Origin of the sequence: Otoolea muris (assembly GCF_943193115.1) — a bacterium.
In the GTDB taxonomy this organism is placed as follows: Bacteria; Bacillota; Clostridia; order Lachnospirales; family Lachnospiraceae; genus Otoolea; species Otoolea muris.
Map to the genome: position 1 here is coordinate 1 of NZ_CALPCY010000044.1, position 41,057 is coordinate 41,057.

Below are 41,057 nucleotides of genomic sequence, written 5' to 3' on the forward strand. Positions count from 1 at the left end.
CTGCAACATCATCCGCTATGAAAACCACCCTGTCCTTACGGCCCTTTGACTGTTTTATCATGGCTTTCGCCTTCCCGCCAGACAGGTCCACATCCGACCGTTTCAACAGCCTTGCTTCCGACACCCTGAGGCCGCAGCAGAAAATAAGCCTGTAGATTGCCCTGTATTCCATGGCCAGCCTCTCGAAGCGGGTTCCCCGGATGGCAGGCTGGCAGCTGTCCAGTTCCCTGAAAAAACTCCTGACCTCATCCTCGTTGAGGACATAGGCCAATGTTTTGCTTTTTGCCGAGAACTTTGCCGGGATATAGCAGTCGATCCCAAGGGAAGCCATATATAATGACAGCTGGCGCAGGGCGGACATCCTGTTCCCGAGATAGGCTCTGCCTTCCCCGCTTCTCTGCATCCCCCATTCGCTTGAGATTTCTTTTGTGACCACCGGAGTATGATACCCTTTCCGGATACAGAAGCGGTCAAAGCTTATCAGGATATGTCTTGCGCTGTTAAAAAGGAAACCTTCCTCATGCTTACGCTGGATCAGCCCCTCAATGTATGGCGCAAAACAACTGCTGAATTCATAAGTATCAAGCGTCATAAGGCACCTCCTTCCACGGCAATGCCGCTTAATGACAATGGGCATTCCATCATCCGTTCGTCATCAAAAGAAAGATATTTTACACCAGTCGAGTTGTCGTGATGCCCCAGCGCATCCATGACAGCATCCATGCCCGCATTGTTCCGCAGGATGCCGGTCGCAAAGGTACGCCTCAAGGTGTGGAAGCTCACGCCAGGCCTGTCCGCCATTTCCGGAAGCGCAGCTTTGAAGGCGTTCTCACAGCTTTTTATCGTGAGCCTGCCGAAAGGCGCTTTGTGCCGGATGAAAACGTGGTTATTTTCTGCTTTCGGCCTGGATGAGCTCAGATAGGAATACAGGGAATTTCCTGCATCGATGGATAGTGGCAGGACGAGCGGGTGCTTTGTTTTTTCCTGTATGATCGATATCCTGCGCTGCTTCCAGTCTATGTCTTCGATCTTGAGGTTGACCACATCACTTGCCCGGAAGCCAAGGCGCAGGCCCAGCATCAGCATGGCGGCATTACGCAGTTCGATACCGGTACGGCATCCTGCCCTGTATGTATAGATGCGCTTCACTTCATCATCGGTCAGGACCACCGGCACCGTCACAGATTTCGCAGTGCCGGCCGTGAGCACGGTATAGAGTTTCTTTTCCTCTCCAAGGATGCCCGTTTCTACATACCACAGGAACTGGTTTACAATGGTTATCCTCGTGGAACGCCCTTTCAACGTGGCGTGATGATCCTGGGCTATATATTCCCTAAGCATCTGCGGGGTAATGTCCCCAAAGCCATTTATGCCGCAGGCCAGAAGGTAGTCGCATAAACTCCAGACGCCGTATCTATAGTTCTGAACAGTTGACTCTCTATGGAAACTGCGTGCAAGCCAATCCACATATCCGTTGACTGCGTCCGCACACCATGCCGGGTAATGCCCCATACGCTTCGCCTGGGAGGACGTCATCCCACAGTTTTTATGGAAGCGTATTTCCCTGTCTGCGGCAAAGCTGCCAAAAAGAGCCAGTACACGCTTCCACGCCCGGCGGTTACGGCCTATCCTGTCTTCGATCAGCGTGTACCATTCCCATGAAACTTCCGGGCAGTAGTCCAGACCATGCATATCCAGAAAAACATACAGACACCGGAGGGTATGGGTAACCCTCTTGATCATGGTGTAGGAATACCCTCTGTCACTGTACCCGTCCGCAAACCGGGAGAGCATGGGATACATTTCTTCCGTAGTGCAGACAGAGTGCTCACGGCTCAGACGCAGTAGCTCTGTCATGACGGCATCATCGGACAATCTGGGGACATATGCATACTGGAACACGGAATCTTCTAACAGAATGGAGAATCCCCGCCGGAAACCATGCTTTTCATGAAGAAAGCCAAGCAGTTGGCGGCCATGGCCCAGGATCACCGATCTTTGTTCTGGAGTAACGTTCCAACGGCTCCGGAATACTGCCGCCAGCATTTCATAGGAGAGCATCTCCATTCTCATCATCCCTTCTGCGCAGAGCCGCAAAAGAAAGTTGGCCGTGTGCAGTTTTGCAAGACGCATAGATTCCGGGCTGTAATCCGGTTCGCGGGAAGCAAGATATTCATCGAGAGTGCCCCGTATCTCCGGGGGCAGCTTATCGTGGTCAGGCTTCACCAAAAGGAGATTCTCGATCCGTATTTCCCCTGTGCGGATGAATTCCCGGAGCTGTTCCATATACCTTGCAGCCACATGGTATTGTTGTCTGGTATTTGCCGGTTTTACCACCTCCTCAAGCCATTTTGAAACATTTTCATCAGAATATACAAGTCCGGCCTCTGATAAATAGCGGCCAAAAGCTTCATACCAGCGTTTACGGGCAGTTCTTCCATACTCGCCAAAACCGCTTTCGACCATGAGATTGACCATCTCTTGGACATAGTCATTGTAGTGCTTAATCATAAAATCACCTCCAAATTTGTAATGGTGATTATATGATGGCATACGGATTGATTTTTATCCTCATCTTTTTGTGCTTAAACACCAAGGATACGGGCAGTTTCAAAAAGATGGGGATAAAAATGTCTTAAGGATAAACCGCAGACAATGTAGATCTTCTCAAGCCCGGAGATGTCGCCTAACATGAGAGCTCCTGAAGCAGGCGGAATGTCCTGGTAAGCAGGACCGGATCCGCATCATTGCTGATACGGATTGTGATATCCTTCATGGCAATTTCAATCGTATGTGAATTGTCAAGGCAGGAGTTTTGCATCTGTGATGCTGTATGCTGTTCCGGAATGTGATCCGGCACAATGTCAATGGGGACCACGTCCTGTTTCGGGCGGGGAACCTCAAGATGCCCGTAATTCGCCGCTGGGATCTGATCCGCTGCCGTTTTCCGACAGCGGCTGACCCAGTTGTAAAAGGCGCTTACTGCAATGCCGTTTTCACGACACCAGTCAGCATCTGTCATGCCGCTCTGGCGGCATTCATTGATAAGCCGGATCTGTTCCGTCATCGGAACACGGGCTTTGCGAGTACCTACCATAACCTGTCCTCCATAATTGTAGTGAAATAGTCTAAATATCTATCGACTACAATTATAAGTGATGCTTGAGGAACAGGAAATCCGCAGGAATATTTGGCGCTTACTTTTTTTTAAATTGTTTAAGAAAACCTCTATGCTTCTCGAATGATCCATAGATCGCGATTTCGCTATTTTCTATGCCGCACAGTCATACCATTACAGTATTATCTGTCCACATCTCGCACTGGCTCATGACTGTTTGCACAGCGTCCTCCATTCCCTCCGGCGGGTATTTGTGTCTTTTAAGCAAACGCTTGACCAGCTTGCGCATCCCGGCGCGGGCGCTCTCCTTCTTCTGCCAGTCAATGGTTCGATTTTTCCGCAGAAGATCGGTCAGTTCCTTGGTAATAGCAATCAGTTCTTCATGTTCGTAAAAATCTTTGATTGCTTGGGGCTTCGTGAGAGCATCGTAGAAAGCCAGCTCCTCCGCATTTAGCCCCAGTGCCTCTCCCTCTACATTAGCTGCCGCAATATCCTTGGCCAGTTTCAGCAATTCCTGGATGACTTCCTCATTGGTAAGCATTCCATTGAGATAACGGTTCATAGCGCCCCGGATGATTTCGGAAAATTTCTCCGATTTGACCAAATTTGTCCGCCGATAGATAGAAACCTGCTCTGCAATCAGCTTCTTCAATAGTTCTACTGCGAGATTTTTCTCCTTCATATTGGCAACCTCTTCCAAAAATTTCGGGTCGAAGAGGGAAAACTCTGTTCCGACATCGGAAAAGAGATTGATGACGCCCTCGCTTTTGATGCTGTGTTTCAAAAGCTCGTTGATCCGTTCATTCACTTCTGGGAGGGTAAATTTTTTGTCCGTTCCACCGGATTGCAGACGAACAATCATGGTACGGACTGCATCAAAGAACGCCGCCTCATAGCGTGCCGCTTCACCCACCAAACTGCCACAGAGGGAGAGAGCCTGCCGGAGCAACAAAGCCTCTTTGATATAGACATTCTGTGTACGCTCACTTTCGGGCAAGTCATGGTCTGCAATACTCTTGCCCAGGATAAAGTTTACACCGCCAGTAATTGCCTTAGCTTTTTCAAGGTCACTGCCAGACAGGAATTTCCCATAATCGTAACCATGGAAGAAATCCCGGCAGACAGAGAGCTTTTCCAGAAATTTGGGATAAGCCGCTTTACTGACATCAGTATCTCCATAATTTTTCCTGTCTCTGGCAGTGTAGTCGTTCATCGCCTGCTTGAGTGCGGAGGCAATACCCACATAGTCTACCACAAGCCCGCCTTCCTTGTCCTGGAAAACGCGGTTGACACGGGCGATAGCCTGCATCAGATTGTGGCCGGACATGGGCTTATATATATACATGGTAGCCAATGACGGCACATCAAAGCCGGTCAGCCACATATCCACAACGATTGCAATTTTCAGGGGCGATTCATTGTCTTTGAATTTTCGGGCAAATTCATCCTTACGGGCCTTATTGCCGATAATCTCCCGCCATTCTTCGGGGTCATTGTTGCCCTGCGTCATTACAACAGTTACTTTTTCCGCCCAAGCTGGACGCAATTCCAAAATGCGCTTATAAATCTTCATGGCAATGGGGCGGGAATAGGCTACAATCATGGCTTTTCCGGTAAGAATACCAGCCCGATAATTTTCATAATGATTGAGAATATCATCTACCAGGGAGTGGATGGTTTGGTCTGCTCCCAGAATGGCCTCCATCTGCCCCAGTTCTTTTTTACTTTTCTCAATAACATAGGGATCGGCATTCTGCGCCATGATGTCATACTCAGCATCAACCAGATGTAAAGTTGCCTCATCCAGTTTTAAGTGAATGACTCGGCTCTCATAATATACCGGGCGGGTGGCTCCATCCTCTACCGCTTGTGTCATATCGTATATGTCGATGTAATCGCCAAACACTTCGCGTGTACTGCGGTCTTTGGAGGAAATAGGCGTTCCGGTAAAGCCAATATAGGTGGCGTTTGGCAGACTGTCTCGAATAATCCGGGCAGTTCCGATTAGGGTGCGGACTTCTAACTCGCCATCTTCTTTCTGCCGCATTATAACTTTCTCGGTCAGGCCATACTGTCCACGGTGAGCCTCGTCAGCCATAACCACAATATTCCGACGTTTGGAAAGGGCTTCGCCGCTCTCTTCAAATTTCTGCATAGTGGTAAAAATAATGCCGTTGGCCTGGCGGTCTGCCAGAAGTTCTGTCAAATGCCGGCGGCTTTCTGCGTGTTGGGGCGTCTGACGCAGGAAGTCCTTGCAGCGAGCAAATTGGCCGTAAAGCTGGTCGTCCAAATCGTTTCTATCTGTAATGACTACAATAGTCGGGCTTTCCAACGCCTCTTGCAAACAACGAGCGTAGAACACCATAGACAAAGATTTACCGCTGCCCTGCGTATGCCAGAACACGCCGCCTTTGCCATCTGTTTTCGTAGCACGCCGGGTAGAGGCAACCGCTTTTTTGACAGCGAAATACTGGTGGTATCCAGCAAAGATTTTGAAGGTATTTTGACCGTCAATATTAAAGCAGATGAAATTTTTTACAACGTCCAGAAAGCGTTCTTTCTCAAATAGCCCCTCAAAGAAAGTATCAAACTGCGCATACTGGGTGTTTTCATAGTTGCCATCCTTAGTCTTCCATTCCATATAACGGTCCTCGCTAGAGGTGATTGTTCCAGCTTTGGAGGTGGTCATATCGCTCATGACGCAGACAGCGTTATATATAAATAGAGAGGGAATCTCGTGCATATAGTTCCGCAGTTGACGATAGGCGGCGGAGGCGTCCGTTTCTTCGCGGGAGGGAGATTTCAGTTCCACCACTACCAAAGGCAGGCCATTAACAAAAAGGATAATATCAGGCCGCTTCTCGGAATTTTCAATAATCGTCCACTGATTGACAACGGCAAAATCGTTATTGGCAGGATTTTTGAAGTCAATGAGATAGACGAGAGTGAAGCTTTCCTCGCCATTGGTAAAATATTTCACTGGGACACCATTTTGCAGATAGTCCATGAAAACCATATTCTTTTGCAGTAGTGTGCCGCTTTCAAAGTTTTTCAGTTTATAGACTGCCTCGTTGAGCGCATCCATAGGCAGGCCGGGATTGACCCACTGCAAAGCGGGCAACAAGGCATCCTCATAGAGCGGGGAGTGATAGTCACGCTCTACATCTGGGCCGTATAGGTATGTGTAGTCCAATTGCTCCTGGAAAAGCTGGAGAATGGCGTTTTCATAATTAGATTCTGTGTAATTTCCCGCCATAGTTGGCTGCTCCTTTGTAAGTTGTTTTGCTGTACTTTTGCTTTTCATTGTTTAACAGTTATCGCACAGATGTATTATTTATTATTGTATTTGTATGGACAGATTACAAACTCGTCTAAGATATTGAACAGGTACATTGTATTCAATATAAAATTATCAATATTGAATTTAAATTTTTCCCGTAAAGGCTCCAAATTCTTAGAAATTCCATAACGCAATGCCATCTCGTTACTATCTATTTCATCTACTTCTGCGATAAAACTGCTTAGTTTGTCATATTGCGGAATTTGGGGGGCATGTATTTCTTTCCATAATACTGATACTTTATGACCATTTAGCTTAACTCCCTTAAGCATTAGACATTCCTTTAGTTTTAGTTCTATCGAGTGCTTGCACAAAAAAGCACAGGGAATAAAGTAATAAGATACGATTTCTTTACCTCTATCATCAATAATACCTTTTTGAAGGTATATAGCTGAATTGAGATAGTCCAATGCCATATGTGAAAGAACTTCGGACGAATAGTATCTATTATCCTCAAATTCGTCAGAAACTTTACAGTCTCTCAAATGTCTCATTACTCCCACGTAAGACAAATCAGGTACTTTATCTTTCAAAATAACTCGCTTTATTTGGTAGTTATCAGGTATGCCGTCGAAAACCATTCTATGAGAACCTATTAGCTTGCCATCTTTATCATACCTTGGTCTCATCATACAACCTCCATAAATATAAATGATAATTTAGATCACCAACTTCATATGCTTTATACGAAGATATTTGCGAAATCCACAAAGGATACTGCTCTTGGCGATGCCGTAAAAACAACATCCGGGGGAACTCCATCTCGCAAACATGGTAAATATTACGACCACGGCAATATTTGTTGGGTAAAGTCAAAGGAATTGCTTGGTGGTTATCTCCTTGATACAGAGGAGCATATTCACGAATTAGCCATTACTAAATCATCTGCCAAACTACTGCCATCGCATAGTGTTCTTATTGCCATGTATGGAGCAACTGTCGGGGCATATAGTATTATTGCAAAACCTATGACTTGTAACCAGGCTGTTTGCGCTTTGTTAAGCAATAAAAATTATCCGTATACATACTTGTTTCAAGTTGCTTGCGAATCACAGAAAAAACTCATCAACCTCGCGGTAGGTTCAGCACAACAAAATATAAGCCAAGTAATGATTAAACAGTTGCCAATTCACAGCAACAAGGGGAACATCCAAGAGTTCCATTCGTTAGCGCAACCGATACATAAGAGAATTGAATCTCTTAACGCTGAAAATATTCTGCTTGCGGATACACGAGACACTCTTTTGCCTAAGTTTATGTCTGGAGAACTTGATGTCTCCAAACTTGATATTTAGGCCGCCACAGATAGACTCGAAAACGGCTCCTCTGTTTCCTCATTACCACCACAATACAACATCCAACTCTAAGCTACTAAATTGCCATTGCTTCCATATTGCTTATATGATACAATCATACTACAAATCTATTGGAGGTGCAATATGGCTACATTACAAATACGTATTGATGATACAGTTAAAAAGCAGGCGGATACTCTATTTTCAAGCCTGGGGCTAGACACATCGACAGCTATTCGTATTTTTTTGAATGCCGCTATCGAAAACGCGGGCATTCCTTTTTCGGTACAGCATAGGGCAATCCCCTGCCAGCTTCAGGAGGCCGTATATGATAGCCGGTTCCGAAGGGATCTTAACGGACCTTTCGACAATGCGGAAGATGCCGTTGCCTCCATGCTGGAGGATTGACCTATGTATAAGATCGTGTATACAAATCGCATGAAAAAAGATGCTAAGTTGATGAAAAAGCGTGGCAAGGATATGGCGAAACTTGTAAACATTCTTTCCTTGTTGGCTAACGGCAATCCTCTGCCTGCTCGGTACAAGGATCACTCTCTGACTGGAAACCTACATGACTTCAGGGAATGTCATATAGAGCCGGATTGGCTGCTCATATACCAGATTTATGAAGATATCCTTATCCTTTCAGCTACCGCAACTGGCAGTCATGCGGACTTATTTGGGAAATAAAGAGCCTTCGGGATGGTCTAGGCCGCCAAGCTACTCTCACATCCTGACGACTGTGATCTATCGGGCATTCGCCCGATGAAACCATGTCGATATACAGCCTTACGTGAGCAAGCCCCCGACGGCTGATATCGACACGGTTTCGCTTGGCTCATCGTAGGCGGTAAATTATCGTTTATCTCTTGATTTAGTGCAATCTTTTTTATAATTAAATCCAACACAGAAACTATTTTTCTCTGAATAGACACTGGAGGCAAGTTCAGTTCTAATTGTTCTATCATCCCTTTTGTAAGAGCATTTCTTGTCGCTCCAGCAGAGGTCAACTGTAAGAGATGCTCTTTCCTCAATTGCAAAAAATAAAGCAAATAACTGCTAAGAACTCTATTCTTTTCACCGCGAATAATCGCAACATGCTGATTTACACGTGCTGGTAAAAAAGTTTCTTCCATCATACAAGCTCTCGCGACAGAATCACCTGTTATATTGAGCAATATATCATCTGCTTGAACCTCAACATTTTTTAATTTTTGTACCTGCTCATTGTTTATATGTGCTAATCCACTTTCTGAAAATTCAAAATCCAACACATTTTGGCTACGTATAAGGGAAACACCATCTTTACAATATACTTCTTTACCACCACGAGGTGTTGCACCACTTCCTATCTTAGAACATATATCAACCATTTTTACAATCAACTGGGGTTCCTCCCTAACCAATATATTTTCTATGCGCCAACTTTACATTACTCTGTTTGACCATAGCATATTGCAATGTCGTATCAATTCGCTGATGTCCAAGCAACCGTTGTAGCTGTTCTATCGGCATCCCCTTATCAATAGCTGTTGTCGCAAGAGTACGCCAAAACTTATGCGGATGTACTTTGCATAAATTCAACTTTTCTCCTAGATTCCTAAGTCTGACCTCGATACCGCCAATCTGCAGCCTATCATAAGGAGCTCTTAACGAAACAAATAGCGCCTCATTATCATCTGTTCGTCCGTCCAGATATTCCTGCAAATGTATCTTTGTCCCCGCATCAAAATAAACGATGCGCTCTTTGCTGCCTTTATCAAATACTACACACTCTCGTTCTGCAAAATTTATATCCTCTCGATTCAATAAAACTAATTCCCCAACACGCATCCCTGTTGATGCAAGCATATCAATTAGAGCTAAATCTCTCGGATTGCCACATCCATCCTTCATAACTTCTATTTCCTCATCGGAATATGTCTCCTTCACTACTGTGGCAGCCTTAACCTTGTGTATCCTTCGTACAGGACTTTTTAATATATAATCCTCATCCTCCAGCCAAGTAAAAAAACTTGACAGGATTCTCCGAATGTTATCAATCGTTACCTTACTGGATTTCTTCTCTTCCTGGTAATTCGTCAGATATTCTCTCAAATCTTCCGTCTTGATATGTAAAACTCCTTTTCCAATGGTTGCAAGCACCGCATCTATCGTTGTTCGATAATATTTTAAGGATTTCTCAGAACAGCCCTCAATGTTTTTAGCCGAAATGAACGTATCCAGTATCTTTATATTCTCCCGCTCAGTATTCTCATCCTCTATACCGTCCGACTTTTTAACATCATACCCGAATAATGCACAGTTCAGCACTTCTAAATAAATGTCCCATTTGTGAGTTGTCCAAAAGCAGTAACATCCCCTGAATGATCTTGTTCATCAATTCCTCTTTCATAGTCTTTCCTCCTTCGTTTTTTAGAGAAAGGCTACGGAGAGGCAATCTTTGACTTTAACTTCTGCTACTCACAGAGGGGTATAGAACAGCAAATAACTTCTATATACCTATCGATTAATTTGCATATTCGGCAATTCCACTTAATTTTTTGATACCATCATTACTCCAATATTGATTACTCCAACGATAATATACGTCTTTGCGTTTCTTGAATATTCTGAACGGCTCTTGTGTATTATCATATACATGCAGGATATCACAAATCTCGACAAATTTTGGAATCAGAGCAAGCGCTTTATCATATCTTGATCTGATTTTTTCTTCCGGAACGCCATGCCCTCCCAGCGCTTCTCTTGCATTTACTCTTGCAATATTGATATCTGCATTACATGTTAAAACATAAATTCCCCTAATAAAATATCCCTTTTCTTTCGCTCTTTGCAGTAACAGCAGATTCCTGTCAGTAGACAGCACTGTCTCAAATGTAAAGTCTTTTCTGTCCACTATCATGCGTTCCCGCAATTGTTCCGCTTTTATAGCCGCTTCCAAATCCGTACACAATGTAGCCCTTTTTATATCGTCTGCATTTATATACTTGCCTCGAATCTTTGCCATTCGGGTGATTGTTGATTTGCCGCTTCCATTTGGGCCAGCAAATACAATGACTTCTGGAAGCCTTACCACGTCATTTCCCGACATATTCGCGCCTCCCGTCCGGATATTCAAGGTACGCCTTCTGAGTTTCATCGTCATATCCTGCGACAGGCAAACCCTTTATCTTTCTTACTTCATTATCAATCCTTATAGATTCCTTAAATCTTACCGTTAATTCCTCATCAGAGAGTCCGCAAGTGGAATCCAATTCATTTAGAATCGCCATTAGTTAATCTCCTTTCTTGTATATGATATGCATATAAATGATAATTTAGCGGCTTAGAGTTGGATGTTGGAGACATCAATTTCACCGGACATCAACTTGGGAAGTAAAGAGTCTCGAATTTCCTGCAATCTGCATATTTCATCATAATTATTGCGAATTGTAGCGTCTATAGGAGCGACTATCCTTTCAAAATTCTCGATTGCGTCATTTGATGGAATGAGAATATGAATGTCATTCAGCGAACTCCGGTTGATTGATCCGAAAACTGTGCCTTCACCATTAAAGACATCCAACCTCTTTTTGAGTGAAAACATCGTATAAAGCATAAAGGACTGGCGGTTAGTCTTGGAATGAATAGCAGCAAGTCCTCGACCAATGCAGCAATCGGTATGTGCTACATTGAGATCGCCAACCGGCGCTCTAACACTCATTAAAATGTCGTTTGTGCAAGCCATCCGCTTGGGTTCGGTGGTATAAAGGCGGATGGTCGGAAACCTAAAGCCAAATTCAGCACGACCTTGAAAGAAAACAGTTCCTATCCTGTCCTCATTATAGCTGCTACCACTTGGAGACTGCCCCATAGTAATATCGGCAATGTCGCTTAGTGAGCCATCTGTCCAGTCGGGTTCGGCACTATCAATAAACATCTGCTGATATAATGCTACCGCCTGCTGCTGTAAATTATCATTTATCCTCCGGTTCAGCTCGATTTTGTTATCAAATTTTGCCAAAAAAGAGCCTATTCTTTTTTGCTCTTCTAAATCAGGCACGTACAATTCAAGGTTATTGAGAACACTTTGTTGTACTCTCTGCCTTCCAGATGAACCAACCATGGATTTGATAGCAATATCTCTAAAAAAAGGATTTATAGCCATGTAGTAAATGAATTGTGAATCGCTAATTCCTTTCTTAGCCCTCATCACAATAAACTCTGTCGAACCAAATCCGATTTCGCCATCATTCAAGATATCAACAAAAGCCGTTTTTCCATTTTCAAGACACGGAGTAATACGAGCCATGAGTGTATCGCCATTACAAAATTTTGCTCCTCCAGTAAACGCTGTTTGTTCAGTCGATGGGATTTTCTTTGTAAATGGCTGTAGCTTATCCATACTGACTTTTGTTGCAATTGCCCCTTTTTTAATACTAAGCCGAGGATTAAATTCAATAAAATCAGCAGCACGAATTGTTATCCAATCAGATTTCATACCCAATCGCCCCCAGCCTTTTCCTAATCTCATCCTCCAACTCATGGGATTTCGCAAACAACCCCGACAACTCCGCTGTCAGCCGCCCCATTTTTTCTTCAAACGGTTCGCCGTCGTCCTCCTGCTCCTCAATACCTACATAGCGCCCCGGCGTAAGGATGTAATCCTGTTTTGCAATTTCTTGCATTGTGGCCACAGCACAGAAGCCCTTGATTTCCTCCAGCGTTCCATCCACAAAAGCATTATATGTAGAGGCAATCTTCTGGATGTCCACATCGGTCAACTCCCGTAGTTTCCGTGTGACCATCGTCCCCATTTTCCGGGCGTCGATGAACAGCGTCTTTCCCTTCTGCTTCTTATTCTCTGCAATAAACCAGAGGGACACTGGAATTTGCGTTGTATAAAAAAGCTGTGTGGGCATCGCAATGATGCAGTCTACCTGATCAGAATTAATGATGTTTTTCCGAATCTCCCCCTCACCGCCGGACTGAGAGGAAAGAGAGCCGTTGGCCAGCACCATGCCGATGCGGCCATTGGGGGCAAGATGCCAAATCATGTGCTGGAGCCACGCAAAGTTGGCGTTGCCTGCGGGCGGTATACCGTATGCCCAGCGCACATCCCTCAACAGCTTGTCCTGTCCCCAACCGGAAAGATTAAAGGGAGGATTCGCCATAATGAAGTCAGCCTTTAGTTGCGGGTGACAATCATTGAAGAAAGTGTCTGCATTGAATCTGCCCAAGTCAGCCTCAATACCTCGAATAGCAAGGTTCATTTGCGCCATCTTCCAGGTGGTAGGATTAGAGTCCTGACCAAACACGGAAATCTTGTTGATGTTGCCGCCATGATTTTCAATAAACTTCGCTGACTGCACAAACATCCCGCCGGATCCACAGCAGGGGTCATAGACACGCCCATTGTAGGGCTGCAGCACCTCTACAAGAGTACGCACAACACACGCAGGCGTGTAAAACTCTCCAGCCAGCTTGCCCTCCTGCTCTGCAAATTTAGAGAGGCAGTATTCATAAGTACGGCCCAGGATGTCCTTGCTGCTCCCATGCTCAATCATCTGGATATTGGTAAAGAGATCAACTACTTCTCCCAGACGGCGCTTGTCCAATTCCGGGCGGGCAAAATTTTTCGGCAGAATATCCTTCAGCCGCTTGTTCTCTTTTTCGATAGAACGCATAGCGTCGTCAATAACAGTGCCAATCTCAGGCATATGGGCAGCAGCGGAAATGACAGACCACCGGGCATTCTCCGGCACAAAGAAAATATTTTCAGAAGTGTACTCATCAACATCTTCTTCAAAGCCATCACCCTCGGCTACCAGTTCGTTATACTTTGCTTCAAAGCGATCCGAGATATATTTTAAGAAAATCAACCCAAGTACAACTGATTTGTACTCTGAAGCATCCATATTTCCTCGAAGGACACAGGCCGCATCCCAGATTTGCTTTTCAAATCCTATACTGCTTGTATTATTTTCCGCCATTTTAACATCCTCCAAAATATATTTGGCTTATTCTTTATTGACACGCACTGCTTCACAGATGTCCCCAATATCACATTTCAGATAATCGCAGATGCGTAGCAAAATGGAGAGAGCGACTTCTTCGCCTTTATTGAGTTTGCTCATCGTTCCAGGTGACAATTCTGTCGCCTGACGAAAGGCCATTTTGGAAATGTCCCTTTCAATAAGCATTATCCACAGTTTCTTGTAACTGATTTTCATAAAACTCACTCCGTTCATTAGTTTACACTGATACAATTTACATTGTACCGCAATCTATCTATGAAATCAACTGCCATTCCTAACCTTTTAGAGATTATTCCAATTTGTTGAACAAACAGTTAGGAACATGAAAGGAATCAGGAATTGAGTCTTATTCGCTACCGTGCAAACAGAATCTTTGTTCCCACAAAGACTCGAAATCGTTTCTAAAATCAGCGCCCGCAGGACCTTGGTGGAGATGTGATGGTTACTGCAAGCCATGCCGCATTTCTGTGGCAGCCGTTTACAAGCGTCAGAGCTCCTCCCTCCCGCTATCTTCCCGCTCCCCATCCCCCTGCCATGCAGGATGCCTCCAGGCTGTCCATGGCCTCATATACAGAGCCATACAGCAACACATCATACGCCTGCCCAGCAGCGCCAATCATCTCCTGTTTCCATACCGCCTGCATACCCTTCTGCATCACATCGGCAAGAAGCCCATCCCTGGCCTTTGCTATCTCCTCCTTCAGCCTGCTGATCTCACGCTCCAGTTCCCCGTTCGCTTCCCGCAGCATCCTGGCCTGCTCCTGTGCTTTCCCCGCTCTGGCCCTTGCGGCGGCTGTCTCCTCCCGCTTCCGCTTCTCCGCATCCCGGTCAGACGCCATACGTTCCGCCGCCTGCCACAGCGCCGCGTATTCCTCCGCGAGCATGCGCACATACCCCTTCCCGTCCCCTGATACAGCCCGGTTTTCGTCCGGGATCTCCCCCAGTGAATCCTTTACCAGTTCCCTGACCATACGGATGTTTTCCCTGGATCGCCGGATCTCTTCCATACGCCGATCCCGCTTATAGTCGCTAATATGCTGGTGCCTGGCTTTTACCTTTACCGGCGCTTTATCGACTATAATCCCGCGCTCCTCGCATATCTCAATCCACCGGCCCCGCATCATGCGGTCAAACTCCATCTTCCGGTTATTGCGCCGCCCTTCCGGCATACCAGGCTCAGGCAGCGGTACGCCCGCTTCCTTCAGGGCCCGGTTCAGTCCGATCCTCGTCTCCCCGTCCTCCCCTGTGTAGTCCCATACCCGCCGGATATGGGCATGGATAGTCGCCTCATCCTTATGGACAGCGTAATCCAGCACATGCATGTGACCGCCGTGCTCCCTGTTCCATTCCTCCAGGCACTGTATGTACTGGTCAAAGCACGCGTCAAACACCGCCGGATCCCTGACCGTTTCCTCCACGTTCCCGATCTGCAAAATAAGTTCCTCCGGGCAGTACCTGGGCATCCGCAAATAATCGCCGACATCCAGCTTTTCCTGCCTGTACTGGTTCTGGCCACGGATCATCTGCCCGTAATGCTCCTCGTAGAACTTCTTTTCCGCCTCCTCAAAGCCCATTCCTTCGTAAACGCACCAATAACGATTATCCTTAAGCCTCTCCCTGTCAATATGTTCCGCCTTGCTGGTATCAAACATCCGATCATTATGGCCCGCAAATCCCTGCCTCCTGGAACTATTGTGGGACACCTTCATCTCTGCTGCCTCCCTTCCTGTCACTGGCGTAATAACCGCATCTTAACAGCCCGATACGCAGGGCCGCGTATTCAAGCTCCCGTTCTTTCCGAATGCCTTCCTGCATAGCCCGATCCCTCTCTGCTCCCTGTTCCTCCTCCAGCGCGGCAAGCAGTTCCCTCCCCGCCTTAGCAGCCTTGAAAGCGTACGCGCCGCCCAGGCATTCCCGGATCTTTAACAGGCGGTAGGCTTCCTCTGAAACCAGGACATTCCCGTCCAGATCCTCCTGGGCGTCTTCCATAACACCCAAGAGGGACGCCTGTTCCTCAATCTCCAGAATCTGCTTCAGTATGCCCTCTGCGTCCCGTTCCTGGGCGTCTGTGCCTTCCTTAATTTTTAATGCCTGGCGCAGTGTATAAATCCCCGGTTCCCGGATGACAGATATCCCGGCGCTCTCAAAACACTCATACAGCGCCTCCCTGGATATCCGGTCAAAGGTCATTTTCCGGTTGTTGTACCTGGACTCCTCCGCTTCCGGATCCGGGCATGGGACACCCGCTTCCCTTAATGCGCCGGTCATGCTCACCTGCATAAGCCCGTCCTTCCCGGAGCACTCCCATACCCGCCGGATGACGGCGCGGTACGGGGCTTCCTGTGAGACATGGACGCTTAAGACATGCATATGTCCCCCGTGTTCATTACTCCATTCCCGCATCCAGGAAAGATACTTCATGACGCATCCTGCAAACACCCCATATCCCGGGACGCCTTCTCCCTTTCCCCTGCCCGCCTGCAGGGACAGTTCTTCCGGGCAGGTGCGCTTCCTTCCGTGGAGATCCCTCGTGGTGATCATTCGCTCCGCATGCCTTGCCCGGGCGTAGGTTTTGTTCCGGGCTTTTGCTATGGCTGCGTAATGCTCCTGGTAATATGCCAGCTCTGACTGCCAGGGATCCCGGATACTGTTCACACACCAGCAGCGTGTATACTTATCCCGCAGGTTCTGGAAGTACGCCTTCGCTTTTTTTCCGTCCCTGGGGAACGCTATCCGCTCCGCATGGTGTGTCAGTCGTATGGCTTTTCCTTTCCCCACGCGCTCTCCATGCCCGTCTCCCACGCCGCCGGTACGGCCAGCGTTGTGTGGTTTTCCACCAGCTTCACCAATATATTCTTTTTCCATATCAAAAACAGCAGGCCAGACGCACCGCCCTGATAGGCAGGGCGGCCTGCCTGCTTCCCTCCTTCCCGGATGATATCTGGCATGGCTTTCTTCTATAAAAAAAATCCGCATAATTCTTTCTCTGTTTTGGATATCCTGCTTCTGTCGCCAGCCATTTCAAATTTTGCCAGAAATGTAGTCCTTCGGCAAAAGTAAATCCGACAGTCTACCCAAGCATAAGAAATCCCCTCGCCTACTATATACGATTGTTTTCCTTATATCTTTTATACAGGACAAATCCCACAGCCGCCAGAACTGCCATCAGAAGGAAAGGAACCGCTTTAAGCAGCATGGCAAATACCCTCCCTGCTGTCTCCATAAAGCCCGGCTCTGCACCTTCGTCCTCCCCGCCTGCTTTCTTCCCGTCCAGCGTAAGGCTCTGGTAGTTCTTTTCCTTAAACTCCCTGTCACCCTCTAATTCCGCCACACTTTCTTCCTCATAGGCCTTCTTGTTAAAGTAATAACGGGAATCCGTGTCCATGATCTCGCCGCCTTTTACTGTCCTGATCGCCAGATCCTCCATGAATGTCTCCTCCCCTGCCCGGATGTCGAAGAAACCTCCAAAAGCCGCTCCGCCTGTATGCGCCCATACATAGGAAAGGGAACTGTCCCTGCTCGCGGACTCGTTGAAGGTGATCTCCGGTATCCCGGATTCCCGGTACTTCCCGGCCGGCAGCTTTACCCTGGCCCGAAAGAAGTATGGCTCCATGTGGAGCGGGATCCGGTAGGTTTTGTAATCCTCATCCACCAGGGTCAGAACCGCCTCGTCAAAGGCATTCACCGGCTGGCACCGGATAACCAGGGTTCCCGCCCCATCCTCCCCACCGCTTAGGTCGATCTCCTCCATGCCAGTATCCGGCAGGCTGCCATCATAAGAATCCGGATCCCACGCGTCCGCCCCGTCTGTTCCCACCCCGTCAAGGTCAGGAGCGTTCTCTATCCCCGCATCCCCATACAGGCCGCTGTATTCCACGGTAATCCGTATGATCCCGCCGTCCGCCAGGTTCACTTCCGGCTCATAGGACAGATCATAATATCCATAAATGTCCCCGCTGACCCTGGCGTCCACCCTGACGGTATCCGGCGGCGCGTCCAGATTATAACGGAAACCGGTATCCGCAGATATCATGCATGGCGTTCCACCCACAGAAACCTCCACTTCAATGGAATTATCCCCTGTCCGGTTGTCCACTACAATATTCGTGCCGCCGGCAAAGGACACGGACTGCCATGTGGCGCAGACGAGGAGCGCAAGCACCGCTGCTGTAATCATCCGCGGGGCCTGCCATCTCCTCCATAGCCCGCCGCCCCTTCCTGTCTTTGCCGTCGTTCCGGCGCCATATCTGTTCTTTGTATTTACCATGTTAATACGGCGGGAAGATTTCTCCTTCCCGCCTCCTCCTTCTCTGGCCGTCACAGCGGCCATAATATTTTTCAATTTCTTCGCCTGTCTCTTTTGTCCATCTCCCCACGTTCTATTCCGTCTGTTTAATCAAGCAGGCTCACATACCCGAGGAACGGGTGGCTGGATTTCTGATCCAGGTCGCGGATCTGGATGCCGTACTTGGCCCCGACAGCTTCCACCCGCTTGCCGCCGCCGATATACATAGCCACATGGCCGTCCCAGACGATCAGGTCTCCCGGCCGGAGCATCTCTTTCGGAATCTTCCGCCCGTAGTTGATCTGGAGGGACGAGCTGTGCGGGAGCGAGATCCCGGCCCCGTTCTGATACGCCCAGAGCGTCAGCCCGCTGCAGTCGAAGGTATTCGGCCCCTGGGCGCCCCATACATATTGCTTTCCGACCTGGGCGCAGGCAAGCTCCACAACCCTTTTCCGGGCTTCCGAACAGTCCGCGAAATCAAGCCCTGACGCATCGAACCCATACCCGCTCCCGGTCCTTTTCAATGCCTGCTTCAGCTTTTTGGCGTACTCCCGCATCTTCTGGGCATCCTTATAATATTTGCCGTCAAACAACTGGATCGTCCCGTTCTCCTTTTCCTCTTTTCCTTCCAGGAAATTTGCGCAAAGGACATCCGCCGCGTTTGTCTCCGAGCTTAATTTTTTCAGTTCTTTTATCATCATGCCGGTATTGGACTCCAGCCTCCCATTGATGTCGCCCATGTTCTGGTCAAGCCATACCACAAACAGGTCAGATTGGGCGTTGACAGAATCCCACCGCTCCCCTGTGGCCTGGGCGATCCCTTTCAGCCAGTCGGCATCTTCGTCGCTCCATCCGCCCAGACCCTGCCCGCCCGCCCCGGAATATCCCGGCGAAAACGTCCCGCCTGTCTGGTTCCACGCGAAAGCGCAGGCTCCGCACGCCGCTGATTCGGAATATCCGGATCGAATCAGGGTGTTATAGAGCACAGTAAGATTCTCCCTCTGCTGCGCGGTCAGTGACGAGATCCCGTCAAACCCGTAAGTGCCGCTGCTTCCCCTGCTTGGGTCGTAATAATACGGATAGAAAATGATGTTCTCCCAACTGCTTGAAAATTTGATCCGGGCAAGCAGCCGGTTGACATCGCCGTCCATATTGTTGACATCCGTGTTCCCGATACTCTCCGGGATGTCGGAATAATAGTCCATCCATCCGCGCCACTGCTGGCGGTCTGTTTTCAGCTTGTCGTGGCAGGAATCTCTAAGCAGGCCGAATTCCCGCTCCTCAAACCGCCTAACCGCCTCCGCCAGCTCGCTGTGCCGGCTGATAAAATTAAGCCAGGAATTTCCCTTGTACTGCTTCAGGCGATCCGTCACGATGGCGATCCGCTCCGCTTCGGAGGACGCCCAGTATGGGTAAGCGAAGGCGTTCCCATAGATATCCATGGCGAAAAGGGAGTCATCCTGCTTCAACGGCTTCGTGGAATCCCCGTCCTTGTCCATGGGCCTGCCGTATTGATCTTCCCTTACATTGGTCAGTGTCCTGTCAATCTTTGTGGCGGACGTGATGCTTCCGTTCTGGGCGGTTTTCTTCACGCCATCCTGCGTAAAGCCAGTATAAGTGCCGCCCGGCTTTGAGATCATGCCTCCAAAGGACTGGTTCGCCGGGTTGTTATTTAAGGATACCTCAACCCCTGCCCCGGCGGCCTCCTCCAGTTCCTCTGTGTACTGGCTGGTCAGGCCGTCCGGGTTCATCGCCGGGCCGTCGCCGTCCCCTCCGTCATCCGGATCCCATCCCACGCCCGGATCCCAGTCCTCATCCTCCTCGTAGTAAGCCACAAACTCAATGTCCTCTTCCGAAACAATCTGGATGGCCCTGCCTGGCTGCTGGAGGCCGTCATACTGTCCGCTGTAATCCTCCCATCCCCGGAAGGTATGGCCCCATACCACGTTCCCAGGAGAGTGCTTCAGGGTGATGTAATCCCCGACCCTCACGTTGTCTGTAGCGTAAATATCGCCAGGTTCCTGATCCGCCGCCAGGCTTTCCACATCCGCCGGGTACCGGTACACAACGGAGACAATCCCGTTCCCACAGGCGTAAAACTCCATGGTATACTCCGCGGCGGTAAAGTCCGCGCCGCCCTTTATGAGCCTCCGTTCCCCGCCATCGTCCTCGTAGGCCCAGTAGCTTCCGCCATACGGCGACGGATCCGGGAGTTTGAACGTCCCCCCTGCCCTTACTTCCGTTCTGGTGTACCTTTCAATTTCTTCCAAGCCGCTGTCATAAAAGAACAGATCCGTCGTCCCGTAATCCAGTGCGCTGCCATCCGGTACCAGTACGAAATCCATGTCCTCCAGCGCGCCCTCTTCCATATAGTCCTCAATCCAGAAGTCATCCCCGGGATAATACGCCTCCTCTGTGTCCCGTATAACCCAGCACGGTTCCACATCGTCCCTGTCCTTATATTCTTCCGGCAGATACTGATCCTTGACCTCTGGGATCGAAATGCTCCTGCCGTAACGCGCTGTTTTCTGTGTCAGGAGCATCTCCCCGTCATCGCTGTAAAAACTGAGGGTAGCCCGATCCCCGTCTGTCACCGCTGAAACCTTCAGCGGGCCGGGCTCCAGGACGGAGGCTGAGACAGATATGATGACCAGCGCCGCGGCGGTAATGGCCTGTTTAACCCCTGTTCCGGACCATGCATGCCGCCTGCTTTTTCTGCCTCCTTCATTCTTCCCTTCCCGCAGGGATGCTGAAAGTCCCCTGCCCTGGTATCCCTGTCTTTCCATTGCGCCTTCCTCCTTCCTCAATTAATGATGATCGCAAACGGATCCACGACCGGTGTTCCGCAGCCTGCCGGGTGACCTCCCGGAAACGCCTCAAACAGGCACGCCTGCCCGCCGGACGTATAAAGGATTGTCTCGCCTGGCACGTAAATGCTCTCATTCTTCATCGCGTTTCCGGCATAGGTCTTTCCCTGATAGACCGCCTTCACGAATCCGGTGATCAGCGTGCCCTGCTCATTCGCCTTTGTGATCCGGTTCCCGTTGCAGAACACATCCCGCACCCACTCCACACACTGCGCGGATACGGAACCCACATTCTTGTCCGCGTAGGTATGGGACGCAGTTGCGAACCATCCGCTGACCCCGTTCTTCTTCTGGGTCGGCAGAAGAGTCAGGTACTCATAAATGGAAAGCCCCTTCTTCTTTCCGTACAATTCATAGACATTGGCCATCAGGGATGCCTGGTAGCGCATGGTCACCTCATTCGTGGCGCAGGTTCTCTGCTCTCCCATGCACATAGCCGCCAGGTACTTAAGCTGCGCGTCGGTCAGGCTGTAGGAATTACCATGGAACGCCGTGCCGCCTTCACCCCCTGACCCGCCGAAGTAACTGTAGATGCCGCCGCCTCCGCCGTAAGTCTCAGGGCTATCGAAATCATAGTCCTTTGCCGCGCCGAAATTCGGCATCCGGGAAATGCGCCCGATCGTGGCGTACACAACAGCCCCCATATGCCCGTCGCATACCCAGACCCGCTTATATACATTCCTGTCCTTATCCCACTTCGTTTTTCCCTTATCCGCGCAGCTATACCAGTAATCATGCCTGGAACAGTGGTGGTGGTGTCCCTTGCAGGCCCGGTGCTTAAGGGGAGTGGCGACTGTCTGCCAGTGCCCATGGGTACATGGATCAGCAGCCGGCTTAGACGCGCAGGCATGCTCTGTGATATCCGTGTCGTACCAGTCCGTCCTGGCGCAGACACCGCATATCTCCCCTGACGCCGGGGATGCCCCTGTCCCAATCCACCAGTTCACGCCCGCTCCCTGATCCCCGTTCAGTTCGTAGTCCATCCCGCATCTGCCGGTTCGGGCGTCCGTCTCCAGTCCTGAGCTGTCATTGGCGTCCGGGTTGGATGCATTGCCAGGATGGTATTCCTCGATGGAGATCTGGTGGGAGGCCGCCCACAAAAACGTACAGTAGTCCAGGAAATGCTCCTTGTCCTTCTCATATTCCGCAATGGCCTGCACAGAGGCGTTCTCCCCGGGCTTATTAAAGATGGTTGGGATGAACACGGATGCCATGGAGATGATGTCCTTGGAGTTGTTTAAATCCACGCTTGTAATATCATCAATGGGTTCCCCGTCCGGCCCGCAAAACACCACCTGGTACGCCCCGGCCTCGAAGGATGCCACACCCTCATTGGTATTGAACCCGTTCATCCCAGCATATAGGCCGCGGTTGTACTGGGCATCGTTGAGCTCCCTGATAAAGTCATCGGTATAACCGCGCAGCATGTCAACGGCCTCCTGAAGGAAGGCGTCCTTCCCATCCGCCGCGGAGACATAAGCAGCTGAATAATCATTGCCTTCGCTGTTTCCGTTTCCGCCAGGATCGATGCCCTCATATGCCATGAGGAGGATAATGATTGCCAGGATGACAGCGGCAGCAGCCAGCAGGAACTCCGACGCGGCAGCGGCAGCCGCTGTGAGCTTCCCCGCGGCTGCTTTCACGCCGGCTTTCAGCGCCAGGGTATCCACGCCGTGCTTAAGCAGGATCCATTCCACCTTTTTCCCCACCGCCTGCCCAATGAACCGCCCCGGATGGAGAACATGCCCTGCCACGCGCTTTAAGCCCTGCGGCGCCCTCCGGTTCATCATCTTTGAAAATGTGGCGGCGATCCGGGTCTGCTTCACGGCCGCGGCGGCCGCCGCCTTCATATTTGCGGCTGTCAGATCCGCGGGAGCCGCCTTCAGCTTCCCAATGCCGATTGGCGCTGTCATTCTTCTGAACGCCATATTGTACAGGAGGCGGTACCCGCTCCTGGCCGTCCTTGTCATTCCCCTCGTAAGGCTCATGACCTGGCTGAAGCCTGACATAGCGTCCGTTCCCCTGGCCATCCTGAACAGGAAGGATTCCACGCCGTTTATAAGCTCCATCCGCGAGATTTCCCGGTTGCGGCCAAGCGTTAAGCAAATCTTCTCGTTCAGCAGGCGGTTCAGGAACGCTTCCGCTTCCGGATTCTCTCTATATTTTGCTATGAGCTTCCTGATGTCCTCCATAGACATGTGGGAGAGATGGATATAATTGCGGCCCAGTCCGTCTTTTAACGCCTGATCCACATCCAGGACATTTAACAGATCCCGGAACTTGTCCATGTCAAAACCGCTCAGACTGTCCCCGGCGTAGAGCTGGAACAGCCCTATCATGGCGGCCCGGTCCTCCATGGAGACTCCCTTTAATTCCTTCATGAGCGCCCCGGTTTTGTCCTCCTGGATCCCTGCCTGCTTAAGCGCCTCCAGAATGTCGCCATTGGATGCCCAGTTCCCCCCGGCCAGTTTATCCGCCAGCTCCCGGCTTACCCCGTTTTTTTCCAGGTCAGCCTTCATGCTGTCCCGATTCGGGAACTTTCCCCGGGAGAACAGGGATTCCACCAGGCGCTTCTGGCCCCCGGACAGGCCCTCTAAGTTTCCTCCCGCGTTTTTCAACGCCCGGGAACGTTCCGCCAGCGTTGTCTCCCCGTGGCGGCTTAAAAAGCCCAGGATGTCCTCTGTGCCAATGGCGTCCCCCTTCTTTAAGTCCCCCCGGATCCCCATTGCCCGGATAATGCCTTCCATGTCCTTTTTCCCGGGAATCCCGAAGGTTCCTGTGTAACGGCGCGCCACCAGGCGCTCCATGGCGGCCCGGTCATGCCGGATTGCCTTTATCTCCCCGGCTGCCAGCCCGGACTGCCGGGCGAATCTCTCCAGCGCCTCCCCCTGCAGGCCGGAAGCCGCGGCGGCCCTGGAACGGATGATGTGGCTGTTTAGCGCTGTCATCACTGCGTCCCCCTGATCCAGGCTGGCGCGCCCTGCGTTAAGCATCTGCTGTTTGACGATATGGGCCGGAAGCTTCACGGCGTACATAGCCGATACCGCTATACGGCCGGCCCCCGTATCCCCTGTGGCGGACTGAATGGCCGCCCGCGCCCCCTGTCTCACAATCATAGAGAAGTACCGGTTCTTTACCATATCGGCCGCCGCCCGCCTCGTTCTGACGTCCCCGGTTCCGATCCGCTTTAAGCTGTCCTGGCGGAGATTTCGGACTTTCACCGTGCGCCCGTTCCGGCCGCCTTCCGGCCCGGCGTTTTCCTGCGCAGGCTTCGGGATCATGGCCATGGCCGAGGCAGCCCTTGTCCTTACCGTGTTCTCTGTAAAATCAGATGACGCAGGCGGCCTGCTGTCCGCTTTTGCCTCCATCTGGCGGTTGGCGATCCGTTGGAATTCTTCCAGTGCGGCGCTCCCTTTCTTGCGGTAAGACCCTCCGCCTATTACGCTCATCCCCACGCCGGCCAGGATCCCGCCGCATGCCGGGGCAGCTTTGCCCTGCGCGTACCGGATGAACCGCACGGACGCGCTTCCCCCCGCTGCCCGCCCTGCGCTTCCATAAATTCTGTCCGGACATGGAGCGCCCATGCCGCGACAGTTCCCTGCCTCTGACCCCTGCTGTACCATGAAAGCCCTTATGGTATTCCCGTCAGCGATCTGCTTTAAGGGCAGTTTCTCGGCTCCGGCCCTGGTAAACAGGACTGGGGCTTTTTCCTCCCTATGCGCTGTCCCCGGCTCCGGCAGCGCCTCATAAGCGCTCCGGCTGAACTTCTGTTCCCTGAAATCAGAAGCCGGGCGGCTGTCGTGGCCTCTTATGGCTGACGAAGGATCTTGTGCGGCTGTTCCCTCCTGGTCAGCCACATTGTGCTTTTCCAGGAGGGATTTATAATGCTCCAGGTTTTCCGCGCCTGCGCGTCTTTCCGCCCCGGCCAGCTCCTCCTGGCACTTTAGCGCCTCATGCCTCACGGCCTCCTGCGCATACCCATGCAGGGTAACATTGGCCTCCTCATTCCGGTATTTCCCATCCTGGCAGGCTTTCTTTTCCTCCCTGGTATAGCCTCTGTAGCTGCCATCCTGGTTCCGTCTTAGATAATCCACCCCATCCGGCATATCCCACGCGTGTCCCAACAGTGACTCTGTGGAAGCCTCCCTGGCCCGCCTGGCCGTCTCGGCAGCATATTCCTGCCATCCGCCTTTCCCGATGCTCTGGAAGCGGTCGTGGTGCGCCTGGATGTCATCATTTATGCTCTGGTACTGGTATTTCAAGTGTCTGTAGCCTTCGCTCCCGTCCTCCCCGGAAAGCTTCATCCGTTCCAGCTCCCGACGCATCAACTCCGCCTTCTCATAGCGCCCGCACTGTTCCTCAATCTCAATGGCGCGGATGGCGTAGGCCTCCGGGTAATCCGTCCGGGAGGGCTGCGCCACAGCGTTTACGGCGAATGTTATCTCTGCCGCGCTGGTTCTGTTCCTATAGTTCTCCTCCTTCCGCGCCCGTTCCTTTTCCTGGCGTTTTCTTTCCTCCTCCAGACGGCGTTCCTTTCTCCTTCCCGCTTTCCGTTTCGCGGCTTCCTCCTTTTTCCTTTTGTATTGTTCTTCCCCCTCATCCATTTCGGCATCGTCCCCGTCTCTGGAACCATCTCCGTCTTCCTGCTGGTTTTCCTGCGCTTCCTCCTGATCCGGATCCGTGCTGTTATCTGCCAGCCCCACATCGCCAATCCCGCGCTCCAGGTCCTGCTCTTCCTCCAGCCCGTCTTCCCGGCCCCGCTTTTTTAGAACTTCCTCTAAAAGCCCTGCGGCCCTCTGGCCGTCAATATCGCGGATAACCACCGTGTAAAAATACGGCGGGCGTTTCCCCTCATCTTCAATCATGCTGCTGGCAACAAATATAAAAGGAATCCCTCCCTGAGTCAGTTCCTGCCGGATCGGTTCCAGAACCTCCTGTCCGCATCCAATGAACACGGCCCCGTTATCCCGGATATGCCTGGCGACCAGATCCGGGTGGAACCCGTTCTTTTCCAGCCCCGTCTTGTCTTCATTCAGTTTCCTGTCCAGGCCAATCTCCTGTAAGGCCGGGATCAGGGAAAGAACCCCCATCAGCCCGTACGCGATGGCTGCGGAAGCGTTCCCAAGCGCTCTTTCGTCAAGTCCCATATAAATGCCGCATGGACGCGCCGCCCATGCTCCCTCCTTTCTGCCTGCTGTAAATACTGTGCTCTTCCAAAGCCCGCGCCTTTTCCACAGAGCTGCCCAGGCATGCCGGCGGCTCCCATGCTGTCTTCCTGCCGAAAGTATGGGGAATCTGTGGGGTTCTTTCCATCAAAAAAATAACTCTTTTTGTTGGAATTTTCCGCATGATGTACGATATTGTGGAAGCAGTACAGAAAATACAGGCCGGATGCGGCAGATAAAGCAGGGAAGATTTTATCATGTTAAAAACTGACAACGAACTGGAAGACAACTCCACAACCGAACGAATGGCAGCCGGCGATCGGCTGTCTGAATTCATAGACTCCATAGTAAGGAACTGTCTCGAAATAATTTCCCATATTCCTTGTCTTTTTCTTCGGGAGCGCTGCTCAAAAATCAGTTACATAGCCCGCTATGCGCCTGATTTTTGAACAGCGCTCCCGAAGAAAAATCCTGCGGACTAATGGGAAGTTATTTCGAGGCAGTTCCTAAGGATCATGAAAATCACGCTATAGCGCAAAAACAAGGACTGCCCTGTCAGGGATTTATAAAACCCTGATAGGGCAGTCCTTGTTGTGATCCGCAAATCCTGATGCCTTGTGGATTATGTTTGCAAATATATCAGCCGCCGACTGCGAACAGGTACATGCCAGCGGTATCAATGATAAATAAAAACGCCCCTCCTGCCAGCATGACAGCCGCTGTAACAGTGGCGCCTGTCGCCACTTCCTTTCGGGAGGGTAACGTAAGCCCCAGCCCTCTTATCTTTCTCAGCATGAAACCCCTCCTATTTTCTTTCCCCGTTTTGAAAACCTCTTTACCGCTGCCAGGGAAACCAGAAGCCTTCTCTCCTCTGTCACAACGCCAACGAGTATGAATACAGATGTCCCTGCAATGCTTAAGGAACCGAGCCCGTAAGCGTTGCAGGCCGCGTACATCGCCAGAATCAGGAGCGTTGTAGCGGTATTCCCGGCAAGCGCGACACGGGTGCTCACCTGCTTTATATACTCCACAGTCGGCGCTCCGGGGCGGATCCCCGGAACGGCCGCCCCTGACCTTTTCAGGTTGTCAGCGATCTCATAGGGGTTGAACCCGATATCCAGGTAAAAATATGTGAACAGTGTTGTAAGCCCGAAATACAGGAGCGCGCCGACACTGTATACCGGCTGTCCCGGCTTAAACCATTCCCCTGTAGTCAAGAGCCGCATGACATGCATGGGAAACCCGTCCTTCGCCGCGCCCATGAACTGGGACACGATGATCGGAAGGCTCATGATGGATCCGGCGAAGATCACCGGCATGACGGAGCAGGTGTTAAGCGGGATCGGGAATGTGGAACGATCCAGCCTCCCGGCCATCTTCCTGGAATTCGTGACCGGGATCTCCCTGGACGCAGACACCAGGATCACGCAGGCGCTGATAACGCCCAGAAACACCATGGTGATCAGGCAGGCATTTAAAATGGCCACAGCCGGGATCTTCCCGGACACGAACATGTCCCTCAGCGCAAACACATCAGAAGGGAACGAAGACAGGATGTTGGCGCACAGCAGGATGGAAACCCCGTTCCCCGCCTCCAGCCAGTCCAGAAAAGAACTGATCCCGATCAGTACGATGGCCCCGGCGCTCCAGATCACGGATGCCGCGGCTACTGTTGCCGGGGTATAGGATACCAGGAGCCCCCTTGCTCCAAGTCCTGCGGCCATTGCCACCGACTGAATAATGGACAGCGCCACAGCCGCGGCCTGTGTGATCCGCTTAAACCGCTCCCTCCCGGTCTTCCCGTCCTTCTGCAATTCCCCCAGAGACGAGAAAACAACCGTCATAAGCTGCATGATAATGGATGCCGTGATGTACGGGCTGATCGACAGGGCGAAAAATGACATCTGCTGCATGGAGCCGCCCGTGATGGAATTTAAAAATGCCAGCCCCTGGATGCCGAGGAGCATCCGCATATAATCTCTGTCCACGAACGGCAGCGGGTAAGATGACCCGAACCGCACCAGGATGATGGCCGCTAAAATAATGACCGTTTTACACGCGAAGGGAAGTTCCTTCAGACGCGCCTTAAATGTCCGGAACCTGTAATTTTTTCTGCCTGTCATGACTGTCCCTCGCTTCCTCCGCCGGGCCGCTTTTCTATGTTCCCGCCATTGTCCATATTTTCCACACCTTGCGTATCTTCCGCACTGTCCCCAACGCCAGCTCCAGTTTCCGGAGCCGCGGTATCCTCTGGGACTTCTCCGTCCTCCGCATTTCCGGCATCTCCAGTTATCCCGGCGTCTCCCTGTTCATTCTCTGTTATGGACTCCTGGATTTTTTTCTCCAGCTCAAACTCAGATACAGTCCCATCCTCAGACTTATGCCGTAGGGACAGTCCGGTCTGGGAAATGGAGCGCATCAGGACGTCTGCATCCTCGGCCTGGATCGTGACCTCCACGCCAAACTCATTGACCGAAAGCTCCGGTTCTTTCGCCATCCCTTCCCATGCCGGTATGTCGCCCCCATCAGTGGTAGTCAGGGAAAACTTATCGGCGCTGGCCAACTGTGGGCGCGCCCCGTCCACGGACGCGGAATCCGGCGTAAACCCGGCAAGCCACACGCACACTACGCGCTCCCCGGCAAGCCCGGTAGAAACGCCGCAGCCTGTGTAAAAGTACGGGATCCCCTCATCCACGATCGCCCCGATCTCCCGGTACTGCCCCTCCCCCATCTGCTTCCATCCGTCGCAGGCGAAGTTCCCGGCAGTATATACGACATCTTCCGCCCGGAGGTTCCCCGGTATGATCCCCTCCACGTACCGACAGTGGTCGTTTACATACCGGGAATAGATCTGGACTTCCTCCTCACCGGCTTTTAATAACTCTTTCCCGTTTATGCCCCTTACCCAGTCTTTATTTACCCTGTCATTGTTTTCTACCAGGAACCGCACCGATGTCTGCTCCTTCCCTCCCACGTCAGTGAATGTGGTGATCCCGGTCAGGTAACAGGACAAGTTAAGCTCCATCGGGGCTTCTGTTTCAATGCCCGGCGCGGCGGGCGGGCCTGCTTTTGGGGAGCATCCGGCCAGCGCGGCGGATACAGCCATGACTGCCATTGTGGCGGATATGGCTATGCGGGTTGGTCTGGCTGATTTTCCCCTGTGGGTTTTCTGTTTCCTCATGTTCATCTCTCTCCTCTTTGTTTTAATTTTAAATCTTCTTATTCCGGCTAGGTTCACGATGAAACGGCGCAGCCCGAGTCCGGAACATTCGTCAAACAGCAGCCCCGATAGTTCGTTCCCATTACACACTAAAGTTTCCCTGAAACGGCTGCTGCCAGGGCAAACTCCGCGCTTACCCCTGTATGCGTATCCCTTAACATTGCGCTGTCACGCTCCTTTCCTGCCTTGACGACATATTGTGTGTAGGTATTCCTCTTTCCGAATAAACAAAACCGCCGCGCCGCAGCATAAGGCAGCAGCACGGCATATATAAAAAAGAAGGATATCTTTGCAGGGAGAGATTAGTCCCCGCAAATTCCCCCGGCCGGATTTGAACCGGCCTGCCTGCAGGATTTAACCTTCCAGCCAAAGCGCCAAGGTCGCCCGGGGATACAAAAACAGTATGTAGCATGATTGGTTTTTTTCGTTTCAATTATGGGAATCTTTTTAATTTTTTTCGGTTTTAATGAGTATGGAAGCAGTCCGGCTTTTATCGTGACCGTTTTGCGGATACCATTTCCGGCATCATTTATCTTTCTGTGGGAAGCATGACTTACTTTTTTTCAGTGGGTGTTTTTGCGGATAAGCGTTTTCGTGGTACAAAAAACGAGTATGTAATATTTGTAGAAAAATGGCTGTCTGCTGAAACATCTGCCCTGTCTGCCATTCCGTTCCCTGGGATTTCCAGGTATATCCTTCATGCACGCAAAAAACAGCCCCTCAACAAAAAGGCTGTCTGCTGAAACACTTCTGTCTATGTTTTGTTTTTATTCGTTGAAATCCTCACCGTCAAATTCCCCGTTTCCCTCCACGTATACATCAGCCCGGATAAGCTGATGCCCGATGAAACGTTCAGACCCACAGAACGGACAGCGGTATTTAGACTCTGTTTTCTTCGGCTCTGGGCCGAATACTTCATTCATCGCATCATCCGGGGAAAACTCGCGGCCGAAGTCATACTCCTCTACGTTTTTCTGGTAGATAGTCCAGAGCCTTTCCATAGTGCTGGTATCGTTTAAGACGGCTTCCTTCGTAAGCCCGCGCCTGGTAAAGTATCCTTCCTATCAGCGCATTCTCGGAACAAGGATCAAACACCATAAAATATCACTCCATCCGCCATGTCCCGGATATTTAAACGGCTCCGGCTCCATGGGTCATTGAACGGGTACAGGATACTTATAAATACTTCGCCACAGCATATGGAAAAAAATAATTGCTGCAGGCCTAAGGAACTGTCTCGAAATAACTTCCCATATTCCTTGTCTTTTTCTCCGACAGCGCTGCTCAAAAATCAGTTACATAGCCCGCTATGCGCCTGATTTTTGAGCAGCGCTCTCGAAGAAAAATCCTGCGGACTAATGGGAAGTTATTTCGAGACAGTTCCTAACCGTCAAAAATCTTGTGCTTGTACCCGCATTGGCATAGGTATTTTACGAGTTATTTCGGCCTCTTTATGCCTCCCTTTCTCTTTAATCCAAAACCATGTAAATATATTTCAGGTATATTGATCCTGCCATCCGTCGTTTTCATCACAATTCCCAGGGTCAACAGTGCATCCAGTATCTCCACATTCGTTTTTCCCGGCAATTTATTTCTTTCCCCCTCCGGCCAGTTTTCCGGCATCAGATAACCTAAAAATTCCTCCTGATTCATTAACATCGTCTTTTTGTCCAGGCGGCTGATAAGATTTTTCATCCACTGATATTCTTCTTCTGTCAGTTCCTGTACTCTGTCACAAGAAACTTTTGCCACGGCTCCCTGCAGCCTTGTGGGGAGAAGGAGTCTGTCCGCCTCCAGTTTGAATATATCATCACGGTGGGATAGCATATCTTCTGCTGCAAATGCAAAACATTTTAAGAAAGCCCGCGGGGCCATCTCTCCATTTGCATCTTGTATATGGTTGGGAACCCAGGTATAGCTTATGCCCCGTTTTGCGCTATTACCCATATATTTCCCAATCATCTTCACAACAAAGGATTCAAATGCCTGCTCCGAGTCACCCGGCAGATATCCCAGGGCCTGATTCTCCTCCTCTTGCAACAGTTCAGGCACATCTTTCAAATAAAATACCAACTCTTCGATTCCCAAATTAGCCAGCCGTTTTACCAGAAGCTGATAAAGGGCAGCCTTACTCCAGCTTAATTCAAACCGATAAGCCCCCATCTTCGACGCATCTACGAACCGGAGGGCTTTCGCATTATACAGGTCGCTGCGCAAAAATATCTTTGCCTTCAGATTCGTATAACGGCTGTTATGACGATACCAGAATTCCAGCAAACTTCTTATAAAAGCAAACAGATCTTCATAATTACTGCAGATCTGATCCAGTTCATCATATACCAGAAATATACATAGATCCTCCTCCTTAAAAAAACTGTCTGCCCTGTCCAGAAAACTTTCCCATTTTTCCTTCCCGGAGTCTAAAATCTTCCACCATCCGGAAATCTCACTGCTGTATTTTTCTAAATGTTCTTTTACAGACGGAGCAAAATATTGATCTGCCAGCCTGCGGATTCCTGCCTTCTCCTGAAACTTCTGTAAAATAACCGAACAAAGCAGGCCTCCCCAAAAAGAGCTGAGATTATCCGGTTTTTCATATTTCAGCAGATCGTCGCAAACATTTGGTGTAGGAAAGGTTTTTGCCTCTGCTCCTTTTGCTGCGTATCCAATCAAAAACTCACTTTTCCCCAGGTTCGTATAGCGGCGCCTGTCGTTCTGACGAATCACATGATCCAGCCCGCCGCAGGAAGTCAAAATCCGGAACAGCTCTGTTTTCCCGGATCCACGGCCTCCGGTAATCAGAAAGATCCTCTTGTCCGCCAGTTTGCTGTAGCTGCGCAAAGGCAGAAAATTCTGCAAAAGATTGTCCTCATCCTCCCCTGCCCCATTCGCCGGCACACACTGGGAAATCCCTTCTAACATCTGATATTTCTTCTCCATTCCCATACCTAATCCTCTCCAAACCAGCTTATAATTCGATTTGCAATTTTCTTATAATCTTCCCCGGTCAGTATGGTTTTATAAGCATTTACACGCTGATTTTTCTTCTGGCTTCCGTCCGAATACAGTTCAACTCCCTGGAGGAGTTCATCATTAAATGACAGGAGCTCCGGGAAATGGATTTCCCCTTCGGCCTTTACTCCGGGAATCTCACTCCCCTCATCATAATAATTATCTACGCATACGGTATATGATTTATCAATAAAATGTTCTTTTGCCAACGTATAACCTTCGGATGACGCTTTCGGGCACATAGCGCCTACAATCATCACCGGAAAATCTGCCCTGTGCCCTACTGCTATGGTCCGCAGAACCTGAGTCAGGCCGTCCCACGACTGTCTGCTGTCATTTCCAAACAACACCACTCCGTGAGGAAGCTGCGCCACGGCCACACCTCCCATATCATGGAATCCAGCGCGGGCATCAATCAGAATATAGTCTACATCATAATTTGCTTTTATATCAGTCAATAATGCAGCCAGCGCATCTCTCAGGTAACCTGCCCGGTTATCCTGAAAATCGATTCTGGACAGCTTCTGCAGGTAATTGTCATCCACTTTTCCAGCAGGCATCAAAAACAACTGCCCATCATTTTCATCCAACAGCACAGGGTCTGTTACATCCAGAACATAATCAGCAAGCGACACTCTGTCATCAATTTCATGCTCAATCAGATAATCTAAAACTCCTCTGGCAATCAACTCTTCATCAAAAAACAACGTTGCCAATCCTGGAGCCTCGATATCAGTATCTACCATCATCACATTTTTTCTCTGTTTAATTAAATTCAAAGCCACCGCTGCCAATGCCGTCGTCCTTCCCATACCTCCTTTAAAGGAATAGAATGTGATCACCTTTTTTCCATTATCCCCTGCTGCCTCATCATATGTCCAGACAGATTCCTGATCTGCCGGCTGACACACCCACGCTTTCTTCGCAATCGGCCGTTCAGATAAATAGAATTCAATATGATCCCTGTTTATCCAGATCCGCCGTTCCTGTTCCAAGATATCTATAATCAGTTTTTCACGTTTTTGAATCTTAGATGACGATTTCTTCCAATATAGTTTTCCGCTAAAGTATGGTCCTAACTCCTGATGGAAGATCGAGGCAATCTCCTGTCTGCCTGAATCAGGAATCGGCTGCGCATTATCCATCAAAAAAGATAGTTTACCATAAACATCTCTTATGATTGTAACCTCTGATAAAAAGCTTTTTTTGCTCCATAAACATACACTCTTCACTGCCGCTTCCAAAGAGTTATTAAATGTGATCATACCTTTTCTCCTTATAAATATCCATCCACTCGCATATACAGCATTTCTTTTATCAGACTGCCCGCTGCATTCCGACAGCTCCCGGCGTCCGCTTTTGTATATGTACTGTCTTTGAAATATCGCCTTTCCGGATGATTTTGAAACAAGATTGGCGGCAATTCCATTTTTGACAGCCTTAAAGCGCAGGAGGGTTCCAATATGGTTAGCAGTTCCATATCAGCCAGCAGCAACATCTGGATATCCCGCATTATTGCCTCTCCCCAATGGCTGTATTCTTTTTTGTATTTTTCTATTTCCCCAGAACCGCTCATTTTAACGGAGCGCACTTTCTCCATAATCTTTTTCAAAGCGCATTCAGCGGCAAACCCCTGCATACATACAGCATTATCATATTCCTCCTGCTCTTCCAGTATAGCTCCGTCAATCCAATGCCTGACCGCTGCTTCATAAAAATCCTCATCTGCCATCTGTACACCCCATTCTTATGAACTTTGCCCTGATGCACAGGGCTCTCTCAGGATTGTACCATAATCTGATTTTATTATCTACCCGAAATATTTCAATAAACACCACTTTACAACTTTTGGACTAAGCTGTTTCTCTTAGACATAGCCTTTGCAAGGCTTTGATAATAGCTGTTGATTTTATGTGGTTTTCGATGTTCTATGCGTTGTAAAGTGGTGTAATTGTTTATTCAATCACTTGTCGTATAAATCAATCCACTTCCGTGTCATCGATTTTTTAATTTTCCCATTCTCCAACGCCCGATATTCCCGCCTTAATTCCTGTAACATCTCTTCCTCACTTGGTAAATACAATTTTGCATTGTCATTTTCCACACGCATCAAAAGGCGATAGTGTGTCCAGCCCAAATGGCTACGTAGTGCGTAGCCATTTGGAAACGTCAAATAAAACTACCGCAAGTTTTTCAAATTTGCAACCGTAAATCCTCCAACAACAAGCAGGGCTTCTGTTCTCTCCTCAGTTCTCTCTTTTTTCCGCTTTTTGAGCCATTTTCGGATGGTTTTCAGTGAGTTCGAATATTTCCTGTATTTAAGCAGTTTTCATGCCGCAGGCCCGGCTATTCGGCATCTTCCGAATGTCCGTTCCAGGCGTCTGTCTGGATTTTTAAAATCTCAGAGTCGATCATCGCCCGCAATTGTTGGAGCTTATCAAGCACATCCCCCCGATCTTTTTCCTTGTACTGCTTGTCTGCCCGCAAGAACTCCTCCATCTTCTCATAGCACTGGTTGAATTTCTTCGCTGCCGTTTTCGGGGCGTAGGAGACGGCGGCTGGCCTGTCCGGGAGTACAGCCTGCATGGCCTGTCCATCTTTTCCGGATACACTGCCCGTTTCGTTTCCTATAACCTCCGCTGATCCCGCCATATCCTCCTGAGGATCCCTGTCACGGCCTGTCTCCTGATCTGTGCCATCCGCATACTCCGCGCTATCCATCGGCTTCCTGGCCCCACAGACAGACCTTACAGCGTCTTTTGCCGTAACCGGTTCCCCTTCATGGGCCTTAATGTAATCTACCAGTTCCTGAACCTCATCCCGCACTCCTGCCATGTTGGAATCCCGTATGAGCTGCAGGGCGTCCAGCACGATATCCTGGTACTCACTGGACAGGACGGACATGGAGGAACCCTGGGCGAGCTGGATGCCGCCATTCGCCACAGCCGCCTGGGCCCGGTCATTCAGTTTCAGCAGGGACTCATATTTATAGATGTTGGAAGGGCTTGTGCCAAATTCCTTTGCCAGCTCCTCCCTGGTCTTTTCCCCTTCATAGATCCCGTTTTCCCGTTCCATCCGGATCGTCTCCCGCAGATAACTAATCTGGCGGGCTGTATAGATCGCATTGTCTCTCTGCACAGCGTTACGGCCATAGATATTTGCGCCTAACAGCTCCCTGCGCCGCTCTGTCTCAGATTCTGGGTACGGGTACACGAACGCCTTGATCCGGCTGTTCCCAAGCAGCGTGTTGGCCCGGTTCCTGCGGGCCCCGGAGTAGATCTGGTAGGTACCGTCTTTCATGTCCCATACCTCGATCGCCCCCTTGAAACCAACCTTCCTCATGCCTTCGGCCAGACGCTCAATTCCCTCCATGCCAAAAAGGTATTCATTGTCCGGGTGTTCAGTCAGGCAGGATGAGTCCAGCATCTTTGTGTCCTCCATGGTACATTGCTTATTTGCGATCTTTTTTAATGTGGTGTTTCTTCCACTGTGGATGTCTCTCATTGAATTCTTCCTCTTTCTATATTTTTTTGTGGGTGCATATATCCAGTGATCTGATTCAGCCGTTTAAGCTGTCTGCTTACCCCATCAGACGGCCGCTTAAAGATTTTCCCGCGCCGTTCGTAAGGTTCGGAAGATGTTCTCCTTTCTTTAAGACGCCGCACCTGCAGAGCACTTCTTCCGTTACCGCGATATAATCCTGTGTCACGCCTGCGGTTCTTTTGAGCCAGCATAAGGGACAGCCGATATGGGCGGCCAGCTTCGCGTTGCTGTTTGACCGTATCGGTGTGTCAATGAACGCGTCCCCAAGCTGCTCCCTCACGTCCTGGTACATACTGCGGTCGTATTTCTGCAAGGGCTGGATCATGGTAAAGAATACCCCGATGATATCCAAATCCGGGTTCAGTCCCATGGCCCGGATACTTTCCACCGTGTCCATCAATTCCCCGTAGCCGTTCATACTATAGCTGTCCACTGTGGCGGGAACCAGGACGTGATCCGATGCGGCCAGCACGGCCACGGACAATTCTCCCAGGTGCGGTGGGAAGTCGAACAGGATGTAGTCATAATCATACGCATGTTTTCTGGTGCGCCGGATCATGCCGATAGCATCCCGGATCGCATACAGGCTGTCCTCGTCATCCATGTCCTCTACCTTCAGATCCTGGAGCCTGCTGTTAGCCGGGATGACATCGATCCCCCTCCATTTAGCGGCTCCCCCATCACGGATGCAGATCTTAGCCTTGATGATCGCGTCATTAATCCGGGACGGAACCTCAATAATATCCTTTAATGTCATCACCTCATCCAGCATCTGTCCGACTGTCCCGTGTTTTTCGTCATAATCCGCCATGTTTTCCATCAGGAGGGATGACGAAACATTTGCCTGGGAATCCACGTCGATAACCAGTACCTTTGAACCGGACTTTGCAAGGATTCCTGCCATGTTGAATACCGTCGCTGTTTTTGCTACTCCGCCTTTTTGATTAAAGACGGCAATCCTGATTGGTTGTTTTTTTGTCGCCCTCATAAGTTTTTCCTTCCTTGAATTTAAGCTTGTAAAACCTTATATTGACAGTATGGCAAAAAAATTATTTTTTTATTTTGGGCGGATATCATTTTTTTAGAGTGTTCCCCGGGAACACCCATATCATAGCAAAAAATATGTATCCGCAGATATATGAGCTGTTTGTGATGTATGATGATGAAATGATGGGATTCAGAAATATTGGACTGTCAGTTTTTAGAAAATGTAATATGGCTTGTATCAGTAAACAATCTTGTTACAAGGTGGTGCCCCCCCCTAACTTGAAAAAGAAAAGATGTGGTGCGGACGGAAATGTTCGCTTTTCAAGATATACTCCGGCAAAAACTGTCAACTCCTGTCTTCTGTTTCTGGTATTCTTCTTTTAGAGGTGTTCCCGGGGAACACCCCACTTTTTTGAATGTGATAGTATTATGCTGTCTCTGTTCCTGCCCGCACTTTCTGTGCCTTTAGTCTCCCCGACAAATACCGGGAACCAGATCTTCTGCTGCTCGTCTATCAACTCCGCGGGAAGATCCCTCTTCTCCGGGACAGCCAGGAACGTGGAATCTGCTTCTGCTTCGAGCGGAACCTTATAAAAGATCTCATAAAGCGTGTATCCGGCCCTGTATCCTGCATAATACTTCCCGTCCGTGACCTGCCAGTTTGTGTTTTCCACAGCCCTGAACACGATCACGGATTCCTTTCCGCACCCAGAAACCGCGCCAAACTGTTTCTTTTCCGAATCTTTATTTAGTAATACAATAGCTAATCCCAGGGCATCTGTCGGAACGCGCCCCAGAATAGACCTTATAGAGTCTGAGAGAATATCGGTTCTGTCCGCCCTGATACAGGGCGAATATGTCAAGGAGCGGAGCCATAATGGCCGTCAAATCTAAATAGACTGTCGTTCTGACCAGGAATCCCAGTTTCTCGATAAACTCCCGATACTGCTCTAATTATTTCTCCTTCTATTATTTACAGAAAATTCTGTCAATTTATGCTTTAAACAATTATACAATCCCAATATTTTTCATGCGCTTCCTGGCAAGTCCCGCATCCTCTTCCTGACCGCAATCCGGATATGCCGATAAAGGGACAGATAGCGATTTTGATGGTATGCCCGCTATATCTGTCTGTTGGCGCTGAAGCACAATGAATCTTCCTTATCTTTATGCTGTTGGTTGGGCTTTACAGCCTGTCTTAACAAGTCTGGCTGTTCTTTTTAAAGAGAGACTCCCAGCAGATAGCCTTTTTGCAAAAAAACTGTCCCCGTATAACACCTGTACAGGACGCTCCCTTCCCCAGATGGCCTTGTGAGCCGCAGTTTCCGGATGTGTATAACTGCCCATGACGGAGCGGCTGTTCCCCTCGCAGCGATACTGGTGGCAACCCTTATCTTATTTCAAACTTTCTCCCCCAAAACCTCCAGGCGCTTCCCGCCGGATCCCGGCCTGAGGAAAGACATATCCTCCAAACTCTTCCTGCATGTTACCTTATCCCCCTGAATCAGAAACGCCCCGACCTGCGAAGCCCTGTCAGACGGGGGATTCTGGCAGATAGCCCGTCCGGGAAACTTCGGAAGTGGATTATTTTTTTCGGCTTCCTTCTTTTTTTGACCTGTTCCTTCTGTTTTTCCCCCTGCAGTAACGGTTTCTTTTTAAAGTATCCTGGTTTCTTTCTGGAATATCACGGTTTTTTTCCATTTTGCACGTGAAAATTTCCTTTTCAGGTCATGGTTTCTTTCTGCTGTGGATAACTTCATTTTCAGATCCTATTTTTTGGAGCATTATGTTGATAATTTTGTGGATATTATGTGGAAAATTTCTCTTCTATATTCATGGGGGAAAAGGAACTGTGTATTTTCCAACCTTCTCTCATCCCTGCATAGGGGTTTATCCACGCTTTCCTGCTCCTCCTGCCATTCCGTTTTTTCATCCGCAGGCACAAAAAAGCCTGCTGACAGCTTTTCCGCCGCCGCAGGTTCCCTTCCATCTTTCCTCTCCTCCAATTTTCAGTTTTTCCCATACGCCAATAATACCTCCCGTTTTCGGGCGGCTTCAGGGCGGCGCTATGTATGTTTTTTGTTAATTTTTGTCAGCACGCCCCACAGGAAGCGAACACGCCGTCCGGATGCCTGCGAATTATCTGGCGCAGGTAGGCCGGCTGGCAGTTAATCCACTCCCGGAACACGCTCACTTCCCTGGCAAGCCATCTGAGGGCCTGCTTGACGATCCCAAGCCCGTACTGCGTAGCCATGGAAGCATACTGGGCGGTCTGCTCCTGATCCGCTTTAAAGATCAGTTCCCGATCCAGGCGTTCATTCTCATACCCGAACACGTTGAACTGGGGTGGGTATTTCCCACACTTATGATGATAATCTTCCGCCTCATCATACTTTTTTCCGTACAGGGAAGAAAGCTGCGGGATGTACTCCTCCAGCTTTTTTTGATTTTCCAGATCGGCCTGGGCTCTCCTGGCTTTCGCGTCCTGCTCCTCTGGCAGCCTGACCGTGAAATGCCCCTTCCCATTGCTTTCCCCGATATCCAGAAACGGGCAGGCATTCCGTATCCTGTCCACAGACTTCCGGAACATTTCCCAGGTCACATATTTGGGCAGTGAGAACCGCAGACTCCTTCCCCGCACTACGGCTTCGCCGGCTGACCTTGGATTATCCACCGTGACAAGCATCCTGAGCGCCATACGCAGGGCGTTCACGTCCCGCATGGATGCAAGCTGGCGAAACATCCCTTCCTCAAGGTTCAAATACCCGCGTCCTCCTTCCAGGTATGTCAGGCCGATATACTGATAATCCGGCACATGGAACGCGAAATCCCCATCGCGGTCAATACCTCCCACCTGGATATAATCTGCCGCCGCAAGCTTTCTGAGGGAATTCCTGACTGTGCGCACAGTTAGGCCCGCCATTTTCGCAATCTCCCTGGTATTCCCGTACTGACAGAACCCTTTGGAATCCAGGTCACAGTAGTGGAGGCCCAGATATACGAGGAGTGATGCCCTGCTCTGCTTTCCCCGGTTACCGCACCGCAGTCCCTCGTTGACATAAAAAGAGTCACCCTTTTTGAACCCAAACCCGGAGCATGCCCCCGCTGCCGGGTACACGTTGTCATCTTCCTGGAAGTCCAACCTATTTCCAATAAAACTCCTTATAGCGCCTGTTTCCCGATCTTCTCTCTCATACTGGGCAAATTTCACCTGCAGTTTTGGCATGACGCTGGCCCAGCCGGCGCTGGCCTCAAAATCACTGTTGTCCCCATATTCCTGCATTGCATCCTCAAAAGGCTGGGAAGGCTCTCCGGTTATCCAGTTGTCTTCCTCCCAGGCCTGCTGCGGATCCAGGGAAACCGATGGCTCCAGCCCGAACTTATGATTTGGCATCTTCCCGGCCATGGTTATGATTGGCGGTACCGCGATCTTTGCGAAACGCACGAATATATTTTTCCCTGCCTGCATTTTGTGTGTTCCTCCCCGTATGATAATGGAGCCTTGTATATGTGTTTCTAGCACAGCGTTTCGTAGATACTCGTATACTAAGCGCCTGATATTTGTGTCAGTGCAAGGCGGCTGAATGAGGCGATGCGGTGGCATCGTCGATTGAAGCCAACGTAGCAATGGCACAAATAGCGGGTGCTATGAGTATCTGCGAAATGCTGTATTAGGATTATGACCGGTTCAGGTGGGATAACATGGCCGTTAAAACAGAGCTGTGTTTTATCTTGTATCTGTATCTGGAGCTGAGCTCCGGTGTCCGGCATGCGCAGTTCTCTTCCCCGCGTTTTGCCGTGTGCCTGATAAAGCTCCGCACAGCCCCAGCCTCCTGGTCTTCCTTTTCGTACTGTTCAAACTTTGCCCATAATTTCGGCATAACGCGGTTCCAGCCAACACTTTCTTTGAAACTGCAGTCGTCCCCGCACTCCTGCTCTCTGTCTACAGCAGACATGGAAAGGACTCTGGTTCTCCGTATATCCCCCTCCCCCGCTGCCCACAGTTCAGGTACGACGGTATTGCCCGGCATCTTATTCAGGGCGATGGTCAGTGGAACTGTTATCATAATTGAATATGTGAAGCTATTCTTTTCTTCCGCCATTCGGAAACCTCCTTGCATATACGTAATAACTTCTCGGAATCTTCAGCCTTGATTTTATAAGGCTTTCAGACCCCTATCTCAAAAAAATCACCCACTTTTTTT

At 49.9% G+C, this 41,057-nt stretch carries 35 protein-coding genes; 3 read left to right on the forward strand and 32 right to left on the reverse strand.

The features are described from left to right. From NFS31_RS19965 to NFS31_RS19985, 5 genes are all read right to left on the reverse strand, one after another. Window positions 1–592, reverse strand: a 592-nt coding sequence (locus NFS31_RS19965; RefSeq protein ID WP_251499056.1) for a tyrosine-type recombinase/integrase, incomplete at its 3' end; no start/stop codon positions are given. After that, window positions 589–2,511 (reverse strand): tyrosine-type recombinase/integrase, encoded by a 1,923-nt coding sequence (locus NFS31_RS19970; protein ID WP_251499058.1) that lies wholly within the window; start codon window positions 2,509–2,511, stop codon window positions 589–591. The genes NFS31_RS19970 and NFS31_RS19965, both read right to left, overlap by 4 nt. 175 nt (window positions 2,512–2,686) lie before the next feature. Then, entirely contained in the window at window positions 2,687–3,097 is a 411-nt protein-coding gene (tnpA, locus tag NFS31_RS19975) for an IS66 family insertion sequence element accessory protein TnpA (RefSeq protein WP_251499060.1), read from the reverse strand. 187 nt (window positions 3,098–3,284) lie between these two features. Continuing rightward, the gene (locus NFS31_RS19980; protein ID WP_251499063.1) at window positions 3,285–6,374 is read right to left on the reverse strand and encodes a type I restriction endonuclease subunit R; all 3,090 of its coding nucleotides are present in this window, start codon (window positions 6,372–6,374) and stop codon (window positions 3,285–3,287) included. Between the two features lie 74 nt (window positions 6,375–6,448). Continuing rightward, window positions 6,449–7,090: a hypothetical protein gene (locus NFS31_RS19985; RefSeq protein ID WP_251499064.1), complete on the reverse strand. Its 642-nt coding sequence runs from the start codon at window positions 7,088–7,090 to the stop codon at window positions 6,449–6,451. Between the two features lie 45 nt (window positions 7,091–7,135). On the opposite strand from NFS31_RS19985, the gene NFS31_RS19990 reads away from it, so the two are divergent. The 3 genes from NFS31_RS19990 (at window position 7,136) to NFS31_RS20000 (ending at window position 8,443) form a co-directional block, all read left to right on the forward strand. Further along, window positions 7,136–7,753 carry a restriction endonuclease subunit S gene (locus NFS31_RS19990; protein WP_251499066.1) on the forward strand — a complete coding sequence of 206 codons (618 nt, stop codon included), beginning with the start codon at window positions 7,136–7,138 and terminating at the stop codon, window positions 7,751–7,753. A gap of 144 nt (window positions 7,754–7,897) precedes the next feature. Further along, the gene (locus NFS31_RS19995; protein WP_251499068.1) at window positions 7,898–8,161 is read left to right on the forward strand and encodes a type II toxin-antitoxin system RelB/DinJ family antitoxin; all 264 of its coding nucleotides are present in this window, start codon (window positions 7,898–7,900) and stop codon (window positions 8,159–8,161) included. A gap of 3 nt (window positions 8,162–8,164) precedes the next feature. Further along, the gene (locus tag NFS31_RS20000) at window positions 8,165–8,443 is read left to right on the forward strand and encodes a type II toxin-antitoxin system YafQ family toxin (protein WP_251499070.1); all 279 of its coding nucleotides are present in this window, start codon (window positions 8,165–8,167) and stop codon (window positions 8,441–8,443) included. Between the two features lie 17 nt (window positions 8,444–8,460). Here NFS31_RS20000 and NFS31_RS20005 read toward each other — a convergent pair whose 3' ends face one another. The 27 genes from NFS31_RS20005 to NFS31_RS20135 all read right to left on the reverse strand — a co-directional run bounded on the left by NFS31_RS20005 (window position 8,461) and on the right by NFS31_RS20135 (window position 40,955). Then, a complete protein-coding gene (locus NFS31_RS20005) occupies window positions 8,461–9,138 on the reverse strand; it encodes a restriction endonuclease subunit S (RefSeq protein WP_251499072.1) in 678 nt (225 codons plus the stop codon). Window positions 9,139–9,151: 13 nt separating this feature from the next. Then, the gene (xerA, locus tag NFS31_RS20010; RefSeq protein ID WP_331482781.1) at window positions 9,152–10,066 is read right to left on the reverse strand and encodes a site-specific tyrosine recombinase/integron integrase; all 915 of its coding nucleotides are present in this window, start codon (window positions 10,064–10,066) and stop codon (window positions 9,152–9,154) included. Between the two features lie 196 nt (window positions 10,067–10,262). After that, on the reverse strand, window positions 10,263–10,847 hold the full coding sequence (locus tag NFS31_RS20015; RefSeq protein ID WP_251499074.1) for a zeta toxin family protein: 585 nt from the start codon (window positions 10,845–10,847) through the stop codon (window positions 10,263–10,265). After that, window positions 10,834–11,028 carry a hypothetical protein gene (locus NFS31_RS20020; RefSeq protein WP_251499076.1) on the reverse strand — a complete coding sequence of 65 codons (195 nt, stop codon included), beginning with the start codon at window positions 11,026–11,028 and terminating at the stop codon, window positions 10,834–10,836. The genes NFS31_RS20015 and NFS31_RS20020 overlap by 14 nt, the downstream gene beginning before the upstream one ends. A 53-nt stretch (window positions 11,029–11,081) precedes the next feature. Further along, window positions 11,082–12,269, reverse strand: coding sequence for a restriction endonuclease subunit S (locus tag NFS31_RS20025; RefSeq protein ID WP_251499078.1), 1,188 nt, complete (start codon window positions 12,267–12,269; stop codon window positions 11,082–11,084). Continuing rightward, on the reverse strand, window positions 12,226–13,728 hold the full coding sequence (locus NFS31_RS20030) for a class I SAM-dependent DNA methyltransferase (protein ID WP_251499080.1): 1,503 nt from the start codon (window positions 13,726–13,728) through the stop codon (window positions 12,226–12,228). Before NFS31_RS20030 ends, NFS31_RS20025 begins: the two co-directional genes overlap by 44 nt. A gap of 27 nt (window positions 13,729–13,755) precedes the next feature. Continuing rightward, window positions 13,756–13,968, reverse strand: coding sequence for a helix-turn-helix domain-containing protein (locus NFS31_RS20035; protein ID WP_251499082.1), 213 nt, complete (start codon window positions 13,966–13,968; stop codon window positions 13,756–13,758). 311 nt (window positions 13,969–14,279) lie between these two features. Next, window positions 14,280–15,482: a hypothetical protein gene (locus NFS31_RS20040; RefSeq protein ID WP_251499085.1), complete on the reverse strand. Its 1,203-nt coding sequence runs from the start codon at window positions 15,480–15,482 to the stop codon at window positions 14,280–14,282. Beyond that, a complete protein-coding gene (locus NFS31_RS20045) occupies window positions 15,463–16,551 on the reverse strand; it encodes a hypothetical protein (RefSeq protein WP_251499088.1) in 1,089 nt (362 codons plus the stop codon). Before NFS31_RS20045 ends, NFS31_RS20040 begins: the two co-directional genes overlap by 20 nt. Further along, window positions 16,524–16,721, reverse strand: coding sequence for a hypothetical protein (locus NFS31_RS20050; RefSeq protein WP_251499090.1), 198 nt, complete (start codon window positions 16,719–16,721; stop codon window positions 16,524–16,526). The genes NFS31_RS20045 and NFS31_RS20050 overlap by 28 nt, the downstream gene beginning before the upstream one ends. A gap of 152 nt (window positions 16,722–16,873) precedes the next feature. Next, window positions 16,874–18,115 carry a hypothetical protein gene (locus NFS31_RS20055; RefSeq protein ID WP_251499093.1) on the reverse strand — a complete coding sequence of 414 codons (1,242 nt, stop codon included), beginning with the start codon at window positions 18,113–18,115 and terminating at the stop codon, window positions 16,874–16,876. A gap of 50 nt (window positions 18,116–18,165) precedes the next feature. Continuing rightward, a complete protein-coding gene (locus NFS31_RS20060; protein WP_251499096.1) occupies window positions 18,166–20,844 on the reverse strand; it encodes a phage tail tip lysozyme in 2,679 nt (892 codons plus the stop codon). A 17-nt stretch (window positions 20,845–20,861) separates the two neighbouring features. Beyond that, the gene (locus NFS31_RS20065) at window positions 20,862–26,072 is read right to left on the reverse strand and encodes a hypothetical protein (protein WP_251499097.1); all 5,211 of its coding nucleotides are present in this window, start codon (window positions 26,070–26,072) and stop codon (window positions 20,862–20,864) included. Further along, window positions 26,062–26,238 (reverse strand): hypothetical protein, encoded by a 177-nt coding sequence (locus tag NFS31_RS20070; protein WP_251499100.1) that lies wholly within the window; start codon window positions 26,236–26,238, stop codon window positions 26,062–26,064. Before NFS31_RS20070 ends, NFS31_RS20065 begins: the two co-directional genes overlap by 11 nt. Before the next feature lie 491 nt (window positions 26,239–26,729). Then, window positions 26,730–26,885, reverse strand: a complete 156-nt coding sequence (locus tag NFS31_RS20075) for a hypothetical protein (protein WP_160303957.1) — start codon at window positions 26,883–26,885, stop codon at window positions 26,730–26,732. Continuing rightward, complete coding sequence (locus NFS31_RS20080) at window positions 26,879–28,213, reverse strand: preprotein translocase subunit SecY (RefSeq protein WP_251499103.1); 1,335 nt, start codon at window positions 28,211–28,213, stop codon at window positions 26,879–26,881. Before NFS31_RS20080 ends, NFS31_RS20075 begins: the two co-directional genes overlap by 7 nt. Further along, entirely contained in the window at window positions 28,210–29,271 is a 1,062-nt protein-coding gene (locus NFS31_RS20085) for a hypothetical protein (RefSeq protein WP_251499106.1), read from the reverse strand. The genes NFS31_RS20080 and NFS31_RS20085 overlap by 4 nt, the downstream gene beginning before the upstream one ends. Before the next feature lie 806 nt (window positions 29,272–30,077). Beyond that, window positions 30,078–30,311 carry a hypothetical protein gene (locus NFS31_RS20090; RefSeq protein WP_251499109.1) on the reverse strand — a complete coding sequence of 78 codons (234 nt, stop codon included), beginning with the start codon at window positions 30,309–30,311 and terminating at the stop codon, window positions 30,078–30,080. A 436-nt stretch (window positions 30,312–30,747) separates the two neighbouring features. Next, window positions 30,748–32,256: a P-loop ATPase, Sll1717 family gene (locus tag NFS31_RS20095; RefSeq protein ID WP_251499112.1), complete on the reverse strand. Its 1,509-nt coding sequence runs from the start codon at window positions 32,254–32,256 to the stop codon at window positions 30,748–30,750. A gap of 2 nt (window positions 32,257–32,258) precedes the next feature. Then, complete coding sequence (locus NFS31_RS20100; RefSeq protein ID WP_251499115.1) at window positions 32,259–33,587, reverse strand: tyrosine-protein kinase family protein; 1,329 nt, start codon at window positions 33,585–33,587, stop codon at window positions 32,259–32,261. A gap of 11 nt (window positions 33,588–33,598) precedes the next feature. Continuing rightward, window positions 33,599–34,054, reverse strand: a complete 456-nt coding sequence (locus NFS31_RS20105) for a hypothetical protein (RefSeq protein ID WP_251499118.1) — start codon at window positions 34,052–34,054, stop codon at window positions 33,599–33,601. A 614-nt stretch (window positions 34,055–34,668) separates the two neighbouring features. After that, window positions 34,669–35,826: a ParB/RepB/Spo0J family partition protein gene (locus NFS31_RS20110; protein WP_251499120.1), complete on the reverse strand. Its 1,158-nt coding sequence runs from the start codon at window positions 35,824–35,826 to the stop codon at window positions 34,669–34,671. A 76-nt stretch (window positions 35,827–35,902) separates the two neighbouring features. After that, on the reverse strand, window positions 35,903–36,853 hold the full coding sequence (locus NFS31_RS20115) for a ParA family protein (protein WP_251499123.1): 951 nt from the start codon (window positions 36,851–36,853) through the stop codon (window positions 35,903–35,905). 379 nt (window positions 36,854–37,232) lie between these two features. Further along, the gene (locus NFS31_RS20120) at window positions 37,233–37,544 is read right to left on the reverse strand and encodes a hypothetical protein (RefSeq protein WP_160306553.1); all 312 of its coding nucleotides are present in this window, start codon (window positions 37,542–37,544) and stop codon (window positions 37,233–37,235) included. Between the two features lie 1,092 nt (window positions 37,545–38,636). Further along, on the reverse strand, window positions 38,637–38,858 hold the full coding sequence (locus NFS31_RS20125; RefSeq protein ID WP_160306552.1) for a hypothetical protein: 222 nt from the start codon (window positions 38,856–38,858) through the stop codon (window positions 38,637–38,639). Between the two features lie 86 nt (window positions 38,859–38,944). Continuing rightward, window positions 38,945–40,321, reverse strand: a complete 1,377-nt coding sequence (locus NFS31_RS20130) for a helix-turn-helix domain-containing protein (RefSeq protein ID WP_251499126.1) — start codon at window positions 40,319–40,321, stop codon at window positions 38,945–38,947. 208 nt (window positions 40,322–40,529) lie between these two features. After that, window positions 40,530–40,955 (reverse strand): hypothetical protein, encoded by a 426-nt coding sequence (locus NFS31_RS20135; RefSeq protein WP_251499128.1) that lies wholly within the window; start codon window positions 40,953–40,955, stop codon window positions 40,530–40,532. Window positions 40,956–41,057: the final 102 nt, after the last annotated feature.

Coding starts and splice junctions, on each gene's coding strand:
- NFS31_RS19970 (WP_251499058.1), bottom strand. CDS start 2,511: ATGATTAAGCACTACAATGACTATGTCCAAGAGATGGTCAATCTCATG.
- tnpA (WP_251499060.1), bottom strand. CDS start 3,097: ATGGTAGGTACTCGCAAAGCCCGTGTTCCGATGACGGAACAGATCCGG.
- NFS31_RS19980 (WP_251499063.1), bottom strand. CDS start 6,374: ATGGCGGGAAATTACACAGAATCTAATTATGAAAACGCCATTCTCCAG.
- NFS31_RS19985 (WP_251499064.1), bottom strand. CDS start 7,090: ATGATGAGACCAAGGTATGATAAAGATGGCAAGCTAATAGGTTCTCAT.
- NFS31_RS19990 (WP_251499066.1), top strand. CDS start 7,136: ATGCTTTATACGAAGATATTTGCGAAATCCACAAAGGATACTGCTCTT.
- NFS31_RS19995 (WP_251499068.1), top strand. CDS start 7,898: ATGGCTACATTACAAATACGTATTGATGATACAGTTAAAAAGCAGGCG.
- NFS31_RS20000 (WP_251499070.1), top strand. CDS start 8,165: ATGTATAAGATCGTGTATACAAATCGCATGAAAAAAGATGCTAAGTTG.
- NFS31_RS20015 (WP_251499074.1), bottom strand. CDS start 10,847: ATGTCGGGAAATGACGTGGTAAGGCTTCCAGAAGTCATTGTATTTGCT.
- NFS31_RS20020 (WP_251499076.1), bottom strand. CDS start 11,028: ATGGCGATTCTAAATGAATTGGATTCCACTTGCGGACTCTCTGATGAG.
- NFS31_RS20025 (WP_251499078.1), bottom strand. CDS start 12,269: ATGAGATTAGGAAAAGGCTGGGGGCGATTGGGTATGAAATCTGATTGG.
- NFS31_RS20030 (WP_251499080.1), bottom strand. CDS start 13,728: ATGGCGGAAAATAATACAAGCAGTATAGGATTTGAAAAGCAAATCTGG.
- NFS31_RS20035 (WP_251499082.1), bottom strand. CDS start 13,968: ATGAAAATCAGTTACAAGAAACTGTGGATAATGCTTATTGAAAGGGAC.
- NFS31_RS20040 (WP_251499085.1), bottom strand. CDS start 15,482: ATGAAGGTGTCCCACAATAGTTCCAGGAGGCAGGGATTTGCGGGCCAT.
- NFS31_RS20050 (WP_251499090.1), bottom strand. CDS start 16,721: ATGCCAGATATCATCCGGGAAGGAGGGAAGCAGGCAGGCCGCCCTGCC.
- NFS31_RS20060 (WP_251499096.1), bottom strand. CDS start 20,844: ATGGAAAGACAGGGATACCAGGGCAGGGGACTTTCAGCATCCCTGCGG.
- NFS31_RS20065 (WP_251499097.1), bottom strand. CDS start 26,072: ATGGGACTTGACGAAAGAGCGCTTGGGAACGCTTCCGCAGCCATCGCG.
- NFS31_RS20070 (WP_251499100.1), bottom strand. CDS start 26,238: ATGGAAAGAACCCCACAGATTCCCCATACTTTCGGCAGGAAGACAGCA.
- NFS31_RS20075 (WP_160303957.1), bottom strand. CDS start 26,885: ATGCTGAGAAAGATAAGAGGGCTGGGGCTTACGTTACCCTCCCGAAAG.
- NFS31_RS20080 (WP_251499103.1), bottom strand. CDS start 28,213: ATGACAGGCAGAAAAAATTACAGGTTCCGGACATTTAAGGCGCGTCTG.
- NFS31_RS20085 (WP_251499106.1), bottom strand. CDS start 29,271: ATGAGGAAACAGAAAACCCACAGGGGAAAATCAGCCAGACCAACCCGC.
- NFS31_RS20090 (WP_251499109.1), bottom strand. CDS start 30,311: ATGGAAAGGCTCTGGACTATCTACCAGAAAAACGTAGAGGAGTATGAC.
- NFS31_RS20095 (WP_251499112.1), bottom strand. CDS start 32,256: ATGGGAATGGAGAAGAAATATCAGATGTTAGAAGGGATTTCCCAGTGT.
- NFS31_RS20100 (WP_251499115.1), bottom strand. CDS start 33,587: ATGATCACATTTAATAACTCTTTGGAAGCGGCAGTGAAGAGTGTATGT.
- NFS31_RS20105 (WP_251499118.1), bottom strand. CDS start 34,054: ATGGCAGATGAGGATTTTTATGAAGCAGCGGTCAGGCATTGGATTGAC.
- NFS31_RS20110 (WP_251499120.1), bottom strand. CDS start 35,826: ATGAGAGACATCCACAGTGGAAGAAACACCACATTAAAAAAGATCGCA.
- NFS31_RS20115 (WP_251499123.1), bottom strand. CDS start 36,853: ATGAGGGCGACAAAAAAACAACCAATCAGGATTGCCGTCTTTAATCAA.
- NFS31_RS20130 (WP_251499126.1), bottom strand. CDS start 40,321: ATGCAGGCAGGGAAAAATATATTCGTGCGTTTCGCAAAGATCGCGGTA.
- NFS31_RS20135 (WP_251499128.1), bottom strand. CDS start 40,955: ATGGCGGAAGAAAAGAATAGCTTCACATATTCAATTATGATAACAGTT.